This is a genomic window from Paenibacillus cymbidii (assembly GCF_004764705.1).
Classification (GTDB): Bacteria; Bacillota; Bacilli; order Paenibacillales; family NBRC-103111; genus Paenibacillus_AN; species Paenibacillus_AN cymbidii.
In genome coordinates this window covers 1-57671 of the sequence record NZ_SHLX01000021.1, presented here as the reverse complement: position 1 = coordinate 57671, position 57671 = coordinate 1, and the positions used below count along the sequence as shown (strand labels likewise).

Annotated in this window: 43 protein-coding genes and 1 other annotated feature (1 of these 44 running past the window's edge); of the genes, 30 read left to right on the top strand and 13 right to left on the bottom strand. The window is 58.6% G+C overall.

Annotation, left to right across the window (positions count from 1 at the left end; all coding sequences use genetic code 11):
* From EXY20_RS25305 to EXY20_RS25290, 4 genes are all read left to right on the top strand, one after another.
* A protein-coding gene (locus EXY20_RS25305) for a fibronectin type III domain-containing protein (protein WP_167859514.1) crosses the window boundary here: on the top strand, positions 1 to 3070 show its 3' portion. Its footprint begins 920 nt before the window's first position; the window shows 3070 of its 3990 coding nt (coding positions 921-3990); its start codon lies off the left edge, out of view; the stop codon is at positions 3068 to 3070.
* A gap of 31 nt (positions 3071 to 3101) precedes the next feature.
* Complete coding sequence (locus EXY20_RS25300) at positions 3102 to 7619, top strand: fibronectin type III domain-containing protein (RefSeq protein ID WP_135554911.1); 4518 nt, start codon at positions 3102 to 3104, stop codon at positions 7617 to 7619.
* 596 nt (positions 7620 to 8215) lie between these two features.
* Entirely contained in the window at positions 8216 to 10108 is a 1893-nt protein-coding gene (locus EXY20_RS25295; RefSeq protein WP_135554910.1) for a heparinase II/III domain-containing protein, read from the top strand.
* Positions 10109 to 10127: 19 nt separating this feature from the next.
* On the top strand, positions 10128 to 12563 hold the full coding sequence (locus EXY20_RS25290) for an alpha-L-rhamnosidase-related protein (RefSeq protein ID WP_167859513.1): 2436 nt from the start codon (positions 10128 to 10130) through the stop codon (positions 12561 to 12563).
* 308 nt (positions 12564 to 12871) lie between these two features.
* Here EXY20_RS25290 and EXY20_RS25285 read toward each other — a convergent pair whose 3' ends face one another.
* The 3 genes from EXY20_RS25285 to EXY20_RS25275 all read right to left on the bottom strand — a co-directional run bounded on the left by EXY20_RS25285 (position 12872) and on the right by EXY20_RS25275 (position 16572).
* Positions 12872 to 13759 carry a carbohydrate ABC transporter permease gene (locus tag EXY20_RS25285; protein ID WP_207671336.1) on the bottom strand — a complete coding sequence of 296 codons (888 nt, stop codon included), beginning with the start codon at positions 13757 to 13759 and terminating at the stop codon, positions 12872 to 12874.
* A 22-nt stretch (positions 13760 to 13781) separates the two neighbouring features.
* A complete protein-coding gene (locus EXY20_RS25280; protein WP_135554908.1) occupies positions 13782 to 14750 on the bottom strand; it encodes an ABC transporter permease in 969 nt (322 codons plus the stop codon).
* A gap of 73 nt (positions 14751 to 14823) precedes the next feature.
* Positions 14824 to 16572, bottom strand: coding sequence for an extracellular solute-binding protein (locus EXY20_RS25275; protein ID WP_135554907.1), 1749 nt, complete (start codon positions 16570 to 16572; stop codon positions 14824 to 14826).
* A 935-nt stretch (positions 16573 to 17507) separates the two neighbouring features.
* Between EXY20_RS25275 and thiL the strand changes: the two genes are divergently transcribed.
* A complete protein-coding gene (gene thiL, locus EXY20_RS25270) occupies positions 17508 to 18605 on the top strand; it encodes a thiamine-phosphate kinase (protein ID WP_235886194.1) in 1098 nt (365 codons plus the stop codon).
* A 260-nt stretch (positions 18606 to 18865) separates the two neighbouring features.
* The gene (locus EXY20_RS25265) at positions 18866 to 20512 is read left to right on the top strand and encodes a hypothetical protein (protein ID WP_135554906.1); all 1647 of its coding nucleotides are present in this window, start codon (positions 18866 to 18868) and stop codon (positions 20510 to 20512) included.
* 53 nt (positions 20513 to 20565) lie between these two features.
* Here EXY20_RS25265 and EXY20_RS25260 read toward each other — a convergent pair whose 3' ends face one another.
* The gene (locus EXY20_RS25260; RefSeq protein WP_135554905.1) at positions 20566 to 22815 is read right to left on the bottom strand and encodes a helix-turn-helix domain-containing protein; all 2250 of its coding nucleotides are present in this window, start codon (positions 22813 to 22815) and stop codon (positions 20566 to 20568) included.
* A 299-nt stretch (positions 22816 to 23114) separates the two neighbouring features.
* Here EXY20_RS25260 and EXY20_RS25255 point away from each other — a divergent pair, with 299 nt between their 5' ends.
* The 14 genes from EXY20_RS25255 (at position 23115) to EXY20_RS25190 (ending at position 40136) form a co-directional block, all read left to right on the top strand.
* A complete protein-coding gene (locus tag EXY20_RS25255; protein WP_135554904.1) occupies positions 23115 to 24020 on the top strand; it encodes an ABC transporter permease in 906 nt (301 codons plus the stop codon).
* 12 nt (positions 24021 to 24032) lie between these two features.
* Positions 24033 to 24908, top strand: a complete 876-nt coding sequence (locus EXY20_RS25250) for a carbohydrate ABC transporter permease (protein WP_135554903.1) — start codon at positions 24033 to 24035, stop codon at positions 24906 to 24908.
* Positions 24909 to 24997: 89 nt separating this feature from the next.
* Positions 24998 to 26632 (top strand): type 2 periplasmic-binding domain-containing protein, encoded by a 1635-nt coding sequence (locus EXY20_RS25245; protein WP_135554902.1) that lies wholly within the window; start codon positions 24998 to 25000, stop codon positions 26630 to 26632.
* Positions 26633 to 26879: 247 nt separating this feature from the next.
* The gene (gene tsaE / locus EXY20_RS25240; RefSeq protein WP_135554901.1) at positions 26880 to 27362 is read left to right on the top strand and encodes a tRNA (adenosine(37)-N6)-threonylcarbamoyltransferase complex ATPase subunit type 1 TsaE; all 483 of its coding nucleotides are present in this window, start codon (positions 26880 to 26882) and stop codon (positions 27360 to 27362) included.
* Positions 27359 to 28171, top strand: a complete 813-nt coding sequence (gene tsaB, locus EXY20_RS25235) for a tRNA (adenosine(37)-N6)-threonylcarbamoyltransferase complex dimerization subunit type 1 TsaB (RefSeq protein ID WP_235886193.1) — start codon at positions 27359 to 27361, stop codon at positions 28169 to 28171. The genes tsaE and tsaB overlap by 4 nt, the downstream gene beginning before the upstream one ends.
* A gap of 15 nt (positions 28172 to 28186) precedes the next feature.
* Positions 28187 to 28702 carry a ribosomal protein S18-alanine N-acetyltransferase gene (gene rimI / locus EXY20_RS25230; protein ID WP_135554900.1) on the top strand — a complete coding sequence of 172 codons (516 nt, stop codon included), beginning with the start codon at positions 28187 to 28189 and terminating at the stop codon, positions 28700 to 28702.
* A complete protein-coding gene (tsaD, locus tag EXY20_RS25225; RefSeq protein WP_235886192.1) occupies positions 28699 to 29763 on the top strand; it encodes a tRNA (adenosine(37)-N6)-threonylcarbamoyltransferase complex transferase subunit TsaD in 1065 nt (354 codons plus the stop codon). The genes rimI and tsaD overlap by 4 nt, the downstream gene beginning before the upstream one ends.
* A gap of 175 nt (positions 29764 to 29938) precedes the next feature.
* Positions 29939 to 30277, top strand: a complete 339-nt coding sequence (locus EXY20_RS25220; protein ID WP_135554899.1) for a hypothetical protein — start codon at positions 29939 to 29941, stop codon at positions 30275 to 30277.
* 88 nt (positions 30278 to 30365) lie between these two features.
* Complete coding sequence (locus EXY20_RS25215) at positions 30366 to 31487, top strand: glycoside hydrolase family 88 protein (protein ID WP_167859512.1); 1122 nt, start codon at positions 30366 to 30368, stop codon at positions 31485 to 31487.
* Positions 31484 to 33892, top strand: coding sequence for a helix-turn-helix domain-containing protein (locus EXY20_RS25210; protein ID WP_167859511.1), 2409 nt, complete (start codon positions 31484 to 31486; stop codon positions 33890 to 33892). Before EXY20_RS25215 ends, EXY20_RS25210 begins: the two co-directional genes overlap by 4 nt.
* Before the next feature lie 187 nt (positions 33893 to 34079).
* Entirely contained in the window at positions 34080 to 35759 is a 1680-nt protein-coding gene (locus EXY20_RS25205; protein WP_235886191.1) for a type 2 periplasmic-binding domain-containing protein, read from the top strand.
* 96 nt (positions 35760 to 35855) lie between these two features.
* Positions 35856 to 36776 carry an ABC transporter permease gene (locus EXY20_RS25200; protein ID WP_135554896.1) on the top strand — a complete coding sequence of 307 codons (921 nt, stop codon included), beginning with the start codon at positions 35856 to 35858 and terminating at the stop codon, positions 36774 to 36776.
* 13 nt (positions 36777 to 36789) lie between these two features.
* Complete coding sequence (locus EXY20_RS25195) at positions 36790 to 37671, top strand: carbohydrate ABC transporter permease (RefSeq protein WP_135554895.1); 882 nt, start codon at positions 36790 to 36792, stop codon at positions 37669 to 37671.
* Positions 37672 to 37764: 93 nt separating this feature from the next.
* Positions 37765 to 38061 (top strand) — a binding site (T-box leader).
* A gap of 458 nt (positions 38062 to 38519) precedes the next feature.
* On the top strand, positions 38520 to 40136 hold the full coding sequence (locus EXY20_RS25190; protein WP_135554894.1) for a 2-isopropylmalate synthase: 1617 nt from the start codon (positions 38520 to 38522) through the stop codon (positions 40134 to 40136).
* A gap of 202 nt (positions 40137 to 40338) precedes the next feature.
* On the opposite strand, the gene EXY20_RS25185 is transcribed toward EXY20_RS25190, so the two are convergent.
* Positions 40339 to 42261, bottom strand: a complete 1923-nt coding sequence (locus EXY20_RS25185) for an ABC-F family ATP-binding cassette domain-containing protein (protein WP_135554893.1) — start codon at positions 42259 to 42261, stop codon at positions 40339 to 40341.
* Between the two features lie 248 nt (positions 42262 to 42509).
* Here EXY20_RS25185 and EXY20_RS25180 point away from each other — a divergent pair, with 248 nt between their 5' ends.
* The 9 genes from EXY20_RS25180 (at position 42510) to groL (ending at position 49442) form a co-directional block, all read left to right on the top strand.
* On the top strand, positions 42510 to 43202 hold the full coding sequence (locus tag EXY20_RS25180) for an endonuclease/exonuclease/phosphatase family protein (protein WP_135554892.1): 693 nt from the start codon (positions 42510 to 42512) through the stop codon (positions 43200 to 43202).
* Positions 43203 to 43302: 100 nt separating this feature from the next.
* Positions 43303 to 43902 carry a 5-formyltetrahydrofolate cyclo-ligase gene (locus EXY20_RS25175; protein ID WP_135554891.1) on the top strand — a complete coding sequence of 200 codons (600 nt, stop codon included), beginning with the start codon at positions 43303 to 43305 and terminating at the stop codon, positions 43900 to 43902.
* A gap of 61 nt (positions 43903 to 43963) precedes the next feature.
* Positions 43964 to 44479, top strand: a complete 516-nt coding sequence (moaC, locus tag EXY20_RS25170; RefSeq protein WP_135554890.1) for a cyclic pyranopterin monophosphate synthase MoaC — start codon at positions 43964 to 43966, stop codon at positions 44477 to 44479.
* Positions 44480 to 44512: 33 nt separating this feature from the next.
* Positions 44513 to 45004 carry a MogA/MoaB family molybdenum cofactor biosynthesis protein gene (locus EXY20_RS25165; protein ID WP_135554889.1) on the top strand — a complete coding sequence of 164 codons (492 nt, stop codon included), beginning with the start codon at positions 44513 to 44515 and terminating at the stop codon, positions 45002 to 45004.
* Positions 45004 to 46005, top strand: coding sequence for a molybdopterin-binding protein (locus tag EXY20_RS25160; RefSeq protein WP_135554888.1), 1002 nt, complete (start codon positions 45004 to 45006; stop codon positions 46003 to 46005). The genes EXY20_RS25165 and EXY20_RS25160 overlap by 1 nt, the downstream gene beginning before the upstream one ends.
* Before the next feature lie 226 nt (positions 46006 to 46231).
* Positions 46232 to 46498, top strand: a complete 267-nt coding sequence (locus EXY20_RS25155; RefSeq protein ID WP_135554887.1) for a twin-arginine translocase TatA/TatE family subunit — start codon at positions 46232 to 46234, stop codon at positions 46496 to 46498.
* A gap of 1 nt (position 46499) precedes the next feature.
* Positions 46500 to 47258 (top strand): twin-arginine translocase subunit TatC, encoded by a 759-nt coding sequence (gene tatC, locus EXY20_RS25150; RefSeq protein WP_135554886.1) that lies wholly within the window; start codon positions 46500 to 46502, stop codon positions 47256 to 47258.
* Between the two features lie 225 nt (positions 47259 to 47483).
* Complete coding sequence (gene groES, locus EXY20_RS25145) at positions 47484 to 47762, top strand: co-chaperone GroES (RefSeq protein ID WP_135554885.1); 279 nt, start codon at positions 47484 to 47486, stop codon at positions 47760 to 47762.
* 42 nt (positions 47763 to 47804) lie between these two features.
* Positions 47805 to 49442, top strand: a complete 1638-nt coding sequence (gene groL, locus EXY20_RS25140) for a chaperonin GroEL (RefSeq protein WP_135554884.1) — start codon at positions 47805 to 47807, stop codon at positions 49440 to 49442.
* A gap of 130 nt (positions 49443 to 49572) precedes the next feature.
* On the opposite strand, the gene EXY20_RS25135 is transcribed toward groL, so the two are convergent.
* The 7 genes from EXY20_RS25135 to EXY20_RS25105 all read right to left on the bottom strand — a co-directional run bounded on the left by EXY20_RS25135 (position 49573) and on the right by EXY20_RS25105 (position 56308).
* Positions 49573 to 50778 carry a site-specific integrase gene (locus EXY20_RS25135; protein ID WP_235886190.1) on the bottom strand — a complete coding sequence of 402 codons (1206 nt, stop codon included), beginning with the start codon at positions 50776 to 50778 and terminating at the stop codon, positions 49573 to 49575.
* Between the two features lie 62 nt (positions 50779 to 50840).
* A complete protein-coding gene (locus EXY20_RS25130) occupies positions 50841 to 51044 on the bottom strand; it encodes a helix-turn-helix transcriptional regulator (protein ID WP_135554882.1) in 204 nt (67 codons plus the stop codon).
* Positions 51031 to 51456, bottom strand: a complete 426-nt coding sequence (locus EXY20_RS25125) for a DUF6075 family protein (RefSeq protein ID WP_135554881.1) — start codon at positions 51454 to 51456, stop codon at positions 51031 to 51033. The genes EXY20_RS25130 and EXY20_RS25125 overlap by 14 nt, the downstream gene beginning before the upstream one ends.
* A gap of 409 nt (positions 51457 to 51865) precedes the next feature.
* Complete coding sequence (locus EXY20_RS25120; protein ID WP_135554880.1) at positions 51866 to 53764, bottom strand: DNA primase family protein; 1899 nt, start codon at positions 53762 to 53764, stop codon at positions 51866 to 51868.
* Complete coding sequence (locus EXY20_RS25115) at positions 53748 to 54356, bottom strand: hypothetical protein (RefSeq protein ID WP_135554879.1); 609 nt, start codon at positions 54354 to 54356, stop codon at positions 53748 to 53750. Before EXY20_RS25115 ends, EXY20_RS25120 begins: the two co-directional genes overlap by 17 nt.
* A gap of 174 nt (positions 54357 to 54530) precedes the next feature.
* The gene (locus EXY20_RS25110) at positions 54531 to 56060 is read right to left on the bottom strand and encodes a hypothetical protein (RefSeq protein ID WP_135554878.1); all 1530 of its coding nucleotides are present in this window, start codon (positions 56058 to 56060) and stop codon (positions 54531 to 54533) included.
* A gap of 53 nt (positions 56061 to 56113) precedes the next feature.
* Positions 56114 to 56308, bottom strand: a complete 195-nt coding sequence (locus EXY20_RS25105; protein ID WP_135554877.1) for a helix-turn-helix domain-containing protein — start codon at positions 56306 to 56308, stop codon at positions 56114 to 56116.
* 551 nt (positions 56309 to 56859) lie between these two features.
* On the opposite strand from EXY20_RS25105, the gene EXY20_RS25100 reads away from it, so the two are divergent.
* Positions 56860 to 57186: a hypothetical protein gene (locus EXY20_RS25100; protein WP_135554876.1), complete on the top strand. Its 327-nt coding sequence runs from the start codon at positions 56860 to 56862 to the stop codon at positions 57184 to 57186.
* Positions 57187 to 57241: 55 nt separating this feature from the next.
* Here the strand turns inward: EXY20_RS25100 and EXY20_RS39170 are convergent.
* Positions 57242 to 57671: hypothetical protein (locus tag EXY20_RS39170; protein ID WP_167859510.1), on the bottom strand; the 430-nt coding region annotated here is incomplete at its 5' end.

Below are 57671 nucleotides of genomic sequence, written 5' to 3'. Positions count from 1 at the left end.
CGATGTGTATTTGCGCGACTCGTACGATATGGACAATTACGTCGTTTCGTCCGGCAACCCGGGCAACTGGACGACGCTGTTCACCGATCCGCTGTCCGAACACCACTACTGGAGCGGGCACGCGGTCAGCGCGACGACGCGGTATGTCCGCGTGACGATGAATTCCGCTCATTCGCAAGCGACGGAAATCGTGCTGTACGGCGCTCCGGCCGGCGGCGGAGGCGGCGATACGACAGCGCCGGCGGCGGTGACGAACCTGGCCGCAAGCAATCCGACGACTTCGTCGGTGCTGCTGACCTGGACGGCGCCGGGAGACGACGGCGCGACCGGCACGGCATCGTCGTACGACATCCGTTACAGCACGTCGCCGATCACTACCGGCAACTGGGCGGGCGCAACGCCGGTCAGCGGCGAACCGGCGCCAGCAGCCGCCGGCACAAGCCAATCGATGACGGTCGGCGGCCTGTCCGCGTCGACGACCTACTACTTCGCGCTGAAAACGGCCGATGAAGTCGGCAACATATCCGCGCTGTCGAACGTGCCGAGCCTGGCGACGGCGGCGGCGGGCGACACGACCGCTCCGGCGGCGATCAAGTCGCTGACGGTGGCGAATCCGACGGCCACGAGCATCACGCTGCGCTGGACGGCTACCGGCGACGACGGCAGTGTCGGCCAGGCGACCGGTTACGAAGTGCGTTACGCCGGCAGCCCGACGAACACGACGATTGCCGGCAATACGTGGGCGGGGGCGACCGTATTCCCGCAGACGCTGGTGCCGAAGACGGCGGGTCAGGCGGAAACGCTGACCGTCACCGGACTTGCGCCGGGCCATATCTACAGCTTCGCCATCGTGGCGAAGGACGAAGCGGGCAACACGTCCGGTCTGTCCAATTCGGCGATGACGGCGACAACCTGGGACAACACGGCGTACAGCGCCGGAATGGTTGCGGAGGCTTACGACGACGTGACGCTGAACGATTTCAAGGGCAGGCTCGTCGTCGACCGGCTGCAGTTGTTCGCTTCCGATCTGCCGGTCGAGAACAGCACGTTCGGAGCGCGGATAACCGGCCAGGTCGTACCGCAATATTCGCAGACGTACACGTTCTATACGCAGACGACGGCCGGCGACGGCGTACGCCTGTGGGTGAACCGCCAGCTGCTGATCGACACGTGGAGCAGCGGCACTTCGGCGGAGCGGTCGGGCACGATTGCGCTGACCGCGGGCCAGGCATACGAGCTGCGCGTCGAATACAAGGGGTTGAACGGCTCCAGCTACTTGAAGGCGTACTGGTCGAGCCCAAGCCAGGCCAAGGACATGATTCGCACGCCAAAGGCGACGGCGCTGCCGGACACGATCGCGCCGAACGCGATCGCGAACGTGTCGGCGACGACGCTCGGCGATTCGGCGGTGCGGCTGTCGTTCACCGCGCCGGGCGACGACGACATCACGCTGCCGGGTTTGGCGCAGCCGTGGGGGCTCGTTTCCGATTATGAAGCGCGCTACAGCACATCGCCGATTACGTCCGCGAACTGGAGCGCGGCGGCCAAAGCGGAGCCGTACGTCATGCCGACCGGCGGCAGCGACTCGATAACGGTCAGTGGGCTGCGGCCAGGCACGACGTACTATTTTGCGGTAAAAGGCATTGACGAAGCGGGCAACGCGGGCGCGATTTCCAACGTCGTCAGCGCGGCGACGACCGGCACGGCCGACAATACGGCTCCGGATGCCGTCACGAATTTGAGTGCGGCGAACGGTTCGCTGCTGAAGGCGCAGCTGAGCTGGACGGCGCCGGGCGACGACGGTGCGGCGGGCACGGCGGCATCGTACGATATCCGCTTCAGCACGGCGACGATCACGGGCGCGAGCTGGGGCAGCGCCGCGGAGGCGTTCATCGAACCGGCGCCTGCAGCCGCGGGCAACGGCCAGACGATGACCGTAAGCGGGCTGCTGCCGAATACGACGTACTATTTTGCGATGAAAACGAAGGACGAGGTCGGCAACGAATCAGCGCTGTCGAACGTGGCCTCGCTGACCACGACGGCGGCGCCGGCAGGCGGCTACGCGACGGGCGGCGCTTCGTCGATCGACCTGCACGCGAGCCTGGCGCAAACGGGCAGCATCTATTACGCGCTGTATAACGCTTCGCAAGGAACGCAGGCCGCGGCGGCCGTCAAATCGGCGGCGCAAGGCGCAACGGGCGGCGCGCTCGTCCGGGGCGGCACGATTGCGGTTGCGTCCGGCGACGTTGGCAGCGATTTGACGCGTACGATGAGCGCTTTGCCGGAGAATGCGACTTACTACCTTTATTGGGTCGGAGAAACGACGGCGCTCGGCGCGGTGAACAGCGCCACGGTGCAGCTGCAGGTCCGCCAGAAGGACATTTCGTTCGCGTCGTCCGCAATCGGCGCCAACGTGCATTACCTGGCTTACCAGCCGGAGGCCGCCTACCGCGACCCGAACGCCAAGCAGCCGCTGCTCGTGTTCCTGCACGGCCAGGGCGAATCCGGCTTCGAGAACGAAATCAACAAAGTGAAGACGCACGGTCCGCCGAAGCTGATCGCGCAAGGGCAGGAAATGCCGTTCATCGTCATCTCGCCGCAGAAATCGTACAACGGCCAATGGTATGTGCCCGGCTTGATCGACGGGATCGTAAACGACGCGATGAAACGGTACAACGTCGATCCGAAACGGATTTACGTCACAGGCCTCAGCGTCGGCGGAGGCGGAGCGTATTATTACGCCGACGAGCATCCGGAGAAAGTGGCCGCCGTGCTGCCGGTGACCGGGCGCAATGTGACCGAAACGACGGGCTACCCGCCGTTCATCACCTGGGAGAACGCCTTTCGCATGAACGGGGTGCCGATGTGGTCGTTTACGAACGCATACGATCCGGTCGTTTCGCGCAGCCAGAGCGAAGAAATCATGAAATGGCTGAATTTAAGCCCGGTGGCGCCGACCCCGCCTCCGATGTTTACCGTGTACCAGGTGAACAACGACCATGACAGCTGGACGGCGACTTACGACAACCCGGCGATTTATACGTGGCTGCTCGGCCAGTCGAAGAATTGATCCGTTTCGCGATACGAAAGGAGCTTGAATCATGAGAAGAAGAAGCTTGCTTCCGCTCGTTTCCGCACTTGCGCTCGCGCTTGGCCTGCCGCCCGCCTATTCGGTCGGGACGCTTACGGCAAGCGCCGACGCCGACACGACGCCGCCTGCGGCGGTCGCCAATCTGGCGGCCGGTTCGGCAACCGCGGGTTCGCTGCAGCTGACCTGGACGGCGCCGGGAGACGACGGTTCTACCGGCACGGCAACGTCCTACGACATCCGCGTCAGCACGTCGCCGATTACGGCGGCCAACTTCACCAGCGCTCTTGTGGTCAAAAATATTCCGGCCCCGGCGGCGGCAGGCACGAACCAGTCGCTGACGGTGGCGCTGCCGGGCGATCAGGCGTACTATTTTGCAATGAAGGCGACGGACGAGGCAAGCAATGTATCGGCGCTGTCCAACGTCGCCAACGGTACAACGCTGCTGCTCGCCACCGGCACAAGCGGCAAAATCCCGATCAAGCCGGGCATGATCGTCGGCGAATCGCCGATCGGCACGCCGCTGTTGATCGCCGACGAGCAGATCGAAGCGGGCGATCCGAAGAACGGCGCCGGCGGCGCGCCGAGCACGAAGTGGGACCCGAGCTTTTACGGCGACCTGTACGAGGTTGACAACTACATTACGATCGATCTGCAGCGGACGTATAACCTGAGCGACATTTACCTGTACTGGAAAGGGGCGCCGGCCAGCGAAGTGAAGCTGTACTATGGCACGCCGTTCCATTGGACGGAAATTACGAAGGGCGACGATTACGTCAATACGCTGCGCTGGGTCGGCTATCCGCTGAGCGGCGTCACGACGCGCTACTTGCGGGTGATGATGACGGCGGAGAATGCGCGCATTTTCAACGAGATGGTGCTGTACGGCACGCCGACCGGCGCGCCGGTCGCTCCTCCGTCGCCTGCCTCGCATAATGCGCCCGACATGGAAACGTTTATCGGCGCCAACGGCGTTATCGACGATCCGCTCGACCGCATCGTCGCGTTCGGCAACTATCGCGAGTACCATCGCTGGCAGTGGGACGAAGGCGATACGAGCACGTCGTATCCGGGCTACCCGAACAACCAGAACAAATTTAACCCGAGCTATATGGGCGGGGGCAAAAACTTCGACAAGTTTTACCAGACGGTCAAAAACAACGGCGTCCTGACGTTCCCGACGGTGCATCTGACGCCGCCCTGGATCGCCAACAAGCCGATTCCGGCCGGGGCCGACCCCGTACTGCCGGCGTCGTACCCGGCTTATGCCGACCACATGTTCCAGTTCGCGGCCCGCTACGGCAGCGCCACCGTCGCCGACAGCAAGCTGAAGCTGGCGTCCGACCAGCAGCGGCTGTCCGGCTTGAACACGCTGCAGTATATCGAAGGCAGCAACGAAATCGACGGCTGGTGGAACGGCCGCAACGCGCTGCATCTGCCGTTCGAATACGCCGCCCGGCAAAGCGCCTCCTATGACGGCGACCAGGGCCGGATGGGCAATACGTTCGGGGTGAAGAACGCCGATCCGAATTTGAAGTACGTGCTGCCCGGCCTTGCCTGCAGCTGCCTGAACTATATCCAGTTGACGAAAATGTGGGCCGACGAATACCGGAGCGGCAGCTTCCCGGGCGACGTGATCAATATCCACGTATACGCCAATAACGGCACGAACCAGTCGAACGGCACGGTTGGCATCAGTCCGGAAGCGTTCGACCTGAAAGGCAAAATGGCCGCCATCGCCGACTACCGCGACCGCTATTTGCCGGGCAAGGAGTTCTGGGTCAGCGAGTTCGGCTACGACACGAATAGCGGCTCGCCGCAGCGCGCCCCGGCCATCGGCTCGAACAACGGCGAAGAGGTGCAGGCGCAGTGGCTCGTGCGTTCGTTCTTCGCGCTGGCGGCAGCCGGCGTCGACAAGGCGCAAATGTTTACGATTGCCGATGACGGCTACTCGAACAATACGAGCAAATTTATGACGTCGGGTACGATCGACGCGGAGCGCAAGCCGAAGTCGAGCTGGTATTACCTCAACACGATGAAGAACTGGCTGGCCGGCCTTCATTTCAAGCAGGAAGGGACGTCCGGCAACGGTAACGTGTCGGTGTACTCGTTCGCGAACAGCTTGGGTACGGTCAAAGCTTACGCCGTCTGGGCGCCGACCAGCAACTCGACGACGGTGAGCGGCTATCAGCTGCAGCTGCCGACGGCCGCATCGTCCGCGAAGCTGATTACGATGGCCAAAGGCAGTCCGCTTGGCACGGAGTCGAGCCTGACGATCGACGGTTCGCACCGTGTCAGCGTGAATGTCAGCGAACGGCCGGTGTTTGTGCTGCTTGACAACGCGACGACTTATTCCGCGCCGTCGTGGGCGTCCGGCAGTGCGGTCACGATTTCCAACGATACGGGCACAACGCTCGATTTGAGCTGGCCGGCGGCGACCGACGACGAGGGCGTCGTGGCGTACCGGATCAAGTACCCGAGCGAAGAATCGATCGGCACCGTCAATGCCGGCGATCCGCTGACGTTCCATGCGACCGGCCTGAACGCGACGACGACCTATACGTTTATCGTCGAAGCGGTCGACAAGAACGGGCTGGATACGCAGACGGACTTGCAGGTTGTCCGCACTCCCGGCGGCAGCGCGGATACGACGGCGCCCGCGGCGGTTAGCAATTTGGCGGCGGGCAGCGCCACGTCGTCGTCGGTGCAGCTGACGTGGACGGCGCCGGGCGATGACGGCACAACCGGCACGGCGTCGGCGTATGACATTCGCTACAGCACGTCGGCGATTACGAGCGCCAACTGGGCCAGCGCGACGCAAGTGAGCGGCGAGCCGGCTCCGGCGGCGGCGGGAACGAGCCAGTCGATGACGGTAAGCGGGTTGTCGCCGTCGACGACGTACTATTTTGCGATTAAGACGCGTGACGAAGTACCAAACGAATCGGCGCTGTCGAATGTGCCGAGTTTGGCGACGCTTGCTTCCTCCGATACGACGGCGCCGGCGGCGGTTAGTAATTTGGCGGCGGGCAGCGCGACATCTTCGTCGGTGCAGCTGACGTGGACGGCGCCGGGCGACGACGGAACGACCGGCACGGCGTCGGCGTACGACATCCGCTACAGCACGTCGGCGATTACGAGCGGCAACTGGGCGAGCGCAACGCAGGTAAGCGGCGAGCCGGCCCCGGCAGCGGCGGGCACGAGCCAATCGATGACGGTGGGCGGGCTGACGGCGTCGACGACGTATTATTTTGCGCTGAAGACGCGTGACGAGGTGCCGAACGAATCGGCGCTGTCGAACGTGGTCAGTCTGGCGACGACGGCAGTGCCTCCGGGCGGCGGCAAAATCGTGCTGACGACGGCGATGGTCACCAACGAAGGCGGCTCCGGGTATGGCGATGCAACGAAACTGGTCGATGAGCAAACGACTGCAGGAGATCCGAAGAACGGCACCGGCGGCGACCCGACGACGCTGTGGTCCCCGGGCTGGAGCAGCAGCGTCACGTACCCGGCCAGCGCGTATATCGATCTGGGGCAATACTACGACTTGACCGACATTTATTTGCGCGATTCCTACGATATCGACAATTACGTCGTTTCCGCCGGCAGTCCGGGCAACTGGACGACGCTGTTCACCGATCCGCTGACGGAGCATCATTACTGGAGCGCCCATCCGGTCAGCGTGTCGACCCGGTATGTACGCGTGACAATGAACTCGGGCCATTCGCAGGTGACGGAAATCGTGTTGTACGGCGCTCCGTCCGGCAGCGCGGACACAACGGCACCGGCGGCAGTGAGCAACCTGGCGGCGGGCAGTGCAACGTCGTCGTCGGTGCAGCTGACGTGGACGGCGCCGGGCGACGACGGCACGACGGGCACCGCGGCGGCGTACGATATCCGCTACAGCACGTCGGCGATTACGAGCGGCAACTGGGCCAGCGCGACGCAGGTGAGCGGCGAACCGGCCCCGGCGGCGGCCGGCACGAGCCAGTCGATGACGGTGAGCGGGCTGTCGGCATCGACGACGTATTACTTCGCGCTGAAGACGCGCGACGAAGTGCCGAACGAGTCGGCGCTGTCGAACGTGCCTAGCGCCACGACTTCCGCGCCGCCGACGAGCGGCAAGCTGACGCTGACGACGGCGATGGTGACGAACGAAGGCGCCTACGGCATCGCCACGCGGCTGGTCGATGAGCAGACGACGGCCGGCGATCCGAAGAACGGCAGCGGCGGCACGCCGACCTCGTACTGGCAGCCGGGCGGTCCGACCGACCGCTACCCGGCCAGCGCATATATCGATCTGGGCCAGACGTATACGATCACGGACATTTATTTGCACGACAAATTCGACAACGGCAACATTACCGTTTCCTATGGCACGCCGGGCAGCTGGACGTCGCTGTTCGTCGACCCGATGACGAACTACGGCGTATGGAACGCGCATCCGGTTTCGATCACGACGCGCTACATTCGCGTGACGCTCAGCTCCGAACGGTCGCAGACGTCGGAAATCGTGCTGTACGGCTCGCCGTAAGGCGGAAGTGAAGCGGGGATGTTGTCCGGTTAACGCGCAGAACAGGAAGGAATAACGAAATAGGCCATCTTTGATGGCCTATTTCGTCAAAAATGGGCAGTTGCCACAAAATAGCCAGTGATTTCATTGGCTATTCGCGTCAATCCGCCCGGGTTAGGGCTGTTTGGCTCAAATAACCAGTGTTTTCGCTGGCTATTTTTGATGAAGCCTGCGAAATAGGGGCAATAAGCCATTTTTTGTGGCCTATTTCGCCCGAAAAGGCATAGCTGCTTGGCGAGGAAAGGGGGCTGCTGCAGGAGCACGGCAATCGGTGCGTGACGCAACGGCGAGCGGTGGACGAAACAATAGCCTTGGAGGCAGCAGAGATGCCCCGGTCAGTCAACTGGCCCGGGGCATCTTTATTGCCTTTCCGAACGCCCTCTCAGTCTGTTGATAATTATTCTCACTGTCAATTCGCCTGGCGCATGAAAGTGGACATTAAAAGGCAGGCAAAGACAAAAGATCATCATAGGCGGGCGGTCCGGCGCCGCCCTATAATAAAATGGGAGCCTGCGGCGCATCATTGGGGCCGGCTCCGCAGAAAGGATGGCGAAGCGATGTTGACGGCGCGTTATGGCGGAAACGATTTGGCGAGCTTGCTGCAAGCGGCAGCGGCGGGGAAGGCGGCGCCTTTTCCGCCTGCGGACGATCGCGGGGCGTGGGAGCGGGTGACGGCCGAATCGCGGGAGGAGTGGATCGGCAAGGCGGAGGCGTGTCTTGCTTACGACTGGCCGGCCTTGCAGGCGCAAACGTATATCGAAGTGAAACGAACGGGCCATTTCAACCCGTACATCGATCCGTACTGGAAACGCCGCGAGACGCTCGGCTCGCTGGTGCTGGGCGAATGCATCGAGGACGGCGGCAGATTTACCCTGGCGATCGTAACCGGCATCATGTGCATCTGCGAGGAAACGACGTGGCTGCCGCCGCATATGAATTCGTATTTGACGCGGGTAAATAAAGCCGAAACGCTGCATGCGGCTGCCGACCACGAAGTCGAGCTGTTCAGCTCGGAGACGGCGGCGCTGCTCGCCTGGACGTATGATTTGCTGCGGGGCAAGCTGGATGCGATCAGCGGGCGCATCGGCGAACGGATCGAGCGGGAGGTGCGCGACCGGCTGATCGCTCCGTATTTGGCCCGGGACGACTACTGGTGGATGGGCTTCGCGGGCGACCGGGTGAACAACTGGAACCCCTGGTGCAACGGCAACATGCTGATGGCGCTGGCCGTGTTCGAGCGCGATCCGTTGCGGCTGGCGGAAGCGGTCGGCAAAATCATGCGCAGCCTCGACGTATTCATCGCCACATATCCGGCGGACGGCTGCTGCGACGAAGGGCCGATGTACTGGGGGCGCTCGGGCGCTTCCCTGTACGATTGCCTGGAGCTGCTGCACTTGATGTCGGGGGGAGCGATCGACATTTACGCCGAAACGATCGTGCGGGAAATCGGCCGCTACATCGTCAAGGCGCATATTCACGGCGACTACTACGTCGACTTCGCCGACGGCGACGCCATCGTGTTTGCCGACGGCGACGCGATTTACGGCTACGGGCTGGCGATCGGCGACGAAGGGATGATCCGGCTCGGCGCCGGCATCCCGGTCAAGCGGCACGGCTTCGTCGACTGGTTCCCGCTGCACCGGCATGCGCGGGCGCTGCTGCGGGAAGGCGAGCGCAGACAGCGGGCGCAGCAGCCGCCGTATATGCGCGACGTCTGGTTCCCGCATTCGCAGGTGATGGCGGCGCGGGAAGCGGAAGGAACGGCGCGCGGCCTGTATGTGGCGGCCAAGGGCGGGCATAACCTGGAGTCGCACAACCACAACGATATCGGAAATTTCATCGTCTACGCGGACGGGCAGCCGGTGTTCATCGATCTTGGCACCGAGGAGTATCGGGCGCAGACGTTTGGGCCGCAGCGGTTCGAGCTGTGGTATTTGCAGTCGCAGTACCATAACGTGCCGACCGTAAACGGCACGATGCAGCGGGACGGGCGCGCGTTTGCCGCGCAAGGCGCAGTGCGGCGGGCGGACGACGACGAAAGCGACCTTTCGCTCGATATCGCCGCCGCTTATCCGGCAGAGGCGGGCATCGCCTGTTGGCGGCGTACGTTTCGTCTGCTGCGGGGGGCGAACGCCGCCGTGGAAATCGTCGATGCGTTCCGGCTTCATGAGCCCGGCGCTGTCGTTTACAGCCTGATGACGCCGCTTAAGCCGAAGCCGCTTGACGAAGGCGTCTTTGAGCTCGCTTACGCGCCCGGGCGCCGCGTGTACGTTGCTTATGACGCCGGGCGGCTGCGCATGCGCGCGGAGCGGGTCGCCATCGACGACGGACGGCTGCGGCGCAACTGGGGCGACGCCGTGTACCGCATCATGCTTGAATCGGCGGAGCCGCAACAAGCGGAGACGCACGTGCTGCGCGTGGCCATGACGGCCGATGCCGCACGATTGTAACGGACAGGGGAGAATCGCGTTGGAAGAAAATCGCGCTTGGCAAGCAAGCTGGATTTGGCATCCCGAGCGGCAGGAAGCCGCCGGCTCCGAGAGGACGCACGATGCCGTTTATTTGCGCCGCACGTTCGAAGTGCCGGCGGGCGGGGGCTGCCGGTTGGTGGCGGACGTATCGGCCGACAGCCGCTACCGGCTGCTTCTGAACGGCGAGTCCGTCTCCGTCGGCCCTTGCAAAGGCGACCGATGGACGCACTACTACGAAACGGTCGACTTGACCGATCGGCTTCGTCCGGGAACGAATGTGCTGGCCGCATTCGTCGTTCACTATCCGTTCGATCCCGGGCGCAGCGGCGGTTTGACCGGACCAAGCGCCGTATGGCGGTCCGAACGCGGCGTCTTTCTGTTTGAGGGCGCGCTGCTGGACGCCGACGGGAACCCGCTCGAAGCGCTGCACAGCGACGAACGCTGGCGCGTGCTGCGCGACGCGTCGCTCGGCTTTCAGCGGGAGCGGTTTACGCTGTTCGTCGGCGGGCCGGAAACAGTCGACGGCGCGCTGGCGCCGCACGGTTGGAAGCGGGCCGGGTATGACGACGGCGGCTGGGCGCAAGCGGCGGTTGTAAGCGCCACGGCCGATACGAACTGGGGCCAGTTGACGCCTTGGCAGCTGACGCCGCGTCCGATTCCGCCGCTCGACGAAACGGAGCGTACCTTCGTGCGCGTGGCGCGCTGCGGAAGCGGCGAGGAGGAAGCCGATGCGGCGGAGGCGACGGCGCAGCTGCCGGCCGACTTGCGCGGCGTCGTTGTGCCGGCCGGCGCGACGCGTTGGTTCGAGCTTGACGCGGGCGAGTTCGCCACCGGTTACGTGCGGCTCGATATAGTCGGGGGAGCGAGCGCCCGCATCGGGCTGATCTGCTCCGAGTGCTACGAGTTCCCGGCCGAGCCGGGTGCGGCGCGCAACAAAGGCGTTCGCGACGAATGGCTGCCCGGCAAAGCGTTGTACGGGCCGGAGGACCGCTATACGGCGGCCGGCATTGGCATCGGCGCCGGTGTTGGCGGCGCGGCTGGAGAAGGGAACGCCGAAAGCTACGAGCCGTTCTGGATGCGGGCGTTCCGCTTCGTCCGGCTCCGTATTACGGCGGCGGCTGAGCCGCTTGTCGTGCGCGGCTTGCGCTATCGCGACACGGGGTACCCGCTTGACGCGCGCTCCCGTTTCGCCTGCTCGGACGATACGTTCGGCCCGCTCTGGCGCATCAGCTTGAACACGCTGGCCCGCTGCATGCACGAATCGTACGAGGACACGCCGTATTACGAGCAAATGCAATACGAAATGGACACGCGGCTGCAAATGCTGTTCACTTATTATGTCGGCGGCGACGACCGGCTCGCCCGCAAGGCGATTTACGATTTTCACAGCTCGCTGCTGCCTTCCGGCATGCTGCAGGCGCGGTATCCGTCGATATCGCCGCAGGTGATCCCGGGGTTTGCGCTGTTCTGGATCGCGATGGTGCACGATCATTTCCTGCATGTAGGCGATGCTTCGCTTGTGATCCGCTATCGCCCGACGATCGATGCGGTGCTGGATTGGTTCGGCCGCCGCGTCGGCGCGGACGGTTTGGTCGAACAGCTTCCTGCCGCCTATTGGGGGTTTGTCGATTGGGTGGAGGAGTGGAAGGAAACGTATGGCGCGCCTCCGGCCAACCGGGTCGGACCGGTGGCGGTCGCCAGCATGATGTACGCCGACGCGCTGCGCAAGGCGGCGGAGCTGCTCGTCTGGACGGACCGCCCCGGCGTCGCGGCCGAGTACCGCGAGCGGGCCGAACGCATCTGCCTGGCGGTGCGCGAGCGCTGCTACGACGCGGAGCGCGGGCTGTTCCGCGACGGGCCGTCCGCGGCGCAGTTCAGCCAGCACGCGCAAATATGGGCCGTGCTGTCCGGAGCCGCCGGCGCCGAGGAGGCGCGGCCGCTGCTGACGCGCATGCTCGCCGAACCGGAGCTGCCGCGCGCTTCCACGGCCTTCGCCTTCCTGCTGTTCCGCGCGCTGGAGAGGGCCGGCTTGTACGACCGCTCGTTTGCGCTGTGGGACATGTGGCGCGAGCAGCTCGGGCAACATGTGACCGCCTGGGTCGAAGACCCGGTGTCGCAGCGCAGCGACTGCCACGGCTGGGGAGCGGCGCCGCTGTACGAGTTTCCGGCGCGGCTGCTCGGCGTGTTTCCGCTCGAGCCGGGTTACGCGCGCATCGGCGTGGCGCCGTTCCCGGGGCCGCTGCAGTGGGCGGAAGGCGCCGTAGCCACCGTGCGCGGCGAAGTTGCCGTCTCCTGGCGGGTCGACGAGTCGCGCCGGTTCCTCCTGCACGTGCAGGCGCCGCCGGGCGTGCCCGTCGTCGTAACGCTGCCGGACGGCGCGTCGACCGCGTTCGCCGAAGCGACCGACGCCCGGCTCGCTTGCGCACTTCCCTGACACAGCCGCGAAGTTAAAGCCTCCGAGGACGCGACGTTCATCATCGTTCGCCGTTTCGGAGGCTTTTTTGTACTACCCAGGAAGGAATAGCCCATGAAAAATGGCCTATTCCCCTTGTTTCCGCCGCTTCGTCAAAAATAGCCAGCGATTTCGCTGGCTATTGTGACCAAACCGGCTCAAAATCGCCGTTTTCCGCGAAATAACCAGTGTATTCACTGGCTATTTCTTTGCTGCCGCCTCTTTTTTGCGAAATAGGCCCGAAAACATGGCTTATTTGGATACGGTTGCTTTTCGAAACACGCTCTGCCTTATTCCTTGACGCTTCCCATCACGATCCCGCTCATGAAATACCGCTGCAGGAACGGGTACAGCACGAACACGGGTACCGCCCCGAGAAAAATTTGCGCCGCCTTCAGCCCGCGATCGCTCATCTCCGTCATCAGCTTGAACTGCTGCGGATCGACGAGCAGGCTCAGGTCGCGCTGGATGATCACCGTCTGCAAGTAGCTGGCGAGCGGGTAATGCTCCGGCGCATTCATGTAGATCAGGCCGTTGAACCATTCGTTCCAGTGACCGACGACCGAAAACAGCGTAATCGTCGCCAGCGCCGGCATCGACAGCGGAAGCACGATGCGCCACAGCGTTTGCCATTGGCCCGCGCCGTCGATGAGCGACGCGTCGATCAGCTCCTTCGGCAAGCCGCGGAAAAAGTTGAGCAGCAGAATCGCGTTAAAAATCGGCAGCGCCCCCGGCAGCACAAGCGCCCAGATCGAATCGAGCAGCCCGAGCTCCTTGACGACGATGTACGTCGGAATGAGGCCGCCCGAAAACAGCATCGTAAACACGAACACCCAGGCATACATCGTGCGGAAGCGGAACTGCGCCCGTTCCTTGGACAGCGGATAAGCGACCAGCACCGTCAGCAGCATATTGAGCGTCGTGCCGATGCCGACCCGTTCGAGCGAAATGAGCATCGAGCGCAGAAACGCGTCCTTCGTCGCAACGAAGGAGTAGGAACGGAACGTGAAGCCGACCGGCCATAGCTTGACCTGACCGGACGTAATTGCGCTCGCTTCGCTGAACGAAACGGCGAGCACGCTGATCAGCGGCATCAGGCAAACGGCGGCAAGCACGGCGAGGAACAAATAATTGGCGCCCGCAAACAGCCTGCGGCCAAATGTCAGTTGGCGAACCAAGTCGACCGCCTCCTTCGGATGATTAAAAAATGCGATAATTCGCCAGCCGGTAAGCAAGCAGGTAAGAAACCGAAATCAGCACGAACGAAACGACCGATTTGAACAAGCCTACCGCCGTGGCGACGCCGAACTGCAGGTTGACGAGGCCGAGCCGATACACGTAAGTATCGAGAATGTCGCCGGTGGAGTAGACGGTCGGACTATAGAGATTAAACACCTGGTCGAAGCCGGCGTTTAAAATGTTGCCCAAACTGAGCGTGCCCATCAGCACGACGATCGGCGCGATGCCGGGGAGCGTCACGTACAGCGTCTGTTTCCACCGCCCGGCGCCGTCGATGACGGCCGCTTCGTACAGCGCGGGGTTGATGCCCGTCAGCGCGGCCAAATACACGATCGTGCCGAAGCCGAATTCTTTCCAGACGTCGGTGCCGACCAGCACGAACGGAAACCAGCGCTCGTCGCCGAGGAAGAAGGTCGGCTTGATGCCGAGCCAGCCAAGGAAATCGTTGAAAATCCCGTAGTTCGGCGACAGTACGTCGACGATAATGCCGGAAAGAATGACCCAGGACAGGAAATGCGGCATGTAAATGACGGTCTGCACGACGCGCTTGAACAGCGGCCGGGCGATTTCGTTCAGCAGCAGCGCGGTGGCGATCGGCGCGGCCATGCCGGCGATCATTTTCATCACGGCGATGAACACCGTGTTGTAGATGACGCGTGTCGTATCGGGCAAACTGTAGACGTAGCTGAAATTGTCAAAGCCGATCCATTTCGATCCGAACAGGCCGCTTGTCGGCACGAACTTCTGGAACGCGATGCCGATGCCTGCCATCGGGCCGTAGCTGAAAATCAGCACGCATACAAGCGCTGGAAAAATCATCAGGTGGAACGGCGCTTCCATCTTCCAGTTGCGCGTTCGCGTCTTTCGGGCCGGCGGCGCCGCCGGGGACGCGGAGCCGGTATCGGCAGCGGTTTGCGTAGTTGCGGACATCGTAATCCCTCCCGTTGCCGGCCGAAGGGACAGAAGACCGCGGCTTCTGTCCCTTCGGATGTGGCGAAACTATTTACTTGCCGCCTTTGGTTGCGTACCAGTCGTTGACTTCCTTCGTGATTTGGTCGCCGCCTTGCTTTTTCCAGTTTTCGACGAACTTGTCGAACGAATCGAGCGACTCGCCGAGAATGATTTTGGTGAACGTCTGCACTTCCAAATCTTTCAGCGCCGCGCCTTTGGCCACCATCGTATCGGTCGGCGAGCCGGTGAAGGCGTTCGTCATGAAGCTGTTGTTTTTCTTGTATTGGCCGAGCAAATCGTACGTGCCGCCGGGCGCGAATTCTTTTTCATACCACCATTGGCTCATGTCGCCGGCGCGGTATTTGGTGATGTTGTCGTAGTATACTTTGGCCGCCGGAGACAGCTTCGACGGATCCTTCGACGCAAGCGCCGCCGCCGTTGCGGCGTAATCGTTCTGGTTCGTTTCGGCGAAGCCGCTGCGGATCGGAGCGTAGGAGAACGTTTCGATCACCTTGTCCCCTTCCTTGTGCGTATGGTACTCTTCGTCGCGGGACGCCCCGTAGTTTTTCTCCATGTAGAAGTTCAGCAGCTTGATGACGGCTTCTTTGTTTTTGCTGTTCTTGTTGACGACGTAGTACCACTTCGGCATGAAGCCGTTGCTTGTCGCCAGCGCCGGTTGGCTGTCGGCCGACACGATCGGGTAGACGCCCCAATCGACGTTCGGGTCGGTTTTTTTCATGTCGTTAATGGGCCAGCTCGGCACCCAGAACGAACCGAAGGTCATGCCGACTTTGCCCGACGTTGCCAGTTCGGCCGATTTCTCGCCGTTGATGACGCTGAATTCCGGGTTGATCGCGCCGGCTTTGAACAACTCCTGCAGCTTGCCGAGCGCGGTTTTTACTTCGGGTTGGATGTCGGCGTAAACGAGTTTGCCGTCCGCGCCTTTCAGGAACATCAGGTTCAGCCCCGTGGCGTTCGGACCGCCCGGATTGAACGGATAGGCGTGATAGCCGTTGAAGAAGCCGTCGAGACCCGACCAGCCGTTGAACAGATTGTAGTCGAGGCTGAGGCCGAACGTGTCTTTTTTGCCGTTGCCGTCCGGGTCGTTGTTGGCAAACGCTTTGGCGATGTTGATGACGTCGTCCATCGTTTTCGGCGGCTGGAGGTTCAGCTTCTTCAGCCAGTCGTTGCGGATGAACAGGTAATGCGCGTCTTCGCGGCCGCCGCCGTCCTGCGGCAAGGCCATCAGCTTGCCGCCGAAGGTGACGGCTTGTTTCTTGATGCCGCCGCCGTCTTCCATGCTTTGCTTCGTCAGGTCGGAAGCGTATTTGGCGTACAGGTCGGTCAAATCGGCGGCCTGGCCGGATTCGACGAGCAGCTGCAGCTGCTGCATGTTGACCTGGAACAGGTCGGGCAGATCGCCCGCTACCATCGAGACGCTCAGCTTTTTGGCGTATTGCTGGTCGTCGACGACCCACTTGTTCGTTAGCTTGATGCCGAGCTGTTTTTCGATTTCCCGGGTGTATACGTTGTTGTCCCAGTTGTCGCCGGAAGGGAATTTCAGGCCGCTGTTCTGCATGCGCACCGTCGACACCGTGATGGTCGGCGCGTATTTGCCGAGCGGTCCGTCGTCGGTTTTGGCGGCCGATGCGCTTGGCGCAGCCGATGAAGCCGGCGCCGAAGCGCTCGGCGACGTGCTGGAGCCGGCGGCCGGCTCCTTGGAATTGTTGCAGGCGGTAGCCGCCAGCGACAGGGTGGTGATGGCGATGACTCCCCAAATGGTCGGTTTGTTGCGCAGCATGTTCGTGCCTCCTCAGCGTTTTCTTTAGAAAACGCAGCTTCGTAAGCATACACCGCGTTTTCTTTAGAAAACGCAGCTTCGTAAGCATACACCGCGTTTCCGTCAGGAAACGCAGCTTCGTAAGCATACACCGCGTTTCCGTCAGGAAACGCAGCTTCGTAAGCATACACCGCGTTTCCGTCGGAAAACGCAGCTTCGTAAGCCGATACGCGCGAGCTCGCTTGAGTATTCGCTTACAGGTTCATTATGGAGGAAGGGAATACCTGGTGCCTATCCTAATTTCTCGTTTTTGCTGTACCTTTTTTGGCTTCTATGCGGCGGATCCGTATGGTGATCGGTGTCACGCTTGTGAGGAGTACAGTCGGTAGAGGGGGCGGCTTGGCAGCTTGATTGCAAAACCAGCCGATCTTCGTCGCATTCTCATACCCGTTGGATCTCAACCACACTCTCACTGCCCCTCAACCGCACTCCAATCGCCCCCCACCTCAGTCCCACAGCTTTCCAAGTAGCATGCTCTTTCCCAAATGGCTGAAATAAGGCTGATTTCAGCCTTACAGCGGCATTTGGGCGAGCATCGGGCGAAATAAGGCTGATATCAGCCTTACAGCGGCATTTGGGCGAGCATCGGGCGAAATAAGGATGATTTCAGCCTTGCAGCGGCATTTGAACGAACATCGGGCGAAATAAGGCTGATATCAGCCTTACAGCGGCATTTGAGCGAACAGCGGGCGAAATAAGGCCGATTTCAGCCTTACAGCGGCATTTGAGCGAACGGCGGGCGAAATAAGGCTGATTTCAGCCATACAGCGGCGTTGAGGCAGCCTTGCCCCCTAACCCTGGCGGCCTCCCGGCCTCCCAACCGCCTCCACCGTCCCGCATGCTGCAGTTGCGCAAGGGGCGATTGTTCTTGCGAGGGCTTGTACGGAAGCACTATAATGAGTTCAACAATCGGCGGAAGGACGCGTGCTGGCGATATGGACGAATTCGGCTTGATCCGGCTGCTGAACGCCGGGCGGCAATCGCCGGAGTGGCAACACGCGCGCGGCGTCGAGGTCGGCATCGGCGACGACGCCGCCGTCGTGACGCCGGGTGCGGCGATGCAACTGGTGTTGTCCTGCGACACGATGGTGCAGGACATTCATTTCAAGGACGAAACAATGGCCGACGCCGACGTCGGTTTCAAAGCGATGGCGTCGAGCGTCAGCGACCTCGCGGCGATGGGCGCGATTCCGCGCCATGCGCTCGTGTCGCTCGTTCGGCCGCCCGGGTTCGCCGAAGCGCGGCTGCGCGAGCTTTATGACGGGCTCTACGCGTGCGCCGACCGGTACGGAGTAGCCGTCATCGGCGGCGACACGACGTCGACCAACGGCGGGCTTGTCGTTTCCGTCACGGTCGTCGGCGAAGTCGAACGGGGCCGCGCCTTGCTGCGGTCCGCCGCCCGCGAAGGCGACGCGGTGTTCGTCACCGGCCCGCTGGGTCTGTCCGCGGCCGGGCTGCACGCGCTGCTGGCGGGACGAGCGGCCGACGCACATGCGTCGCTGCTCGCAGCGCACAAGCGGCCGCTGCCGCAGGTCGAAGCGGGAAGGCTGCTGCAACGCTCAGGCCTGTGCCACGCGCTGAACGACATCAGCGACGGCTTGGCCAGCGAAGCGCGCGAAATCGCCGAAGCGTCCGGCTGCGGCATCGTGCTGCGCGAAGCGGCGCTGCCGCTGGAGGAGCCGCTGCTTCGTTACGCGGCAGCGAGCGGCAGGAGCGCTCTCGACTGGGCGCTCTACGGCGGCGAAGATTATCGGCTCGTCGGCACGCTGCCGGAACGGGACGCCGCCCGCGCCGGCGAGCTGTTCCGCGCAGCAGGGCTGCCGTTCCACATCGTCGGCGAAGTTGCCGGCGCAGCGGGCACGGTCCGATTGCTTCGCAAAGATGGAACCGTCGAAACGATAAAACGCGGCGGCTACAATCATTTTCCCGGCGGCGTTACCGATGGCCTTCCCGGCGGTGATCCCGACAGCCTTCCCGACGGTCGAAACCATTGAATTCTCCCGGACGGTTTTTTGTCCCCACTGTGGACAAGAAGCCGTTTTTCGTTTTCAACTAAGCCCTCATATGCACAATCGCCCGCCAAATTCGCAGCGCCGCAAAAAAATCGCTACTGCCGCAAATTATTCCCGCTAGTCCGGCGACCTTGCCCGGTTTACACTTCGTGATGTCGGCGGCCGGCGAATGTTGGCCGTTCGGCTACTAACGGGACCGGACGGCCAACGCCGGCCCGGTCGGAACGGAGCTGCGCGTTTGTATGGAAGCCTATCGTTTACTGGATGAAGCCATCCCCTGGCTTGCCCGCAATGTGGAGGCCGAGCTGCACAAGTTCGATCCGTCCACCGGCCGCTTCTTGGAAGGCGGGATGTGGGGGCTCAACAATCAGCACATCATGCTGCCGATGGCGGTGCTGCTGCTCAAGGAGCACCCGGGCAACAAATTTTACCGCGACGAAGCGTTTGCCGAAATCGCCTGCCGGGCCTGCGATGCCCTGCGCGACTTTCAGTACCCCGACGGCAAGTGGGAGTTCGTCAAGGTCGACGGATCGCGCTGGGGACCGTTTTATTTGCCCTGGGGATTTTATTATTGGCTGGAAACGTATCGCAAGCTGAAGCCGATCCTGAGCGACAAGCGCCGGACGTATTGGGAAGACGGTCTGCAGCTCGCTTATGCCGGCATGCGCGAGGAGCTGGACCGGCTGACGGAAGTGCACAACATCCCGACCTGGCAAGCCATGGGACTGCACCGCGCGGCGCAATTGTTTGGCCGTCCCGAGTGGAAGGAAAGCGCGGACCGCATCATTGCCATGACCGTGAACGGACAGGAACCGGAAGGCTACTGGCTGGAGCATCACGGCCCGACGCCATTTTACAACCTCATCTATACGAATGCGCTGGGGCTGTATTATTACCATGGCGGAGCGGTCGACGTGCTGCCCGCGCTGGAGCGGGCTGCCGGCTTCCACAATCTGTTCACGTATCCGGACGGGACGACGGTGGAAACGATCGACGGCCGCTTCAAATATTTGCGCACGCCGAACCCGGAAGGGCTGCTGCCGTTTTTGCCGGTTCCCGGCGGGCGGCGGTATGTGCACTACGTGGTCAAGCAGGCGATTGCGCAAAATGCGGGCTGGATCAACGCCTGTTTTGCCGAAACGTTGTACTATTGGGACGCCGACGTCGCCAGGCCCGATGCGCCGGCACTTGTCGAGCGGGAGAGGATCGAAGCACGCGCCGCCCGCGCGCTGATCGTCAAGGAGGATGGCTGGTTCGTTTGTTTGAGCGGCTTCGTCAGTCCTGTCGTCGAATCGCGCTGGGGGCTCGACCGCGGCAGCTTCATCGGCGTTTGGCACGAACGCACACGGCTGCTTGTCGGCGGCGGCAACTCCAAAGGGCAAAAAGAGTGGTGCACGTTCGAGTTGACGACGGCGGCGGGGGAGTGCCGCCTCATCCCCGATGCCGGCGTCGTGCATGACGACAGGCGGGCGGTAACGCTCGCTTACGATTCGCGCAAGTTCGACATTGCGCTGGAGAAACGAAGCGCCGGCGAGCTTCGGCTGGAGGCGGCGGTGTCGCTGAGCGAAGGCGACGCCGCCGTGTGGCGGCTGCCGCTGCGGCTTCGCCTGAACGGCGGCGCGCTCGAATCGAGCGTCGCTTCCGCGCAGCCGGTGACCGCCGCCGACATTCGCCTGGAAGCGGCGGACGCAGGCGAACACTGGCTGCGCCAGGACGACTGGGAGCTGCGTTTCGCCGGACCGTTCCGTCTGGAGTGGCCTTCCTACCCGTTTAATCCTTACGCGGCGGACGGCGCTGCCGACATCTCCTTCGCCATCGCCGTGCTGACGCTGCCTTTCGCCGCCGCCGCCAGCCGTACCGTCACAATTGCCATTACAGCCGCCCCATAAACGAACGGGCAAACGCCGCCGTCCCTGCAGCAAGCAGGGGCGGCGGCGCCGTTTTACTCAAGATCGAGCTTGCGCAGCTGCATGGGGGTCATGCCGAATTTCTCCTTGAAGATCGCGCTGAAATACGGCAGGTTGTAGTAGCCGAGCTGATTGGCCACCTGCGTCACCTTCAGCTTCCGGTCGGCCATCAGCAGTTGTCTGGCGCGCTGCAGCTTCTGGTCGGTCACGAAGGCGGAGAAATTGACCCCGGCGATATCCTTGAACATCCGGCTCAAATACGTCGGGCTCAGATGGAAATGTTCGGCCACCGTCTGCAGCGAAAGGTCTTTGTCGATGTGGCCGACGATAAAGGACGTAATTTTTACCCCGAGCGGATCGGCGGCAGCGTCGATCCGCGCCGCCAGCCGTTCCCCGAACCGTGTGACATTGTCCTCCAGCCACAGCCGGCACTCCTCCAGCGACTGCCCTTGCCGCAGGCCGGCCAGCAGCCGCTGCTTGTCGAACTCGCCGTCGCCAAGCTGCAATTCGGCGGCTTGCCGGTCGATCAGCGCGGCGATGTCCATCAGCACGCTCTGCACGTACGGGTAGCTGAACGCGCCGCCCTCCAGCTCGCCGCAGATGGCCGCCAGCTGCACGCGCGCTTCCTCCGTTCGGCCCGCGAGCAGCGGCGCCGCCAGCTCCTCCAGCCGGCGTGCCGGAAGCTTCGCTTCTCCGGCCAGCAGCGGCTCCATCGCAACGCTCTCGAACAAACGGCCATAGCCGTGCATGAACCGGTAGACCAGGTAGCTTTCGGCCTGCTCGTAAAGGCGGCCGAGCTGCGCCGGCGAATCGGCCGTTTCGCTCAGCGCGGCGTTCGCGGCGATGCCGAACGGCAGCCCGCCGCCGCTCGCCCAGCCGCGCAGCGCAGCGCCGATTTCGTCGCCGCCGGCGGCGTTGACGATCGTCACCACCCGGTTGCGGCCGATCGTCAGGCTGTACGCGCGTATGGTCCGCGTTTGCAGCAGCGCGTCGATCGCTTCCATCGTTTTGATCGTCGCATATTCCCTCTGCTCGGCCGTCAGCGGCGCCATATCGCCGTCGCTCAGCTCGGTGATGCATACCGCGAACCGCCCGTAAGGAAACGCGATGCCGGCCAATCGCAGTTGACTGGCCAATTCCCGTCCGGCATCGCTCCCCTGGCCGCGGACGAGATCGTCCAGCACTTTGTGCCGCACGAGCGGGTAGTTGTCGGCGAGCACCTGCTCCATTTCCCGCACCCTCGACGTCAGGCTGGAAATCATTTGCCGCACCGGCCGATTGACACGCCCCGCAACGACGCGCAGCCCAAGCAGCGACACCGGAATGAACAAGGCGACAAGCGCGATCGCCAGCTGGAGCGCAAGATTGCGCTGCTTGTTCAGCGCCTCGGCGGGCACGTAGGAAACATATTTCCAGCCGTTCAGGGCGGATGTCACCCACGAGACGCCGACCGCCGCGCCGCCGATGTTCGTTTTGGCGAAGCCCTCCGCGCCCGCAGCAGCTTCCGCAATCGCGCCGGCATTGCCCGGCGGGACGGCGCCGTTGCCGTCGAGATGCACCATGACGCTGTTGTCCGGCCCAAACATGTACAGCCCGTAGTCGATGTTGTCGCTGTTGATCGTTTGCACGAATTTATCCTCGTCGATGTTGATGACGATCAGACCGTTCTTGTCTTCGCGCGGCGCGAAGAGCGGGACCGCGTAAACGAGCGACAGCATCGATTTGTTGTCCAGCGCCGAACGGTTGCGCGCCGGGCTGATCCAGGAGACGGGGGCACCTTGGCGCAGCGCCTCCCGCAGCGTTTCGCTGCGGAAATAGTTGCGGCTGTAATTGCCCGGATCCGCAGCGGCAAAAATGACGCCTTCCCGCGAGGAAATCAGCGTATCGTCGGCCAGCCGGTAAATGAACGCGGAGTCGACAAAATCGCCGAACGATGTCAGCGAAAGACTTGTAAAGGCTTTCAAAATCTGATAGGCGTCGTTCGGGTCCTTCCCCGCCAGGAAGGTGGCCGCACCGTTGTTTTGGTAGGAGTTGACCATATTTTCCAGAACGTAGCTTTGCAGCGACGCCAGCTTGGCATCGGTGGAAATGCGCAGCTGGGTCAGCAAGCGCTTGTTCGACACCGCAATTTCGCCGGACAACGATTTGTCGAAGAAGTAAGCCGACAGCGACGCGGATACGAGAATGACGAGCAAGGTGTAGACGTAATAAAACGTCAGCCGGCTCTTGTAAGGAATCGCCTGCGGCCGGCGTGCGGACAACCGTCTGATCGGTTTCTGGAACATACGACTCCCCCGGTGCGAGTTTCGTTCATCTGGCTGACTTCATTTTAGCATCCGCGCAAACGGCCGCTCAATACGCCTTTCGGCGCGATCGCGCGCGAAGGCGGCAAACGGCAACATTTTCGATAGCATGCCAAAAAGTTCGTATCGCCCGCGCGGCGCGAAGCGGCAGCCGGTTTGACGCACAATCGCAAACAAGTCGCCATTACCGCAAAATGTTCCGTCTTCCGCGGATCCCCCGGGTGGCTTACGCTCGGGGAGACGAACATTCGACAGCCCGCAACGGGAGAAAGGAGCGACGCATGACGCGGATGCTGACGGACTTGTACCGCAGCCGTTATTTGCTGCTGATGCTGGTGCCGGCGCTGGTCTACTACGCCGTGTTCAAGTACGGGCCGATGTACGGCATCGTGATCGCTTTTAAAGACTACAACATGATACGCGGCTTTGCCGAAAGTCCCTGGGCGGGGGGCAAACATTTTCGCATGCTGTTCGACATGCCGCAGTTTTGGCTGGCGTTCCGCAACACGCTGCTGATCAGCTTCTACAAGCTGGTGTTTGCGTTTCCGGCGCCGATCGTGCTGGCGCTGCTGCTGAACGAAGTGCGGCTTGCGCTGTTCAAACGCGCGGTGCAAACGATCACGTATTTGCCGCATTTTCTGTCCTGGGTCGTGCTTGGCGGCATCGTGACCACGTTTCTGTCGCCGTCCGCCGGCTGGGTGAATGCGCTGCTGGCGGCGTTCGGCCACCAGCCGATCTTTTTTGTCGCCGACGCCTCCTGGTTTCGCACCGTGCTTGTCGCTTCGGCCATCTGGAAGGAAATTGGCTGGGGAACAATTATTTTCCTTGCCGCATTGGCCGGCGTCGATCCGCAGATGTACGAGGCGGCCGTGCTGGACGGCGCCAACCGGTTCCGCCAGACGATCCACGTCACGCTGCCGGCGATCGCCCCGGTCATCGTCATCATGTTCATTTTTGCCGTGGGGGCGGTGGTCAACGACGATTTCGATCAAATTTTCAACCTGTACAACCCGGGCGTATACCGCGTCGCCGACGTCATCTCCACGTTCGTGTACCGCATGGGGCTGGAGAATATGATGTACAGCCTGTCGACGGCCGTCAACCTGTTCAAAAACGCGATCGCCTTCGCGCTTGTCATCGGCACGAATACGATCGTCCGCCGGTACAGCGAGTACGGCATCTGGTAAGGAGGACAATCCATGCGCCTGAGCGCCGGTGAAAAATGGTTTCAAGCCTGCAATTATTCGTTTCTGCTCGTGTTGTCGCTGCTCACGCTGCTGCCGCTGTGGGAAGTGGTGCGCATTTCGCTCAGCGAACCGGCGGAGGCGAGCCGCATGACGCTGTCGTTCTGGCCTTCCTCGCCGTCGTTCGACGCTTACCGGCACGTGCTGCGCAATCCGATCATCTGGAGCGGCTACGCCAACACGCTGCTGCGGATGACGATTGGCGTGGCGCTCCAGCTCGTTCTTACCGTGCTGACCGCCTACGCGCTGTCCCGCAAAAGACTGCCGCTGCGCGGCACGTTTACGGCGATCATCGTGTTTACGATGTTTTTCTCCGGCGGACTGATCCCCGATTATTTGCTGGTCCAGGAGGTGCTGCATATCGGCAACACCCCGTGGGCGCTCGTGCTGCCGCCGGCGATCAATACGTTTTCGATGCTGATCGTGCGCAACTATTTCCAGTCGATTCCAACCGATCTGGAGCAGTCGGCGACCATCGACGGCGCCGGAGACGTTCGCATTCTTGCGGCGATTTTCGTCCCGCTGTCGCTGCCGATCATCGTTACCGTCGCGCTATGGGGGCTGGTCTGGCATTGGAACGCCTGGTTCGACGCGCTCGTGTACATTCGCGACACGTCGCATTATCCGCTGCAGCTGGTGCTGCGCAAAATCGTGATCGAATCGTCGCCGGCATTCGACAATATTGCGGCTTCGAACCTGAGCGTCGCCGTCAACGCGGAGACGATCAAGGCGGCAACGGTCGTCGCCGGCACGGCGCCAATCGTCGTGCTGTACCCGTTTGCGCAAAAATATTTTGTGCAGGGCGTTATGGTCGGCTCGCTGAAAGGATAGGCCGCCGATCCGCCTGCGCCCCTCGCGGAAAGCGATAGAAATCGTCCGCGGACGTTTCTATAATTAACTATTACAGGAGGTCATGATTCATGAGACCACACAAGTTGGCCGGCAGCCTGACAGCGGCTGCGCTGCTGGCGACCGTCGTCGCCGGCTGCAGCGGCGGCGGATCGGCTGCGACGTCGCCTTCGCCGTCCGGTTCCCCCGCGTCTTCCGCAAGCGCCAAGCCGGCGGACGACAAGCCGATGACCATTTCGATCAAGAACAACAACAACGCGCCGCAAGACCCGAATTCTCCGCTCACCAAGGAGCTGGAGAAGCTGTGGAACGTCAAGCTGAACTATGTGTACATCGAGCCGGCCAAAGAAGCGGAGCTGCTCAACCTGCGCATTTCGTCGGGCGACATTCCGGACGTGATGAAGCTGTTCTCCAATCTGTACAGCTCGTTTGCGCAGCAGGGCGTACTGGCGGAAATTCCGCTCGACATGATCCAGAAGTACGCGCCGACCTACTATAAGTTGGTCAAACAGAACGGCGGCGACAACATTTTCGACTTCTACAAGGTGAACGGCAAAAACTACGCTTTGCCCGATCTTGCCGCCACGCCGTACAATTTTATTCCGATCTGGCGCGACGATTGGCTGAAAGCCGTGGGGATCGCGAAAACGCCGGAAACGCTGGAGGAAGCGGAAGCCGCCTTTTACAAATTCGTCAACAACGACCCGGACGGCAACGGCAAAAAAGATACGTACGCGCTGTCCGACAAAGGCATGATCGCGGTATTCGGCGCTTTCGGCTCGCCGGGCATCGACAACTTCTACTGGAGCGAAACCGGCGGGCAAATTATCGCCAGCGGCGTGCTGCCGGGCATGAAGGATGCGCTCAAGCTGCTGCGCAAATGGTACAAGGACGGCCTGATCGACCCGGAATTTATTACGGGGGAGAACAAGGGGCAATATTTCGCCAACTCCATCCCGTTCTGGAACGGCAAAATCGGGTTTACCGTACCCGGCGTGTACTATCACGTCGTGCCGAAAATGTATGAAGACGACCCGAACGATCTCGGTTCGGCCTTCTACCAGAACTTCAAGAAGGTGCTCGGCGACAAGGCCACTTACGCGGCCGGCTTGCCGTGGAAAGGACCGTCGGGCGAACCGGGCATTCTCAAATGGGGCACCACCAACGGCAACTCGGTGACGTTCGGCAAGCAGGTGGCCGGCGATCCGCGGAAAATGCAGAAGGTGCTGGAGATGGTCGAAAAGTTCCACGCCGACTTCGACTACTACAAGCTGGCGAGGTATGGCGTCAAGGGGCAGATGTACGAGCTGAATCCGGTGACCGGGCTGCCTTACGGCATTAACGATTACAAGGATTCGGCCAAATGGGTCGCGGCGGGAATCGCCGCCAACGGCATCGGCATGCCGGAGGTGAATCACGAGTTTTTCCGCAAGACGCAAATTTCGCCGAAAGTGATGGAGTATGCCAAAACGTATTCGATGGCGACGACGAAATACAACAAGGACATCGTGTTCGCGGGGCTGCCCTCCGACGGCAAATACAAGAAGACGCTGGAGACGAAAATCAAGGAATGGTACGTGCTGTTCATCACCGGCCAGAAGGACGCCGATAAAGACTGGGACAGCTTCCTCGACGATTTGAACAAGAACGGCCTGGCCGAGTTGACGAAAGAAGCGAACGATTGGTACAAAACGTATTTCCGCTAAACGGCGTTATTGCCGCTCTACTTCGCGTGCGGTCCTCACGGGGGCTGCCGGTGCGAAGCGGGCGGCTTTTGCCCGTTTTCCCCCGCCTCATTCCCCCGCGTCCCGCTTTCCGCAACGTTAGCCCTTGCGGCCGCTCGCGTGTAAGCACTATAATGAGTTCAACAAATCGACTGAAGGGCGCATCAGGCATAAACACGGTCACGCGCGGAGGCAGCGTCGTTTTCCCGCCGCACGGAAGGGGTTGCGAATGACGAACACGACGTATCGGTATGTCGCGAGGCGGATCGAAGATACGGAGCGGCTGGCGCGGGAGCTGGCCGCCCGGTGCGGTCCGGGCGCGGTGCTGGCGCTGGACGGCGATCTCGGCGCGGGCAAAACGGCGTTCGCGCAAGCGCTGGCCCGGACGCTCGGCGTACAGGCGCAGGTGAGCAGTCCGACGTTTACGATTATCAAGGAGTACGAGGGACGGGACTGCCCGTTTTATCATATGGATGTTTACCGGCTGACCGGGGCCGATGCGAGCCAGCTCGGGCTGGACGACTACTTTTTCGGCGACGGCGTGACGCTGGTCGAATGGGCGCGGCTGATCGCGGACCTGCTCCCCGAGGAGCGGCTGGCGATCGACATCGAACGAACCGGCGACGAGGAGCGGCTGTTCCGTTTAACCCCGGCCGGCAGCGCGTATGTTGCCTGGTGCGACGCATTGAAGGAGAGCGGCTTGATTACATGACGGACTTAACGAATCCAATGGAAAAAAAAGGCGGCGATCGCGACGGGGCGACCTGGTTGTCGCTCGATACGTCGACCGCTTCGATGGGCATCGCGGTAACGAGGAACAATCGGCTGCTCGGCGAGCGGCAGGAGACGGCGGAGCGCAATCATTCGATCAACTTGCTGCCGCTGATCGAATCGCTGCTGCGGGAAGTCGGCGTGTTGCCGGCCGGGCTGGGCGGCATCGCCGTTGGCGTCGGCCCCGGCTCGTATACGGGAGTGCGCATCGGCGTCACGGTGGCCAAAACGATGGCATGGGCGCTCCGGCTGCCGGTAATCGGCGTCTCCAGCCTGGAGGCGCTGGCGTTCGGCGGCATCGCCGCGTTTCGCGGCCAGGAGACGTCGTTGCCGGAAGCGGCCATCGACTGGGTCGTGCCCGTGCTCGACGCCCGGCGGGGCCAGGCGTACACCGCCTTGTTCGCGAGCGATGCCGCCGGCGGCTGGCAGCGACTCCGGCCGGACGGCATCCGGCTTGTCGACGGCTGGCTCGACGAGCTGCTTGCCGCAGCGGCCGAACGTGCGGCCGATCTGCCGCAGCGGATCGTTTTCGTCGGCGAAGCCAACGCCGTCATGCGGCAGAAGCTGGAGCAGCGTGGCGACGGCAGGCTGCTGACGCACGATCACCTGCTCGCAGCGCGGCATGTGGCGGCGCTTGCCGTCCATGGGCAAGCGGCGGACGCGCACCGGTTGGTGCCGAATTACACGCAGCTTGCGGAAGCCGAAGCGAATTTGCTGGCGGGCGCCGCCGGAACGAAGCCGAAGGCATAAAGGGGATTTGGGACGATGGGAGAACAAACGGGACTGCCGGAGACGGAAGGGCTGCTGTTTCGTTCGATGCGGCTGGACGATATCAAGGCGATCGGCGAAATCGAGAAGGAAGCGTTTACGACCCCCTGGACCGAAAACGCGTTTCACAACGAGCTGACGAACAACCATTTTGCCCGGTATATGGTGATGGAACTGGACGGACGCATCGCCGGCTATGCCGGCATGTGGCTGATTATGGACGAAGCGCATATCACGAACATCGCCGTTCGCCGCGAATACCGCGGGCGCAAGCTGGGCGAGCGGCTGCTGCGGGAGCTGAAGCACACGGCCAGTTATTTCGGCGCGCGCCGGATGACGCTGGAAGTGCGGGTATCGAACCGGGTCGCGCAAAATTTGTACGAAAAGCTCGGCTTCCGCGTCGAAGGCGTACGCCGGGCTTACTATTCCGACAACAACGAGGACGCGCTGATCATGTGGGCGGCGCTCGAGCCGTATTTTGCGGATAGCGAAGAGGAGCGGGCAAACGAGTGAAAGAAAGGAACATTCCGGCGGCGGTTCCGGCCGGCCGGCCGGCGCTCATATTGGCGATCGAAACGAGCTGCGACGAAACGTCGGTCGCCGTGATCGAGGACGGCGTGACGATCCGCTCGAACGTTGTGTCCAGCCAGGTGGAAACGCATCGCAAATTCGGCGGCGTCGTGCCGGAAGTGGCGTCGCGCCAGCACGTCGAGACGATCACGCTGATTATGGAAGAAGCGGTCGAACAAGCCGGCATCGCGCTTCGCGACTTGTCGGCCGTCGCCGTCACGCAGGGGCCGGGTTTGATCGGCGCCCTGCTCGTCGGCGTTGTGGCGGCGAAGGCGCTCGCCTATTCGCTGCAAGTGCCGCTGATCGGTGTGCACCATATCGCCGGGCACATCTACGCGAACGCGCTCGTGCACAAGCTCGAGTATCCGCTGCTGGCGCTGGTCGTATCCGGCGGGCATACGGAGCTTGTCCATATGGAAGCGGAAGGGAGCTTCCGCATTATCGGCCGTACGCGCGACGACGCCGCGGGCGAAGCGTACGACAAAGTGGCCCGGGCGCTCGAGCTGCCGTATCCGGGCGGCCCGCACATCGACCGGCTCGCGCAAGAGGCGGCGGAAGCACTGCCGCTGCCGCGCGCCTGGCTGGAGCCGGACTCGTACGATTTCAGCTTCAGCGGGCTGAAATCGGCGGTGCTTGCCGCGCTCAACTCGGCGCGGATGAAAGGCTCGCCGCTCGACCCGGCTGCGGTCGCGCGCGGGTTCCAGGAGTCGGTCGTCGACGTCGTGACCGGTAAAGCATTGCGCGCCGCGCGCGAGCTCGGCGTGAAACAGCTGCTGCTGGCGGGCGGCGTCGCCGCCAACCGCGGCTTGCGCGAAGCGCTCGTTCGCCAGTGCGCGGAAGCGGGGCTGCCGCTCATCGTGCCGCCGATGAGCCTGTGCACGGACAACGCGGCGATGATCGGCGCGGCGGCGCACTTGATGTGGACGCGCGGCCAGTATTCGCCGCTCGAGCTCAAGGCGGAGTCGGCGCTGTCGCTGGAGAATTGGTCGCCGGCGTCCCGCTGACCGCTGAGGCCCGCCGGCGGCGGCGACTACTGGCGTGGCCTACTGGCGTGACTAAATAAGCCGCTTTTTATGGCCTATTGCGCCCCAAATGGCCTCCGGCAACAAAATAGCCAGTGATTTCGCTGGCTATTTCGCCGAAAAAGGCCCCTTCGGAGCTGTTTGGCCGAAATAACCAGTGTTTCCGCTGGCTATTTTCGCCGAGGCGCTGCAAAAGGTGCAAATAAGCTATTTTTCACTGGCTATTCTCTCCGGCCACACCCCCAAACGCGGTTTCCTTCGGGAAATCGCGTTTTTCGGAGGGGCGGCCCGTTTTGGCGAAGGGGCGGTAGCGGAGAGCGGAGGTTGGGATGGAGAAGCGGCAGCGTTCGCCTTTGTTTTCCGGATTCCCCCTTGGCCTGGTCGTTCGAAGAATCCGGAAAACAAGAAGCGATCGGAATCCCAACCCCGTGCGCAGCGGGAGCCGGTTTCGCCGGTTATTCGCGCGCCGATAACAGAAACGGGCAGTCGATCGTAAACTTGTATCGTTCGCCCCCTGGCCGCCGCCCGCTACAATGGAGGATGACGACGACGTCTCATTTACCGGGAGCAGGGGGCTATTTGGCATGCACACGCAAGGGGAACAGGAAATCGCGGCGATCGTCGCGAAACTAACAACGAATCGGCGCTTGTTCGGCACGAGGTTTCCGCATCTGGACCGCGAGGGCCGCTACGAGCGCGGGATGAACGAGGACGGCAGCTGGACCGGTTCGTTCTGGACGGGCATGCTGACGATCGCCTACCGGATCACCGGCAACCCGGCGCTGCTCGACGATTTGTACCGCTATTTGCCGGTCTATCGGGAGCGGCTGCGGTCGGGTTATACCGATCATGACCTGGGCTTTTTATACCAGCTGTATGCGGTGGCGCTTTATCGCACGACAGGCGACGCGGCGTTCCGCGAGCTTGCCGTGCAGGCGGCGGAGCGGCTGCTGGCCCGTTACAACCCGCATGGCAAGTTCATTCGCGCCTGGGGGCGCCTGGAAGACAACGACTTGCGCGGCAAAATCATCATCGACTGCATGATGAATTTGCCTTTGCTCTATAACGTTTCCGCGATCACGGGCGAGCCGAAATACCGCGAAGCCGCGGCCGCCCATGCGGACAACTCGCGGCGGCATTTGCTCCGCGCGGATGCGACGGCGTTCCACACGTTCGATTTCGATCCGGACATCGGCGCGCCGCTCGGCGGCCGCTGGCACGACGGCTACGCCGAACAATCCGTCTGGTCGCGCGGCCAGGCATGGGGCATTTACGGCTTTGCGCTTTCCTATGCGCATACCGGCGATCCTGCCTTCCTGCAGGCGGCCGAACGGATGGCGGCCTATTTCATCGGCCATTTGCCGGCCGACCGGGTGCCGATGTGGGACTTTCGGCTGCCGGATGGCGCGCCCCGGCTCAAGGATACGTCGGCCGCGGCCATTGCCGCCTGCGGCCTGTTCGAACTGGCGCAAGCGAGCGGTACGACGACTGCGGCAGCCGCAGCCTGCGACGCAGCCGCTCGCGAGCTGCTGGCGGCGCTGCGCGAGTATTCCGCAGCGACGGACGAGACGCGCAGCGGCGTACTGGCCTGCAGCTACGGCCGGCTTAACGGCGAACCGTCGCATTTGTACAGCATTTGGGGAGACTATTTTTATTTTGAGGCGTTATGCCGGGCGACGGGGCGCGACTGGAGGATGTGGTTGTGAGCGCGGCGGCGGCAGACATGCGACAGACGAGGGGCGGCGACGAACGAATGACACGCACGAACGCGCGGCGCAAGCTGCAGCTTCGCTTCGGCACGCGAAGCGTCATGGTGCCGCTGTTCGGCTCCTTTATTGCGATTCTGCTGATCGCGGTCGTTTCCGGCGGCGTGCTGTACTGGAAAGCGCGCGCCGTCGTCGAACGCACCGTAAACAGCACGAATGCCGCCATGCTCGAGCAGCTGCGCGAGGTGGCCGACGGCAGGCTCAAGGAGCTGGAGCAGCTCGAGCAGCAGGTCGCCTTCCATCCGAAGCTGCTGTGGCTGCTCGGCGCAGGCGGCGGAACGCTGTCCGACGAGGAGGCGTATCGCAGCGTCGAGCTGGTGGGCGACTTGCAGCGGTACAAAAGCTTGAGCAAGCTGATCTACGATTTTTACATTTATGTCCGTACGACCGGCACGCTCGTTGGCCCGAACGTAAAAACGACGGCGCCGATTTTGTTCGACAGCGTCTACCGGTTCCCGGGCAAGTCAAGCGCCGCGTGGACCGACGAATTGCAGCAGGGCGGGAACCGCGACTACGAGCCGGCGACGACGATTCTGCTGGACAACGGCTCCGGCAAACGGGTCATCGCCTACCGCCAGTCGATCCCGTACCTTGGCGCTGCTTCCGCGATGGGAACGCTGCTCGTGCTGATCGACGAGGACCAGCTGCGCAATCTGTTCGTCAAGCTGGCGGCGGCAAGCCGCGGCGACATCTACATCGTCGACAAGCGCAGCCGGGTCATCAGCTCGACCGGCGCGTCCTCCGCGCTGCCGCCGCTCGGGTACGAGGCGATGGCGGGAGAGACCGGCAAGCAGGAAACGGAGCGGAACGGGCAGCGGCTTATCGTTTCGTATGCCACCTCGGAGGTGAACGGGTGGAAATACGTGTTTGCCGTGCCGCGCGACGTGTTCCTTGACGAAGTCAACGATGTGCGGCGCTGGGCGGTGACGCTGCTGCTGCTTTGCGCGCTCGGCGGCGGCGCGGCGGCGATTTACCTGGCGTACCGCAACTATCGCCCCGTGCGGGCGGTTGTCCGCGATATCGTGCAGAACGGAGCGGCGGGCAGCCGCGCTTCCGGCAGCGAATACGAGCTGATTCGCTCCGCGATCGAATCGTCCCGCGCAAGCGAGTCGCACCTGCGCGGCATGCTGGCGCAGCAGGCGCCGATCATTCGCGTCCATTTCCTGACGCGGCTCGTCCGCGGCAGCGCGGATGCCGCCGAGCTGCGGCCGGAGGCGCTGCAGCGGGTCGGCGTCGAATTCGTGTCGTCCGCGTTTGTCGTCATGCTGATCGAAGTGGGCGATATCAGCGGGTTCGCGCCGGAGGAAGACGAACGGGAATGGCCGTTCGTCAGCTTCATCGTGGCCAATATCGCCACCGAGCTGGCGAACGAACGCCACCGGGGCTTCAGCGTCGAGCTGGAGCGCGGCCGGGTGGCGCTGCTCGTCAACGTGCGCGAAGAAAGAAGCGCCCACGTAGCGGAAGACGTCGCCGCGCTCGCCGGTACGCTCGCCCATACGCTGGAAAACCGCTTCCGCCTGAAGCCGGCGATCGGCGCAAGCGCAGCCGTTCATGAGCTGGGCGGTATCGGCGAAGCGTACCGCGAAGCGCTGCTTGCGCTCGACCAGCGGCTGGCCGATTCGCGCCGCGACGCCGGCCCGCTCGCCGCCGCCGAAGAAGAAGCGCAGCCGGAGCCGCATTTTTATTACCCGCTGGAAGTCGAGCAGCAGCTCGTCAATTTGATCAAATCGGGCGACGCCGAGCGGACGGAGAAGCTGCTCGATTCGATTTACGAGCAAAATTACGTGACCCGCCGCATCGCTCCCGGGCTGCACCGCATCCTACTGCCGTCGATCGCAGGCACGCTGCTCAAGCTGGCGCAGCAGTTCCCCGAGCTCGCCCGCGCGCTGGCGCTCCGCTTGGCGAGCGACGCTCCCGCCGACGCGGACGCCGAAGCCGCCTTCGCCAGGCTGCGCGAAAGCGTGAAGGCCGCCTGCGCGCACTTCCAGTCGGGCCGCAGCGACCAGAGCGAACGGATGCTGAACAACATCCGCAAGCACGTCCGCGAGCGCTACGGCGACAACATGCTCAGCGTCAATTCGATCGCCGACCGGATCGGCATTACGCCGTCGTATTTGTCCGCCTTCTTCAAGAAGGCGAGCGGCCAGAACATTGCCGATTTCATCGCGCTCGTCCGCATTGCCGAAGCGAAACGGATGCTCGCCGAACCGCAGCTGACGATCGCCCAGATCGCCGCCAGGGTCGGATATGCCAACGACATCGGTTTTATCCGCTTTTTCAAGAAATACGAGGGCGTCACCCCCGGAGCTTACCGGCAAAGCATAGAAGCGGATAGGCCCGAATAGAAACGGATCGCCCGCCGATCCCATATCCGAATAGCCGATCGCAGATTCAGGCCATTCCCCGCAGCGGAGCCTGCGGCATACAATCGGACCGAGGTTGCGGCAGCGCGGCGGCGAACCGGACGAACGGGCCGGCGCCGGAAGCACGTGCGGCACCGCGATCAATTTCCGTACAGGGGGAATCAGTACCATGAGCAAGTGGAAGCTTTCGAAACGACCGCTTGTCGCCGTTTCCATGACGGCAGCGCTGGCGGCGGGGGTAGTCGGCTGCAGCGGCGGCGACAAGGGAGGAAGCGGAGCGGCATCGCCGAGCGCGTCTTCCGCCGCTTCGCCTTCGGCAGCGGCGTCGGCGGCGGCATCGGCATCGGCAACGCCGGCAAACGGCAAAATCGTTTCCAGCCCGCTCACGCTTTCCTATTTCGTCCAGCTGACCGCCAGCCGTCCGAACGGCATGAACAGCCTGAACGACATGGAAGCCTACAAGGAGCTGGAGAAAATAACCGGCATCCACGTCGATTTCAAGCATCCGGCCAGCGGCCAGGAGACGAATCAGTTCAACCTGATGATGAGCTCCGGCGACTACCCGGACGTTATCGAATGGAACTGGGCCGCCTATCCGGGCGGAGGACGGGCGGCGCTCGACAGCGGCGCGATCGTCAAGCTGAACGACTACATCGACAAATACGCGCCGAATCTGAAAAAGCTTTTGACCGACAATCCCGACATCCGCAAGCAAATTTCGACCGACAACGGCGACATTTATTCGTTCCCGTTCCTGCGCAACGCCCCGACGCTGCAAACGTACTTCGGCCTCGGCATCCGCAAGGACTGGCTCGACAAGCTCGGGCTGCAGGTGCCGACGACGATCGACGAATGGCATGCCGTGCTGAAGGCGTTCAAGGAGAAAGACCCGAACGGCAACGGCAAAGCCGACGAGCTGCCGCTCCTGCTCAACAAAGGCACGTTCAACTGGGGCAACCCGATCATCAACGCCTGGGGCATCCGCAACGACTTCTACCTCGACAACGGCAAGGTGCAGTACGGCGCGCTGACGCCGCAATACAAGGAGTTTCTGGCGACGATGCGCGCCTGGTACAAGGAAGGACTGATCGACCCGGACTACGCGGCGACCGACGCGAAGCAGAAGACGGCCAAGGTGACCGGCGAGCTGGTCGGCGCCATGGACGTTACGGTCGGCGGCGGCATCGGCACGTTCATGAACGCGATGAAGGACAAGAATCCGGCGTTCAATCTGGCGGGCGCTCCTTACCCGACGCTGAAGAAAGGCGACAAGCCGGTGCTCGGCCAGATGGAGCCGATCTTCAACGGCCTCGGCGCCGCCATTTCCAAGAAAAACAAGAACGTTGTCGAAACGGTCAAGTGGCTCGATTACAAATACGGCCAGCAAGGGTCGATGCTGTTCAACTTCGGCGTCGAAGGCAAAAGCTACACGATGGTGAACGGCTTCCCGACCTACACCGACGACGTGATGAAAAACAAGGACGGCCTTGCCTTCGGCGTTGCGCTGACCAAATACGCGATTCCGTTCGGCGCGCCGATCTCCCAGGATACGCGCTACATGGACCAGAACGCCGCTCTGCCGCAGCAGAAGGAAGCGCTTCAGCTGTGGACGCAGCCGGACAACAAAGGCTGGCTGCCGACACTGTCGCTGACGTCGGAGGAAGCGTCGAAGTTCGCGACGATCATGAACGACGTCAAAACGTACAACGACGAAATGTTCGACAAATTCATCATGGGCGCCGAGCCGATCGAAAATTTCGACAAGTTCGTCGAGAAGCTGAACAAAATGAACGTGCAGGATGCAGTCAAAATCGAGCAAGCCGCCTATGAGCGGTATTTGAAACGGTAATCGCCACGCACGGAAGACATAACGGCCGCCGGCGCCGCCGCCTCTCGCAAGGGGCGCGCCGGCACCCGGCCGGATAGGACAGGAGCGCGAACAACCATGCGGCAATCCGCGATCGGGACGCTGGCGAAAGATTTGGCCCGCAACAAGTACGTGTACCTCATGCTCGTTCCCGTCGTCGCCTACTATTTGATTTTCCTGTACATGCCGATGTACGGGCTGCAGATCGCCTTCAAGAACTTCTCCCCGGCCAAAGGCATCTGGGGCAGCGAATGGGTCGGCTTCAAGCATTTCGTTACGTTCTACGACAGCTATTACTTCTGGCGGCTGGTGCGCAATACGCTGCTGCTCAGCTTCTACGAGCTGCTGTTCGGCTTCCCGGCGCCGATTGTGCTGGCGCTGCTGCTGAACGAGCTGCGGCACCGCCTGTTCAAGAGCATCGTTCAGTCCGTGACGTATTTGCCCCATTTTATTTCCATGGTCGTCGTGGCGGGCATGCTCGTCGACTTCCTTGCCGGCGACGGGCTGATCAACCGCATTACCGCCCTGTTCGGCGCCGAACCCGTCACGTTCCTGATCAAGCCGGAATGGTTCCGCACCGTGTATGTCGCATCCGGCATCTGGCAGGGCGTCGGCTGGGGCTCGATCATTTATCTCGCCGCCATCGCCGCGATCGATCCGACGCTGTACGAGGCGTCCAAGGTCGACGGAGCGAGCCGCTTTCGGCAAATGTGGCATGTGACGATTCCGGGCATGATGCCGACGGTCGTCATCATGCTCATTCTGGCGCTGGGCCGGCTCATGAGCGGCGGCAGCTTCGAGAAGATCGTGCTGCTCTACAACTCGACCACTTACGAAACGGCCGACGTCGTTTCCACATTCGTCTATCGCAGGGGGCTGCTGCAGATGGATTACGGCTTCTCCGCCGCCATCGGGCTGCTGAACAACATCGTCAATTTCATCCTGCTGCTTTCGGCCAATGCCATCAGCCGCCGGATCAGCGAGCACAAATTGTGGTAGGAGGTCCGCGCCGATGAACGTGTTGGCCAAGTCCGGGGGAAGGGCGTTCGACGCCGTTAATGCGCTGCTGATGATCGCGCTGGTGGCCGTCACGTTGTACCCGTTTCTATATGTCGTCTTCGCTTCGTTCAGCGAACCGTCCGAGCTGGTCCGGCATCGCGGGCTGCTTGCCGGTCCGGCCGGCTTCAGCCTGGAATCGTACCGGCTCGTGCTGCACAATCCGGCGATCGCGAGCGGCTACCGCAACACGCTGCTTTACGTGGTGGCCGGCACCGCGCTCAACCTGGCCATGACGTCGTTTGCCGCGTACGCCTTGTCGCGGCGCGGCGTGCTGCTGGCGAACAAAGTGATGTTTGCCATCGTGTTTACGATGTTTTTTTCCGGCGGCCTCATCCCGACTTATCTGAACATCCGCAATCTTCACCTGTTCGATTCGCCGCTCGTCATGATCGTTCCGTCCGCGATCAGCACGTGGAACCTGCTCATTATGCGCACGTCGTTCCAGCATATTCCGGCTGCGCTCGAAGAGTCGGCGCGCATCGACGGGGCGAACGATTTTACGATTCTGCTGCGCGTCTTCATTCCGGTGTCGCTGCCGATCATGGCGGTCATGACGCTGTTCTACGGCGTGGCCCACTGGAATTCCTACCTCGACGCGATGATTTATTTGCGCGAACGCAGCCTATATCCGCTGCAGCTCATTTTGCAGGAAATTTTAATTACGACCAGCACGGAATCGATGACGTCCTCGTTCAGCGACTACGACAAAGGCCTGATCCAAGAAACGATCAAATACGCCACAATCGTTGTGGCGACGCTGCCGATCCTGCTGCTGTATCCGTTCCTGCAACGGTATTTCGTGAAAGGGGTGATGCTCGGTTCGATCAAGGAGTAGGCAGGGCGCGCCGTCGCAGACCTCAAAAAAATTTCCGCCGCGCGCATTGACAGCCGCCGACCGGCGTACTATAATGAGCAGCAATCCCATTAGTGGAACGCTGGGAACGGGAATAGTAGGATGCGATCCTTCGTACAGAGAGCTGCGGGTTGGTGCAACGCAGCCGGGGAAGCGGCCGAACTCGCCCGGGAGCGGTAAGGCGGAACGCAGTTGGCGGCCTGATGGTTTGCCGATTGACCAGTACGGCTTAACGGTTTACCCCCGATATCGGGTAGGCGGCATACGTGTCGCCAACAAGGTGGATTCATGCCTCACGTCCGGTTCGACCGGAAGGCGGCGCATGGATCAACAAGAGTGGTACCGCGAAGGCTACGGCCTGTCGTCTCTTGATGGAGACGGCAGGTCTTTTTGTTTTTCCTTGGCGGCAGGAACGATTGACGTCATGAACCATTGACGAGGCAAAAGGCAAACGCGATGAACGGGAGCAGTAGCGAACAGGGGCCGATCAGAGAGCTGCGGGACGGTGCGACGCAGACGGCAACGGGAGCGAATCTCGCCCGGGAGCGGCAAGGCGGAAAGGTGCGCTCACCTGCGCAGAGGTTCGAACCGGGTGCGCCCTACGCCATGACGGCTTACCCCCGATATCGGGTCGGCGGCACTACTTCGTGCCGTCACGAGCGGATGCGACCGTACGGCGCATCAACAAGAGTGGTACCGCGGCAGCTACAGCCTGTCGTCTCTTGCCGGCAACAAGCTTGCCTTTTCGCAGCAGCGAAAAGGGGCTTGTTGTCCGGCGCGAGACGGCGGGCTTTTTTCGTCTAAAAACAATCCTTTTGGAGGGAAACGAAATGAACATCGAAACGAACATCGATACTAAAATCGAAACGAAAAAAATCCACATATTCGATACGACGCTGCGCGACGGCGAACAGGCGCCCGGCGGCACGCTCAATTTGGAAGACAAGATTCGCATCGCGCTGCAATTGGAGAAGCTGGGCGTCGACGTGATGGAGCCGGGCTTCCCGGTGTCGAGCCCCGGCGAATTCGAAGCGGTGCGGCAAATTTCCCGGCTTGTGCAGTCGGTGGAAATATGCGGCTTCGCCCGCGCGATCAAAGGCGATATCGACGCCGCGGTGCAGGCGACGCAGGATGCGGCGAAACGCCGGCTGCACCTGTTCATTTCCTCGTCGGACATTCATCTCGACTTCCAATTGCGCAAGTCGCGCGAGCAGGTGATCGAGATGGCGCGCAGCATGGTGTCGTACGGACGGCAGTTTGTCGACCGGCTGGAATTTTCGCTGATGGACGCCTCGCGCTCCGGCGAAGAGTTCGTGATGCAGCTGGTGGAGGCGGTGATCGCCGAAGGGGCGACGATCATCAACATGCCCGACACGATGGGTTATGCGCTGCCTCACGAATACGGGCAGCTGTTCGCCCGGGTGCGCCAGCAAGCGCGAGGCGCCGACAAAGTCGAGTTCAGCACGCACTGCCACAACGATCTGGGGCTGGCGGTAGCGAACAGTCTGGCGGCCGTCCAGAACGGGGCGACGCAGGTGGAAGTGACGATCAACGGCGTCGGCGAACGAGCCGGCAACTGCTCGCTGGAGGAGCTGGCGATGGTGATCGACACGCGCAAGGCGTCGTTGAACATGGAAACCGGCATCCGGCCGGAAGAAATTTACGCCAGCTCGCGTATGGTCAGCCGGGCGATGCACATGCCGATTTCGTTCAACAAGCCGGTCGTCGGCCGCAATGCCTTCCAGCACGAATCCGGCATTCACCAGGACGGTTTGCTGAAGAACCGCAATACCTACGAAATTATGGATCCGGAGCAGATGGGCATCCCGCGCAAAATGATTATTCTCGGCAAACACTCCGGCCGCCATGCGATCCGGCACCGGGTGGAGCAGCTCGGCTTCAAGGTCGACGACGCGCAGATGGAAGAGCTGTACGTCCGGTTCAAGGAAAAAGCCGACGGGCAAAAAATCGTCACCGACGACGAACTGATCCGCCTGGTAGGCACGACGGTCAACGTGGCGACGGAAACGTATTCGCTCGTCGACGTGCAGGTCGTCACGAGCAGCGAGCGCAGCCGCGTCGCCTCCGCTACGGTGAAGAACGGCGCAACGGGTGCCAATGCCACGTATTCGGCCATCGGCCGCGGCCCGATCGAAGCGCTGATCGGCTGCATCAAGCAAGGGATCGGCTTCCCGGTAGAGTTCGTCGATCTGGAGCTGCATTCGATATCGACAGGCGAAGCGGCAGGCGGAGAGGCGGAAGTGACGGTGGAAGCGTTCGGCCGCTCCTATGTCGGCAATGCGATGGACGAGGACATCCTGATCGCGGTGGCGCATGCGTACATGGCCGCCTGCAACCAGGCGGCTCGCGAAGCCAAGGCGGAAGGACGCTGGGCCGAAGGCGGCGCGAGCGCGATCGAAAAGGCGGACCGGAGGATGTGGACATAGTTATCCACATAGCATGTGAATACTGTGAATAAGCGGTAGAAACAGCGTGGATAGCGGCTCTGGGAAAGGTGTGAAATGGGGGTAGGTTTTTCACAGCCTGCTGTGGATAATGTGGATAAATCCGCGACACCTCCCCCATTTCCGCCGATACCGGACAAAAATCGACAAAATGGCTGTGGATAAAGCTGTGTACAGGGCCGACTTATGCCAGCAGCGTTTCCCACTCGCCGTACATTTGCTCCAGCGCCGCCTTTCGTTCTTCGATGGCGGCGTTTTTTTGCTGCACGAGCACGTAGTCGTTGAAGACGTCCGGCTGGGCCAGCTGCGCCTCCAAATCGCCGACCTCGCTTTCCAGGCGATGAATGTCCTGCTCGAGCTGCTCCAGCTTGCGCTGGCGGCTGCGCTCCTCGCGCTTCGACTGTTTGTCCGATTCGTAGTCGTTCGGCTTGTCGGCCGATTGCGCCGCCGCCGGCTTGCGCTCCGCCGCTGCCGCCGCGCGCGCCGCCTCCAGCTCGGCCAGCTTCTCCTTGTAGTCGTCGTAATTGCCCAGATAGGAGACGATGCCGTCCGCGGACTGTTCGAGCACGCGCTCCGCCATTTTATTAAGAAAGTAACGGTCATGCGAAATAAACAGCAGCGTGCCTTCGTAATCGATCAGCGAAGCTTCCAGCACTTCCTTGCTGTACAGGTCGAGATGGTTCGTCGGTTCGTCGAGAATCAGCACGTTGGCGTTTTGCAGCATCAGCTTGGCCAGCGCGACGCGCGCCTTTTCGCCCCCGCTCAGGGCGGCGATCTTCTTGAACACGTCTTCGCCGCTGAACAGAAAATTGCCGAGCACAGTGCGGATGCGCGCTTCCTCCAGATGCGGGAAAGCGTTCCATACTTCGTCCAGCACGCTATTGGCCGAATTCAGATTCGTCTGCTCCTGATCGTAATAGCCGATGCGCACGTTGGCGCCCCATTTGAAGCCGCCTTCGGTCGGAGAGAGCTGGCCGATCAATACCTTCAGCAGCGTCGACTTGCCGATGCCGTTCGGCCCGATCAGCGCGGCCGTTTCGCCCCGGCTCAGCTGGAACGACGCGTCGCGGAACAAGAAGCGCAAGCCGTCGAACGACACGCCGATGCGGTCGGCAGCCAGCACGTCCTTGCCTGTCATTTGTTCAATTTCGAAGCGGAACGACGCCCGTTTCAAGTCGCCGAGCGGCTTGTCGATGCGATCGAGCTTGTCCAGCGCCTTGCGCCGGCTTTGCGCCCGTTTGGTCGTTGAAGCGCGCACAAGGTTGCGCTGGATGAAATCTTCCATCCGTGCGATTTCGTCCTGCTGCTTTTCGTACTGCTTCATGCGCGACTCATACTCGGCCGCCTTCGTTTCCACGTAGCGCGTATAGTTTCCCGCGTATCGCTTGGACGTATGGCGTTCGATTTCGTAAATCGTATCCACCAGCGCATCGAGAAAATAGCGGTCATGCGAAACAACGAGAATGGCGCCCGGGTAAGCGCGCAAATAATCTTCCAGCCACGACAGGGTGGCGATATCGAGATGGTTCGTCGGTTCGTCGAGCAGCAGCAGGTCGGGTTGCTGGAGCAGCATCTTGGCGAGCGCCAGCCGCGTCTTCTGCCCGCCGCTCAGCGTGCCGATGCGCGTCTGCGGGTCGAAGCTGCCGAACCCCATCCCGGACAAAATGGTGCGGATCCGCGACTCCATCTCGTACCCGCCGTGTTCGCGGAACCACTCGGAACGTATGGCATATTTGTGCAGCGTGTCGTCGTACTTTTTGGCGTCGGCCTGGATGTCGGGAGAAGCCATCGCCTCTTCGAGCTCGCGCAGCTCGCGTTCCGCCGCCAGCAAGTGTGCGAACACGCCGCGCATTTCGCCGATGATCGTATCGTTCGACTGCAGGCCGCTGTTCTGGGCCAGATACCCGATCTTCGTTTCCTTCGCCTTAAAAATATCGCCGCCATCATACGACATTTCCCCGGAAATAATTTGGAGAAATGTCGATTTGCCTGCGCCGTTGACGCCGACGAGCCCTACTTTTTCCCGTTCCTGAATTTGCAGCGTAATATTGGAAAGCACGGTGCGAACCCCGTAGCTTTTGCTGATGTTTGATGCCTGAAGCAGCATGGATGCCCAATTCTCCTCTCGATCTGTTGCCGCGACACGAAGGCGGTCGCCCACCTTTTATTTTAACACATCGGCCAAAGAAGGTCTCGGTACACAATCGGTGGAAAGAGACTTTCCGCTTTCACTTGCCAGGTGGGGGATAATTTCGCTACCATAAGAAAAGCTCCTTTTCGAAGCAACAGCCTGTATCGAAACGCTTCCCGACACGGTTATCAAGAATCGGCGTATGCAAAAAAGATGGTGATCGCATGAAACAATGGACAAAACTGCGCATTATGACATACAACATCCGGCATGGCAAAGGCCTGGACAACAAAACGAACCTGCGCCGCATCGCGGCGGAAATCGCCAAAGCGAAGGTAGATGTGGCCGCGCTGCAGGAAGTGGATCGCCATTTTTCGCGCAGCGGGTTTCAGGATCAGGCAGCGATTCTTGCCAACCTGCTTGGCATGCACGTCAGTTTTTCGCCCAGCATCAATTTCGGGTGGTTGCAATATGGCAATGTGATCTTGAGCAAACGGCCGCCGGAGTCGAAACAAGTCGATTATTTGCCCGGCATCCGCGAGCGGCGCAGCGCGCTTTGCGTCAAGCTGCTGGCCGGCGCGGCCAATGCGACGGTCGACGTGCTGAACACGCATCTCGGCGTGCAGGAGATCGAGCGGCTGATGCAGCTGCCTCATCTTCGCGATCGGATGGACCGTTTGGAAACGCCGGCGATCGTGCTGGGCGATTTCAATATGGAAGCGGACGACGAGTCGATGGCGAAGCTGATGAACGGCTGGCGAAAGTTGAAGCTGCCGCGGAAGCAGACGACGACGTATCACAAGGGCGGCGAAATCGACCATATTTTCGTCAACATGCCGCTGCGCAAGGCGAAAATTTGGGTACAGCATTCGCTGGCGTCCGACCACCATCCGGTGATCGCCGAGCTGATGTGGTGAACATGGCATCCGGCTCCGCCATCCGCGGCGAAGACATTCCGTCTCGTCCGTTGTTATGGTAAAATACAGCTAACGTCAGGCGTGGAAGGCAGCGGCAGTTATGAGCGGCAACGAAAGCAAACAGGCGCTGCGGCGGCGCATGAAAGAAGCGCGGGAAGCGCTGAGCGCGGAGGAGCGGGCGGATCGGTCGCGGCGCATATGCCGGCACATCGTCGGCCGGCTCGAAGCGCTCGGCCTGGGCAACGGCGGCGCCGTGCTCGCTTACGCGGCGTTCGGCGGCGAAGCCGACGTCGCGGACGCGCTCGCATGGTGCTGGCGCCGCGGCGTGCCCGTCGCGCTGCCTGTCGCGGAGCAGCGGAGCCGCCGGCTCGAGCTGCGGCTCGTCCGCGGTTGGGGCGACGTCGCGCCGGGCGCCTACGGCATCGCCGAGCCGCTGCCGGCGTGCGAGCCGCTGCCCGATGCGGCGCTTGCCTGCATCATCGTGCCGGGCGTCGCTTTCGACAGTCACGGCGGCAGGCTCGGCTACGGCGGCGGCTATTACGACCGGCTGCTGGAGCGGCTCGCCGCGGCGAACGTGTCGCCATATTTGCTGGCTGCGGCCTACGAGCTGCAGCTTGTCGAAGAGGTGCCGACCGAGCCGCACGATCGGCCGATGCATGCGATTGCGACGGAAGACGGCATTTATCCGCAAAAGTCATGATTTCGACACACACGGATCCCGCGCGAATCGTTACGATAAGAGCATATATGGGGAGGAAACGATGGCGACCGGCGATCCGCAGTTGACCCATTTTAATGAAGAAGGCCGCGCCCGGATGGTCGATATTACGGGCAAGGAGATGACCCACCGTACGGCAACGGCGGAAACGGCCGTTCGAATGAAGCCGTCAACGCTTGCGCTGATCCGGTCGGGAGGCATCGCCAAAGGCGATGTACTGGCCGTGGCGCAAGTGGCCGGCATCATGGCGGCCAAACAAACGTCGGCCTGGATCCCGATGTGCCACCCGCTGGCGCTTCGCGGCGTCGACATTCGGTTCTCCGACAACGGCAGCGACACCTTGCGCATCGAAGCGACGGTTCGCACGACGGGACCGACCGGCGTCGAGATGGAGGCGCTCACCGCCGTATCCGCCGCGGCGCTGACGGTGTATGACATGTGCAAGGCCGCGGAGAAGGAGATGGAGATCGGCCCGACGCGATTGCTCACGAAGTCCGGCGGCAAAAGCGGCGACTATGTTCGCGGCGGCGAAGACGGGGCGACGGGGAACGCTACGTAACGCCATCCAGTAACGGAAAAGAGGTGCATGCACATGCGTTGGAAAGTGGCGATCTTGACGGCCAGCGACCGCGGCTCGCGCGGCGAGCGGGAAGATACGAGCGCCCAGGTCATTCGCGAACTGGTCGAAGAGGACATGAACGGCGAAATCGTCGAATACCGGATCGTTGCGGACGAGATGAACGAAATCAAGGCCGCTTTGATCGAGATGACGGAATATTACCAGGCCGATCTGATTCTGACTACGGGGGGAACCGGGCTTGCCGCGCGGGACGTAACGCCGGAAGCGACGCTGCAGGTGGTCGACCGGCTGGCTCCGGGCTTCGTGGAAGCGATGCGGGCCAAGTCGATGCTGAAAACGCCGCATGCGATGCTCTCCCGGGCGGTGGCCGGCATTCGCGGCCGCACGCTGATCATCAACCTGCCGGGCAGCCCGAAAGGCGTGCATGAGAATTTGGCCGTCATCCTCGGCGTGCTGCCGCATGCGCTGGGCATCCTGACCGGCAGGGAAGGGGACCACAAGTGATGAAACCGGAGCCGATGCTGCGCGAAGTGAAAGTCGAAGAGGCGATCGGCATGCGGCTTGCCCACGACTTGACGCAAATTGTTCCCGGCGAGTTCAAGGGCAGGCTGTTCAAGAAAGGGCATGTCGTCAGCGAGACGGATATTCCGGCGCTGCTCAGCATCGGCAAGGAGCATATTTATACATTGGCGCTGCAGCCGGGCTACCTGCACGAAGACGATGCCGCCGAGCGGATGGCCCGGGCGGCCGCCGGCGACCGGCTGACGTTTACCGAGCCGCACGAAGGCAAAGTAAGCCTGCGCGCCGCAACGCGCGGCCTTGCCGTCGTCGACCGAAGCTTCGTCGACGAGGTTAACGCGATCGAACACGTTGTGTTCTCCACCGTGCTCGATCGGACGGTCGTCGACGAGCGGCAAACGCTGGCGTCGACCCGGGTCATCCCGCTGGTCGTTGAAGAAGATATCGTGCGCCGCGTGGAAGAGGCCGCGAGCAAGCGGGGAGCCGCGCCGATTGGCGTCAAACCGTTCCGCCCGCTCAAGGTTGGCGTGGTGACGACCGGCAGCGAAGTGTTCAAAGGCCGCATTACCGACAAGTTCGGCCCGATCGTGCGCGAGAAGGTGGCAAACTTCGGCTCGGAAGTGATCGAGCAGCGGTTTGCCCCGGACGAAAGCGACGCGATCGTCGGCGAAATCCGCTATTTTCTCGAGCGGCAAGCGGACTTGATCCTGGTCACCGGCGGCATGTCGGTCGACCCGGACGATCGTACGCCGGGCGCGATCAAACAGGCGGGAGCGCGCATTGTCAGCTACGGCACGCCGATGCTGCCGGGCTCGATGCTGATGATGGCTTATATCGGCGATATCCCGATTATGGGGCTGCCGGGCTGCGTCATGCACGATCCGTATACCTCGTTCGACGTGCTGCTGCCGCGCGTTTGCGCCGGCGAGCGGATCGAACGGCACGAAATTACAGCACTTGGCTACGGCGGCTTGCATCACTGCTGATCCGCCTGTATGCTAGAAGTGCGTGTTCAAAAAGTTGGCTTTTCAGTACCGAGAAGGTTGCGAGAACCTGAAGAAGGAGTAGCGGAGTTTAGGCAAAACCTAAATGAGCAACGGACTTCGAAGGTGAACGCAAGATTCGATGCCGAATATGCTTCCTGCCCGAACTTCGTAATCAAAAGCCGACTTTTTGAACTACCTCTAGAGCTAACGGAAGGAGTGAGCCGAGATGTTATTGGGAAGCATTGGACCTGCAACGCTCGTGATTCTTGTGATTGCGGCATTGCTGTTGTTCGGCCCGACGAAGCTGCCCGAGCTTGGCCGCGCGTTCGGCAAGACGCTGCGCGAGTTCAAGAAAGGGACCAACGAAATACTGGGGGACAACGACGAAGACGACCGCCCTCAGGCGCGCAAGGAAGTAAAGGAAGTTCACGATATCGAAGCGACGCCGGCTGCCGAGAAGAAACCGGCCGAATCCCGCAGGCTCCCGGATTGAAATGAAGAACGCCGATGACATGTCGCTCGTCGAACATTTGACGGAGCTGCGCAAGCGGATCATGTGGGTGCTGGCGGTACTGGTGGTTACCATGATCGCCGGTTTTTTTCTGGCCGATCCGCTGATTAACTACATCAAGAGCACGCCGCCCGCCGACAAGCTGACGCTGCACGCTTTGTCGCCCTGGGACTCGGTGCGTATTTACATGCAATTTTCATTCGTGATCGCTTTGATCGTTACGCTGCCGTTCACGCTATATCAGCTCTGGTCCTTCGTGAAGCCTGGCCTGAGGCCTATCGAGCAGCGCGCCACGATCAAATACATTCCGCTGGCCGTGCTGCTGTTTCTGATCGGACTGGCGTTTTCCTATTTTGTCGTGTTCCGCATGGCGCTGCTGTTCACGGGACAGATGAGCGACCGGCTCCATTTGGAGGAGACGTACGGGATTTCGCAGTATTTTACGTTCATGTTCAATATTCTTATTCCGATTTCGCTGCTGTTCGAATTGCCTGTCGTCGTCATGTTTCTGACGGCCATCCGGTTGCTTACGCCCAAACGGCTGCGCAAATTCCGCCGCTTCGCTTATTTTATCCTGATGGTCATCAGCGCAATCGTCACGCCGCCCGATGTGATGTCGGCCTTGATCGTGATGGCGCCGCTGGTCGTGCTGTACGAAGCCAGCATCGCTTTTGCGTCGTACGTGCATCGCAAGCAGTTGGTTCGCGATCAGGCGTGGGAAGAGGAATACGGGGCCAAATGAGTCCATTCGAGCGGTTTCGCCGCTCCATCGTCCGGCATGCGGCCGACAAGTCGCTCCGGGCGTTTTTTGTTTTTTCAAATTTTCGCAAATGGCACCCAAAACCACTTGCAAAATCGGTGCAAAATTATTATCATAAAAGAGGTTGTTAGCACTAACCAGACCCGAGTGCTAACAATACATAGCACCGGGTTGCGGAAACCTATTTCAAAAGGAGGAAGTTTTTCCATGATCAAACCGTTAGGTGATCGCGTAGTAATCGAAGCTGTAGCGAAAGAAGAAACGACGGCAAGCGGCATCGTGCTGCCCGACACGGCGAAAGAGAAGCCGCAGGAAGGCAAAGTGCTGGCAGTAGGCGCGGGACAACTCAAAGACGGCGTTCGCACTCCGCTTGAAGTCAGCGTTGGCGACCGCGTACTTTTCTCCAAATATGCAGGCACAGAAGTGAAATTCGAAGGCAAAGAGCTGCTGATTATGCGCGAAAGCGACATTTTGGCGATTCTGTAAGCTTTAACCGATAACCATTCAAATAACGGGAGGTAACCGATCATGGCAAAAGAAATCAAATTCAGCGAAGACGCGCGCCGCGCAATGCTTCGCGGTGTAGACGCTTTGGCGAATGCGGTGAAAGTGACGCTTGGACCGAAAGGCCGCAACGTCGTCCTGGAGAAAAAATTCGGCAGCCCGCTGATTACGAACGACGGCGTGACGATCGCCAAAGAAATCGAACTGGAAGACGCGTTCGAGAACATGGGTGCCCAGCTCGTTAAAGAAGTAGCAACCAAAACGAACGACGTTGCCGGCGACGGTACAACGACGGCTACCGTTCTGGCGCAAGCGATGATTCGCGAAGGCCTGAAGAACGTGACTGCCGGCGCCAACCCGATGGTTATCCGCAAAGGCATCGAGAAAGCCGTTAAAGCCGCTGTCGAAGAGCTGGCCAAAATCGCCAAACCGATCGAAGGCAAACAATCGATCGCCCAAGTTGCCGCCATTTCGGCAGCCGACGAAGAAGTGGGCCAACTGATCGCGGAAGCAATGGAGAAAGTCGGCAACGACGGCGTTATCACCGTCGAAGAGTCGAAAGGCTTCGCCACCGAACTGGAAGTCGTTGAAGGCATGCAGTTCGACCGCGGTTACATCTCGCCGTACATGATCACCGACACCGACAAAATGATCGCGGTTCTTGACGATCCGTACATTTTGATTACCGATAAGAAGATCTCGAACATCCAGGAAATCCTGCCTGTGCTCGAGAAAGTCGTCCAACAAGGCCGCCCTCTGTTGATCATCGCGGAAGACGTGGAAGGCGAAGCTCAAGCTACCCTGATCGTCAACAAGCTGCGCGGCACCTTCACTTGCGTTGCGGTCAAAGCTCCTGGCTTCGGCGACCGCCGCAAAGCGATGCTGGGCGACATCGCCGCTCTTACCGGCGGTCAAGTCATCACCGAAGAGCTCGGCCTCGACCTGAAATCGACCAAAATCGAACAACTGGGCCGTGCCCGCCAAGTTCGCGTTACCAAAGAGAACACGATCGTTGTCGACGGTTCCGGCGACAAGAAGGATATCGGCGCACGCATTACGCAAATCCGTGCCCAACTCGAAGAAACGACTTCCGACTTCGACAAAGAGAAGCTGCAAGAGCGTCTGGCGAAACTGGCCGGCGGCGTAGCGGTTATCAAAGTCGGCGCGGCTACCGAAACCGAGCTGAAAGAGCGCAAGCTGCGCATCGAAGACGCGCTGAACTCGACTCGTGCCGCGGTTGAAGAAGGCATCGTTTCCGGCGGCGGTACGGCGCTTGTGAACGTGTACGGCGCAGTCTCGGCCGTAGCGGCATCCGGTGACGAGCAAACGGGCGTCAACATCGTGCTGCGCTCCCTGGAAGAGCCGGTGCGCATCATCGCCAGCAACGCCGGTCAAGAAGGCTCCGTTATTGTGGAGCGCTTGAAGAAAGAAGCGGCTGGTATCGGCTACAACGCGGCTACCGGCGAGTGGGTCAACATGTTCCAAGCGGGTATCGTCGACCCGGCGAAAGTAACGCGCTCCGCGCTGCAGAACGCGGCATCCGTTGCGGCTATGTTCCTGACGACCGAAGCGGTCATCGCCGACAAGCCGGAAGACAAAAAAGCCGGCGGCGGCGGCATGCCGGACATGGGCGGCATGGGCGGTATGGGCGGCATGATGTAAACTGAGGGCTGATCCCTTGCGTAGCAAGGGATTCTCCTCGTGTTAACAGTGATTGCCCACATTTTGCCCACATTGTGTAAAAATAAGACACCGTAGAGTGATGAAAATTGCTCTACGGTGTCTTCTGTTATTAAACACCTTTCATCAGATCACTGAATTTTTGTGATGCTTCTTTCTTCATTGATTTCGTTATGTGAAGATACACCCTCTTCGTAATTTCATCGTCCTGATGGCCCAATCTTTCCATAATCTCATGGATGCCGACTCCAGCCTCAGCAAGCAACGATGTATGCGTGTGGCGCAATGAGTGAGGGGTTAATGTTTCATTCAAGCCAGCGAGCCGCAGAAGCCTTCTCATACGGTTCTGAATCGTTTTAATGAACTCAGGATAGCCCATATCTTTCTCTGTTTTGGCAAATACAAAATCTTGATCGTAATAAACATCTCGATGGAGCATCTTAAGCTCATCTTGATGAGCTTTCAGCTTTTCTAGCTGTTTAAATACCAGTGGGTCTAGCTCGATGGTTCGTTTCGATGAGCTTGTCTTAGGTGTCAGCAAATGATACTCAGTTGCTCGATTTGTAGGATTGTAATAGGTCTTCGTTACGGATAGCGTATGTTCTTTAAAATCGAAATCCTTCCACTTCAATGCACATAGCTCACCGACTCGAAGTCCACTATAAGCAAGAGTCAGGAAGATTATATAGTCGTTCGTTAATCCCTTCTCTTGTGCTGTTTCAAGAAGCTTAGCTAACTCATGTTTCTCAAGGTATTTCACCTCTTTTTCTTCCGCTTCAATATCCTCAACTGTCTTCCGGGGGCGGGGCAACTTTGCATATTGCGTTGGATCGTTTTTGATAATCTCTAATTCTATTGCTTTGGTAAAAAGCATTCGCCCTGTGGAGTGAACGCCAGCAATCGTATTTAACGCAAAGCCGCGCTCGTACAAGTCTAGGAGAGCATATTGATAAGCTTTCCGGGTAATGGCCTTCACCTGATGACTTTTAAAATAATCGAGCAGTCGAGACGCTTCGTGCTTTCGAACACGTACGGTACTAATTTTAACTGTAGTCTCATAAAGTTTCAGCCATTCATCAACTAAAGTAGAGAATAGAATCTCCTTTTCCGCTGTATAGGTTCCTTCCATAAGCTCCGTCTGCATCGCCGCACACGCAGCCTGAGCCTCCTTCTTAGTCTTAAACCCGCCCACTTGTCGTTGGATTCGTTTACCCTTCATTGGATCGAACCCAATGTCGATGGTAAATGACCAGGTCGCATCACAAGTACAGCGTTTGCCGGCGCATTTGCAGCCGCGCTTTCTAAAATAGCCTTTCACAATGATCATCCTTTCTTAAAAGCGTAGAGATGGCAAAAGCCATCTCTACGTAGAAGATGCCGTTATGCTAATATCGCATTGGGATTGGCGCGTTTGGAATCCAGCCATTTGAAAAAGTCGTCTCTGTATACGACTTTTCTACAGTTGATAACGAGTAACGGGAAATCGGGGGCTTTAGCAATTTCGTAAGCTGTCGAGCGTGAGATACCTAAAATTTCTTGCACGTTCTTGATTTGTAAAATTAACGGATAGTCAGATTTGTTCATGGATCGAAATCCTCCCATGTCGTCGTAGATGGATCGCTTGAAGAGCGACTGTGTAAAGCTCGGAGTCCCATGTTGAAAGCCCACTTGCTAGATCAAATTCTCGTCCGTTCCACAGATTGAGAGCCAAGTGAACAAGTGCAGTGGTTTGTCCGGTCAATGGACCTGTTGAACCTGTCGAGCGATGCTCTTGGAACGAAACGTTATCCAAGGTATCGAAGTACCAGTCGAATGGTCCGTTTTCTTGTTGTTCTAACTCGAAACATTTGTGAATTTCCGGATGCGCGGCCAAATAACAAGTGGAGATATACTCCTTCGAGTGGCATGCAAATTTTTGTATGCACTTTTGGAAATTTTCCTGATGAGCTTCATCTGAAAAATAAACCTGGCTGTCGTTTATCGGACTCCCTTTCATGCTAAAACCTCTCTCCAAATATATTCAGGTAAATAATATATAACTGAGATTACGAGAATAACTTGTGCGCTTTTGGATGTTTGGGTGATTATCGTTTATCCGAATGAAGCAGTCGCTGGATGACGTACTTCTTTGCATACTTTTTCTTTTTCATATCTCGCTTATGTTCCTTGCGATTCGCATGCTCATAAAAATCCTCTATGCTAATCTCTTTGGCGTATGCTTCGTCAGATACTGCTTGATTTCTATAATTTCGAGTCGTCAATGGTTGTACCCCCGGTCATAATTGATTGATAAAGGTTGTAGCTGCATGTAGCCAAGCAGTAGACAGAGCATGCTACGCTAAGAACGGCTTAATACGCCCAGTTACTTGATATTTCTAATGCCGTAGCCAATGTAGCGATGAAACCTACTGTATTTCAATAAGCACAGATTCAAGTTCGGCTTTTGTTTTTAGTCGAATTCCCCGAAAGCCCTCTAGTGGGGTAGACCCGTTGATCCTCATTTTGTTGGCATAAACGTTAAGCTTTGAGACTTCTACAAAAAACTCTCGCTTGCTAAGTGACTTGTAGCCATTATCCTGACAGTATTGCTTGTAAGCAGGGAAAAGAACTTTGCGATGAACCTTGCACTCATCGTTATCCAAATCGACAAGGCATCGTTCACGAATAAACTCTGATACATTATTCAATTCCGTAATGTATCTCGTTTTAAAAGTACGAGCCTCATTACTTTCAGTAAAGATCAGATTATTGTCCATTAACTCGCGCAGACCTTCCAATGCCCATTCCACAATGTACGTCTTCTCCGCAATCAATTTGTCCAGTAACGATTTATCCCTTCGATCTTCTGGGATGGTATTGGAGAACACAAGAAAATGGATTCTGTCAGTGAAAGCGGTTGTTCCATCTAGCTTGCTAAGCAAAGGCATATGATTACCACAAGCAACGAGCTTCGTTTTTCCATAGAAATGGAACGGGTCTTTACCCTTTTTTTCGCCGGTTATAAGATCGCCCCCGGTGAGTGACTTAATGATATCAGTGCCTTTAATGGCTCCGTTTTCATCCATTTCAGAACTGATGTTGACCTTTGATTTGAATAGCTCGGCACTCATAAACCGATTCTCGCCCAGTTGCTTTAACGACATGGCGGTTGTATGCTTGGGACCAATTAACGAACGAATTAACGAAAGCCATACGCTCTTACCGGTGTGGGGAAGTCCTATCAGAACGAAGAATTTCTTGGCCCGCCATTCATTGCTGATAATGTAGCCCATTAATTGCTGTAGAGACTTCATTTTCAAACGATCTCCGGCTGTGCAATCTTCCAGAAATCGTCTAAAATAATATCCTCGGTCTGTGCCGTCTCGATTCGAGCGATAAACCCGAATACCAGAAGGTGACTCTCCGTAATCGGCATCGACATAACTTGTGAACAAGTATTCCGGACTATGAGGATAGCATCTCTGCTGATTTACATCGAAAACGCCATTCCGCAAATTGATCAAATTAGTGTGGCTATCGAACTCCGTGTAAGGAACTTGAAGCTCTGGGTCGCTAACAATGCGGTGGACAACTTCTGCCATCTTGTGTTTCCCGAGCTTCATGTCCATCTCCGGGGTCATACACTTTCGGATGGCCACGTAAAGACTTGCTTCCGTTTGTTCCTCAAAACAACCAAAATCATCTTCGTAGAGAAACGTTGTTGTACCACTACATCGAACTACCCGTTTTTCAAGCAAAGCGATCTTCGCATGGACATCGATCGGTATCTTTGCTTCCTGGTTTTCGTTAACGTTCTTCTTTTGGTTTTTATGGTTGGAAGAAGTGCTAACTGCATCGTCGTTCAACTCATCATCCGACTGGTCGGATGAATAATTCGGAATTTGGACAACAAGCCTTGAGTTATAACGGTTAGTTGCAGAATCGCTAACTGCATCGTCGTTCAACTCATCATCCGACTGGTCGGATGAATAATTCGGAATTTGGATAACAAGCCTTGAGTTATAACGGTTAGTTGCAGAATCGCTAACTGCATCGTCGTTCAACTCATCATCCGACTGGTCGGATGAATAATTCGGAATTTGGATAACAAGCCTTGAGTTATAACGGTTAGTTGCAGAATCGCTAACTGCATTGTCGTTCAACTCATCATCCGACTGGTCGGATGAATAATTCGGAATTTGGATAACAAGCCTTGAGTTATAACGGTTAGTAGCATCTGTTTCGTCGTTTGGCTCATAAAGCTGTATACGATGCTCATCGAAGTAGTCTTGCGTCAACTCTCTGCGATTATCCTGCTGTTTCATTCTCTCTGCCACCTAACTGAACTAAATAGCGAGAAAGAGCAGGAAAATGTTGATCCAACATACTGTGAGCAAGGATTCTAAGATTTTCGCTCGCTATCCCTAAGGGGATAATGATATGACTGGACTTTCTCTGAGCTAACCTACCATCATACACTGAGAGTTGAACGAACTTTGGACAATGGAGCAGTGCGATCATGACTAAGTTGATATTGATCTCTTCGTCACCGTAGAGTAGTCTATATTTTTCAAAATCTTGATCGTGAGAGATTTCAAAATGTTGGTTATAACAGTTGAAGTGAATTATATAGTCACCTTGTCCCCTATCATCAATCCAGACTCTTGTTGGACTTATTGATTGATTGGCAGGGAAAGAAAAAGGTTGTTCACCGTATCGACCAATACAAAGTCTTGTATCATTTTGAATAATTCCGATAATGAGATTGTACGAGTCAAGCATTGTTTGGTTAATAATTGCACATGATTCCTCTCCATTACTTGCTAACAGTTGGATATTGTTTTTCGGTTTTGTCAGTTTGGCAGTCAATTCTTGTTCTCTGTCAGACAGACTGGTCATAAGACTATTGAGGTTCATTTTTGCATCTCCTTTTGTATTGTGGCTTACATTCTAAATATAGTTGCACCCAAAATACGCTCTAAAATTGATAGTTTCTATTTTTGCACAGTAGAGGCCTTATAAATAAAGAGGAGCGGCGCATGAGTGTTCATGCGCCGCTCCTCTTTATTTATAAAAATCATAAAATTGTTTTTATATTGAACTTTTTCGTTTCGACTTTTCCTTTCTCTTACTTGCTTTTTCCTGCAATCTATAGAATTCTTCATCTTCAAAGCCCTCAAAATCATCGTATTTATTTTCTAAGGCATCATCTACTACAGTTCCCGTAGCCAACTGAGCTAAGAATGCATCGACTGAATTTAGAGCGACAATATCAAGTAGTTGTGTTTTATCTTGTAGTTCATAAACCTTAAGGCGTTCGAAATCAGACATGATCTTTTGGGCGAAATCGATTTGATTCTTTCTTCGAGATGCCCGTAGTCCATATGTTGCCTTGTATAGGCCCAAAAATGTGTTGATGCTTTCCAATGAATGGGTGCTACTGTTGTTGCTTATGGATGCCGAGAGTGTTAAAACATCAGAAACTGGCCATATCTCTCCAGAACTATTATTGCATCCCTCAGAAACCAAATAATACAAGTATAATTTTTTCTTCACCTTCAGGAACTCCTCCAGTTCCTTACTGTCAGTGATAGTTACATTTTCGGGTTGAGCTTTGAAATGAATGATTGCCTGCTCTTTAATAAATTCACTGAGAAATGGAATAAATATGTACAGAATCTGAAAAATCCGGCATAGCCCAATTTGTGAAGTGAAGTTGGATTTATAGTATGAGTTATTCTCTAGTCTAGCCTCTTCAATATATCTTGTTAAAAACAAGTTTCTCAGTTCAATGTCGCCGATTATGGAAAATGCCGAGTAGTACTTAATGAATTTTTTGTCCGTTGCAAGTTCTCCTAATTCTCTTAAATCAAAGTAGGCTTTGATCAGAAAGAATAAGTTAGTCTCTTTCTCAAAGTACAGTAGGTCAGAAGTGGGCTCATCTTCGAGAACCTCTTTCAAGATTTGACCATACTCTTGTAAGTTACCAACTAAAGGCTTGAAATCAGCTATTACAATTCTTCCAGCAGGAGTCTTTATTGGCTTCTTATAGTTGATACAAGCTTCAAGATAAAATCGGGTCAAAGCAGTCCCCTTTTTTAAATAGGCTTGGTCCTTAGCGACGATAATTTTGTTTTTTTCATATACCTCGTTCACGAGCTTCTCAATTCTTCGTTCTTCTATTTCCCATTGAGTATCATCGCCTTTCGATTCAACGTCGTACAATCTATCTCCGTTCTTTTTGCGAAAATAAATCTTAAAGGTATTTATCAAGTCTTGTTTTTCCTGTGGAGAATCAGAAAGAAAGCCACGGGTAAGGACGTCCTCGAATGTTGTATCTTCAAGTAGCGTTTCTTCTGCATATTTACTGGCAATTGTTAATTCCGCTTCTGAGAGATCGATTGCCTCTTCACTTAGTTTTTGGAATGCACTTCTTATCGCATTCTTAAATAGCAAGGTGGAATCAATGTCCAATGTGTCACAAATTTTCTTGGCTACTTCTCCAAAAGTAATGGCATTGCTAAGGTTATCGTAGGAATAAGACACTCCCGATTGTAATTGTAAGCGAAATCCGAAAAGTTCATAAATGAACTGCTTTGATTTTTCTGATATGCTATTCAATTTCTAACCCTCCGTATTGTTGTTAATGAATTGCTCATGAAAAAAGTTAATGTCTATTGATTGCGATTTGACCTTTTGCTGATGATATAATCCGTAACGGCAGAGCGTTGAATTCGATGTGATTTACCCACCCTGAACGATTCGATCTCTCCGGAGTTAATCAAATTATATGCCGTATTCATACCGATTTTCAACAATTCGGCCATCTCTTGGACAGTAAGTATCTCATCATAGTAATCATCATACATAAAGATTTTCCCCCTTACATTATGGTTACTGTACTGTTCATTAAATCTATTTAATCGACATTAATCGGCATTAGTCTTTGTTATTTGGATATTTTAATGCTTGGGCTCGCCTTTGTTTCTATCCGTTGGAATAATGTGCGGGTTGAATCAGGAACGTAAATTAACATTGCGAGTTCAGAAAATGACTTAACATCACAAATCATCAGGCTAAGCAGAGTAGGCTTAAAATGATTTTTCACTCCGGCAATTTGTACTCATTAGACTGTTTGTTAGGATGCATTAAGTACAGTTATGCTCCGTTAATCCTCATTATTTTTTCAGTTATCGAGCTAAACTATTTGAACGATTACACCCTCATTTTATTCTTTCAACACAACCCTATTTGGATTTACTGTAATAATTCTTGAGGCTCTAAAAAAATACACCAAATTTCTTCATGTTAATCTTTGGATGCAAGGATAAAGCAGAAGTGAAATTAGGAAATGTGCGCTCTTAGCTATATGAAATAATTTATGGCTAAGCAAAAAAACAAAACGAGGAGTGTTGGAGAAATGTTGGCTTTTGATTATGAGGTTTGTGGCCGCGATGTTAAAGTCAGGGGTGTTAATTTACTTTATCCTAAGGAGCGAATCGATACGGCTATTGGTTTTGGACATCCGATAGTTGCTGAGGCATTTGTGGCACTCATTGAACTGGTTGAATATCGAGTGAAGAATACTTATTTTAAAAGTCACACAGTAACATTTGAGGGGGATATCCTTCTCATTTGGACCGAAGACAGCTTAAGTAGTGAAGAGGAGGAGGGTATTCGGGAAGCTTTAGTTGATATAATGGGTTTAGACATCTTCTTTAAAACCATTGTTATTGAACCTTATTGATCTGGTACGGTTGAGGGACACTCAGAATTGAGTGTCCTTCATATGCTAATCATGATTATGAGCCAGAAACCGTAACTGTCTTAGCCTCAACCCATTGCTCGGACAACCATTTAATTCCGAACACCGCGGCGGTTTTTTCTTCCTCGCCTTTTCCTACGACAAGGTAGTTAGCTTGATTCCAGTAAACAAGCACTTTCGTTCCGCGTATTTGCTTGACGATGCCGTCAAATGTTCCTAACCCGACAGTATCCCCTGCATGAATCAGCTTTCCGTAATAATCCAGCGGGTCGTGGTCGTTATATTGAACCTTCTCGTGCTTCTCTTGATTCTCCTTCACCACACCTACAAGCGTTTTTCGTGAATATTCCGGCGCGTGAGAGCCACCGTTCTGGAAAGTTGAGAGCCAGGCCTCCGGAAAAAATGAGCCACGTCTCCGGGGGAGGGAGCCACCTGGATTAGTGACTCCCCTTATCTGTTGACGTGCG

Coding starts and splice junctions, on each gene's coding strand:
- EXY20_RS25300 (WP_135554911.1), top strand. CDS start 3,102: ATGAGAAGAAGAAGCTTGCTTCCGCTCGTTTCCGCACTTGCGCTCGCG.
- EXY20_RS25295 (WP_135554910.1), top strand. CDS start 8,216: ATGTTGACGGCGCGTTATGGCGGAAACGATTTGGCGAGCTTGCTGCAA.
- EXY20_RS25280 (WP_135554908.1), bottom strand. CDS start 14,750: ATGTCCGCAACTACGCAAACCGCTGCCGATACCGGCTCCGCGTCCCCG.
- EXY20_RS25275 (WP_135554907.1), bottom strand. CDS start 16,572: ATGCTGCGCAACAAACCGACCATTTGGGGAGTCATCGCCATCACCACC.
- thiL (WP_235886194.1), top strand. CDS start 17,508: ATGAGTTCAACAATCGGCGGAAGGACGCGTGCTGGCGATATGGACGAA.
- EXY20_RS25265 (WP_135554906.1), top strand. CDS start 18,866: ATGGAAGCCTATCGTTTACTGGATGAAGCCATCCCCTGGCTTGCCCGC.
- EXY20_RS25260 (WP_135554905.1), bottom strand. CDS start 22,815: ATGTTCCAGAAACCGATCAGACGGTTGTCCGCACGCCGGCCGCAGGCG.
- EXY20_RS25255 (WP_135554904.1), top strand. CDS start 23,115: ATGACGCGGATGCTGACGGACTTGTACCGCAGCCGTTATTTGCTGCTG.
- EXY20_RS25250 (WP_135554903.1), top strand. CDS start 24,033: ATGCGCCTGAGCGCCGGTGAAAAATGGTTTCAAGCCTGCAATTATTCG.
- EXY20_RS25245 (WP_135554902.1), top strand. CDS start 24,998: ATGAGACCACACAAGTTGGCCGGCAGCCTGACAGCGGCTGCGCTGCTG.
- tsaE (WP_135554901.1), top strand. CDS start 26,880: ATGACGAACACGACGTATCGGTATGTCGCGAGGCGGATCGAAGATACG.
- tsaB (WP_235886193.1), top strand. CDS start 27,359: ATGACGGACTTAACGAATCCAATGGAAAAAAAAGGCGGCGATCGCGAC.
- rimI (WP_135554900.1), top strand. CDS start 28,187: ATGGGAGAACAAACGGGACTGCCGGAGACGGAAGGGCTGCTGTTTCGT.
- EXY20_RS25215 (WP_167859512.1), top strand. CDS start 30,366: ATGCACACGCAAGGGGAACAGGAAATCGCGGCGATCGTCGCGAAACTA.
- EXY20_RS25205 (WP_235886191.1), top strand. CDS start 34,080: ATGAGCAAGTGGAAGCTTTCGAAACGACCGCTTGTCGCCGTTTCCATG.
- EXY20_RS25200 (WP_135554896.1), top strand. CDS start 35,856: ATGCGGCAATCCGCGATCGGGACGCTGGCGAAAGATTTGGCCCGCAAC.
- EXY20_RS25195 (WP_135554895.1), top strand. CDS start 36,790: ATGAACGTGTTGGCCAAGTCCGGGGGAAGGGCGTTCGACGCCGTTAAT.
- EXY20_RS25190 (WP_135554894.1), top strand. CDS start 38,520: ATGAACATCGAAACGAACATCGATACTAAAATCGAAACGAAAAAAATC.
- EXY20_RS25185 (WP_135554893.1), bottom strand. CDS start 42,261: ATGCTGCTTCAGGCATCAAACATCAGCAAAAGCTACGGGGTTCGCACC.
- EXY20_RS25180 (WP_135554892.1), top strand. CDS start 42,510: ATGAAACAATGGACAAAACTGCGCATTATGACATACAACATCCGGCAT.
- EXY20_RS25175 (WP_135554891.1), top strand. CDS start 43,303: ATGAGCGGCAACGAAAGCAAACAGGCGCTGCGGCGGCGCATGAAAGAA.
- moaC (WP_135554890.1), top strand. CDS start 43,964: ATGGCGACCGGCGATCCGCAGTTGACCCATTTTAATGAAGAAGGCCGC.
- EXY20_RS25165 (WP_135554889.1), top strand. CDS start 44,513: ATGCGTTGGAAAGTGGCGATCTTGACGGCCAGCGACCGCGGCTCGCGC.
- EXY20_RS25160 (WP_135554888.1), top strand. CDS start 45,004: ATGAAACCGGAGCCGATGCTGCGCGAAGTGAAAGTCGAAGAGGCGATC.
- EXY20_RS25155 (WP_135554887.1), top strand. CDS start 46,232: ATGTTATTGGGAAGCATTGGACCTGCAACGCTCGTGATTCTTGTGATT.
- tatC (WP_135554886.1), top strand. CDS start 46,500: ATGAAGAACGCCGATGACATGTCGCTCGTCGAACATTTGACGGAGCTG.
- groES (WP_135554885.1), top strand. CDS start 47,484: ATGATCAAACCGTTAGGTGATCGCGTAGTAATCGAAGCTGTAGCGAAA.
- groL (WP_135554884.1), top strand. CDS start 47,805: ATGGCAAAAGAAATCAAATTCAGCGAAGACGCGCGCCGCGCAATGCTT.
- EXY20_RS25130 (WP_135554882.1), bottom strand. CDS start 51,044: ATGAACAAATCTGACTATCCGTTAATTTTACAAATCAAGAACGTGCAA.
- EXY20_RS25125 (WP_135554881.1), bottom strand. CDS start 51,456: ATGAAAGGGAGTCCGATAAACGACAGCCAGGTTTATTTTTCAGATGAA.
- EXY20_RS25120 (WP_135554880.1), bottom strand. CDS start 53,764: ATGAAACAGCAGGATAATCGCAGAGAGTTGACGCAAGACTACTTCGAT.
- EXY20_RS25115 (WP_135554879.1), bottom strand. CDS start 54,356: ATGAACCTCAATAGTCTTATGACCAGTCTGTCTGACAGAGAACAAGAA.
- EXY20_RS25105 (WP_135554877.1), bottom strand. CDS start 56,308: ATGTATGATGATTACTATGATGAGATACTTACTGTCCAAGAGATGGCC.
- EXY20_RS25100 (WP_135554876.1), top strand. CDS start 56,860: ATGTTGGCTTTTGATTATGAGGTTTGTGGCCGCGATGTTAAAGTCAGG.